A 57,671-nucleotide genomic window follows, 5' to 3' on the forward strand; every position below is an offset into this window, starting at 1 on the left:
AACAGAAGATTACCCATGCCTGTTGCGATATCAAGAACTTTTAACGATTGTTCTGGGCTATACAGTTGCTCGATCAAATAAACAAATAAGAAGCCGATACTATCTGGCGTTAGTTGATGATTTGCCTGTAAGGACTCTGCTTTATTCCCTTTAAGTAAAATCAATTGAGACAAACGTCTAATCTCTTCTGGTTCCAATTCGATTGCTTGTAATTGTTGATAGATAGTTTTAAGTTTTTGAACAGTTTGTTCATCGGGTACTCCATCTTGCACACGCACTTGGTAATTATCGATGATATTTTCACCATTTTCAGTGTATGCATCTAAAAAAGAAGTATCTAAAGATCGTTTAAGCAATCCGATGGCCTGTTCCATTAAACCGAAAGCCTTTTCTATTTTCTCAGGGAACAAAAGAAACACCTCAATTTCCTTCTATAATATAACAATTTTCATACCTGTTCTATTTTAACGAAAAACCAGACAATAATCAATCAATTTCCTAATATTATTTGTAAATCAATGAACTACTCTTATTTTTACAAAAATCATAAAATGATTCTAATTGATTTTCTTTTAAAAACTAATCTCTGTATTAGTTTTTTTCATTATTAGTTTGATACACATTTCACAGATTTTTGATTGCTATCATTCTCCCGATTCAATCGGCTACAATATTAGTTTTGATTTGATTCTTTTTTACTTCTTTATATTGTTCTTGAAAGCTGTAAGTAGTTTGGTTCAATTGAACAACAATGCTTATTGTTGCTTGATCATATTCATATTGTAACGTCCCTATCGAAAAATTCTGATATCCTTTTTTTACAAGTTGTTGCTTCTCCTGCTTAATGTCTGAAAGAAACATACTTACCATTGTCTTGGCAATATAGTAATCTTTGGTCTTTTTCGTAAATCGATGTGTCAGCTGAAAGTCTTCCAAAACTAACGTAAAAATAAAACTAAATAAAAAAACAAATAATAATGCTGTAAGTAACACGCCTCCTTTGTATTTCTTATTCATACTCATGTTCCTGTGTGATGATCCATTTTGCCGTGACACTCAAGTTATTTTCGAAGGTTACTTTTATTACGACAGCTTTATCTTCCTCTATAAAAATTGCTTGTCTAATCCCAATCAAAAGAGGATGATAGCCTCCATTCTCAACTTTTATAATTTTGCCTAATTTATGCTCAATCCAAACTGGTTTATTATTTTTTTTATTTCTAAGAATCATTTTATTCGCTTGCGTATTTTCGTAGCGACAATTTTTCAACTCATTCTCTAGTTGAATCACAAATATATGCCATTCTTTTTGCCGATCACTTTTTATGTGGTTCGTCACAATAGTAGCATTCTTAACCGAAGCTGAAAAGAGCAAGCAGATAATTGATAATAGAAACAACGCAAGCAAACATTCGAGTAAGGTAAATCCTAAAAAACTATTTCGTATGTCACTCTTTCTTAATCGTAAAGCTCTCTTTTTCATCTATAATCTCCACTTTGATCAACTTATTTTCGGTTTTATAAAAGCGTAATTGATAGTTTCTATTTTCTATGTGTATATCTTGAATCAACGCTCCTCCATGATTTTCATAGTGCTTCATTTTTTCATATAAAACTCTGTGTAGTAATAATTGGTTGGTCGCTTGTTTATTCTTTTTCAACAGAAATGTATTTAGTGAAACGTAACTGCCAATTATCAAACACAGTAAACCTAATGCAATCAAGCTTTCAAGCAAAATATAGCCGCTATAATTGTTTGATTTTTTTAACATAGCGACCACTCCCTAATTGGAATTGAAATTCGATCAGTTGATTTTTTTCTATCCATGAAAAAGAAAATTTAGAAAGTTTTCCAATGTTTCCAGATCCTTTTTTGAAAATGATTTTTTCCGGTCCAGCAATTTGTAATGATACCGGAATCTCCAGTATTTCTTCTACTACTTGTCCGTTTTTGAAATTGATTTGTTGGCTTTGCTCAAAAAATATAACCTGTGTATCCACTGTATTTACAACTGCCATTTGCTGCGTAAAGAGCAATTTTTTCTCAAAAGAAGATAAAAACTGATCCACTTCTAATACCTGCTTCCATTTATTTATAGTAAGAGTTGGAAGTAGCATAAATATCGTACAAATAAACAAGACTACTAAAGATTCTATTAACGTAAAACCTTTCATATACATAAGCTCTACTTACTCGCCTGATACTTGTCATATTGTTCTTGTGTAATATATTCTTCTTTTAATAACTGGTCTACAGTAGGTATTTGATTTTTCTCCATACTATAAAGATCGATTTGTGTTTCTACTATTTTCACAATGGCTTCATTGCCTTTTTTATCTACTCCTTCTTTATGTTTTGAAAGATTAGGAACAAATAATAGGATCAAAACAGAAATTATCAGCAGTACAACAAGCATTTCTAGCAAGGTAAACCCTTTATAATTTATTTGTTGTTTTTTCTTTTTCATAAAAACTCCTCCATTCCACCATAAATAGGTAACAGCATTGCTGCATAAATACTAACAACCAATAATGCAACTACTAAAAAAATAATTGGTTGAATCCACTGAATAATTTTCTCCATTCGTTTAAAAAATCGCTGCCAACAAAGTTCGCTATATAAAATCAACTCTTTTCCTAAATTTCCTTTGACCTGCCCTTGCTGAATAATCAACGATAACTCTGGAGAAAAGAAAGTAAATCTTGGTAACTGTTCGTAAAAGGTATGTCCTAACATTGACCGTTCTTCAATCATTTCAGCCAATTCACTCATTAAAGATTGCTGATCTGCCCCTTGCATCAATTGGATGATCATTTTGATTTCTAGTCCTTGAGAAAATAGTTTGCCCCATTCAAGTGCAAAAAATGCTGAATTATATTCTCTATACAACTTCCCAACAAGTGGTATCTTCGAAACAAACTCTGCTCCTTGTATAAAGGTTCTTTTACTCAAATACCAACGCATCAAAAGAATCACGCTAGTTAGACCAAACATAATTGCCAGTATATAATATGGACTTTGCTGTATAAACTTAATCCCAATATTATCTGCTTGGATTGTGCCATTTGTCATTAATTGGGGCAGTAGAACTTGACGAATACTGATCAAAACCACTGTTAAAAAAAGCAAGAGCAATACAGGATAACTGATTACTTTATAGAAATTTTGTTGCTGTCTATCAACGATTTTCATATGCTGTTTGATTTTTTTTAGTGTTCCTGTTATATCTCCATGAGTTTGAGCAAATTCAATTTGGGTAATGATCGACGTCTTAAATCCAAGCTGAGCCAAGCCACCATGCAGCGAATCTCCACGTTCCATAATATGAATCAAGTAGTCGATAGTTGCCTCTGAAATCGAACGAGATTTCCTCATGAACACCAAACTTTCTTGAATTGTAAATCCATTACTTAATAAGTCTGCAAGCAACTGGATAAACAATTGCTGTTGCTGACTTGATAATTTAGTGCTCTTTTTCTTCTTCAAACGTTTGATTATCGATAAATCCATAGGCCCAAACCTTTCTTAATTCTGTTGACCATTTAGAAGTCATTTTTTTCGAAAATTTATAATCCATAAGTAACCCACTGATTTCCCTGTCATCAGGCGCCTTAAAAGGCAATAATCTTTGATAAATTATACCTGTTAAACATTCACCGATTTCTCTATGCTGCACGCCCAATTCAGCTAGCCGCTCATATACACCACTAATACTTCTTGCATGAATCGTTGCGAATACCGTATGCCCTGTAAGTGCAGCTCTGATTGCCGCTTGTGCAGTAAGTCCATCTCGAATTTCACCAATAATCAAAATGTCCGGTCTATGACGTAAACAAGCTTTGATCAATACATCATAAGTCAGATCAATTTTAGTATTGGTCTGCAGTTGTAGAAATGATCGTTCTTCAATTTCGACAGGATCTTCTATTGTGATCACTTGCTGAAATTGATCTGTCTCTTTCGCCAATTTATACATCAGTGTTGTTTTCCCAGATCCAACAGGTCCACAAAATAAATGTAAACCACGACGTTTTATATGCTTCCTAACAACCGTTAATTGTTGTGGTAAAAAATAATTTTCCTGACTATTTCCAAAAACATGTAAAAAACGAATCACTAAACTCTCCCTTTGTCTAAAATCGCCAACAGTTGATAAGCGTAACCGGATCTCTTTCTGATTGGCCACATATGTTGCAGCACCAACTTGTGCTTTCCTTCTCTCACCAACATCCATGCTGCCGATAAATTTAAAATGAAAAATCAATTTTTCTCCATCACTTTCATTTAATTCTTTGAAAATAACTCGGTGCTTTCCTTTCCTTGCAAACACCTGAACCTTATTCTCATTTGGCAAAATATAGATATCCTGTATGCATTCCTTCATCCCCCATTCGATTAACCCCATAGAAAGCTCTTTAATATCCATTTTCTTCCCTCCTTATAATAAAATACGCAGTTAAATTGAAAAATAGTGTAAAAAAAGAGGATGAAGCAAAACTAAAGAACAGTTTTGCTTCATCCTCTAAAACCACCTAAATGGTGAGAAATATTGTTTTTTTCTAAACACTAGCTATTTATCAGTTTTTAAAATGAAAATAAAGCTGCAAATGTTGAAAATCAACACTTACAGCTTTACCAAGAGTTCTGATGCACTATCTTCCCCAAAATAGTTTATCGTTTTGATATATCTATTATACTAAAAATTTGACCAGAATAACTTTCAGAAATTGTTAATTTTATTAAAATTTTTGAGAAAAAGTAGCTCTTGCTCAAAAGGGTTAAGCAAGAGCACTGCTTTATCTAGTGATAAAGACTTAGATCACCTTTATTATACCAAATAATCTTTGATGTTTTTCTCAATATCTTAGTCTAAAGTGATAAATTTTTGACAATAAATGAAAATTATTTAATCTTTAATGCTTTTATTTTTTTGATTCATCAGATAGACTGGAACTCCTAGCAAGGTCACTCCAATTCCAATACTAGCCAATAGTGTTTGCGTAAACAACGTAGTAACCAAAATAAATAATCCTCCGAAGATCGCTATAATGGGAATAACTGGATAAAAAGGCACCTTATAAGGACGATTTAGCTCTGGTTCTTTTTTTCTTAGAATCAACACTGCAGAAAAAATCAATAAACTAAACAGCCACATAACAAAAACTAACATATCCGTTAATAAATCAAAACTTCCTAAAAACATCATGATTGCGGCAATGCCAAATTGAACGATTCCTGCAATATATGGAACAACAAATCTTTTGGATAATTTTTGAAATTGTTTGCTAAAAGGAATCATCTCTTCTAATGCTAATGCATAAGGAACTCGAATTCCTGTCATCGTGTATCCATTTAACGCCCCATATACAGAGATTAAAATACCTATTGTCACTAACTTCCCGCCAAACGAACCAAAAATTTGATTTGAAGCGTCTGAAGCTGCATTTAAATTTCCAGAAAGTTGTTCAATCGGTAATGTTTTAAGAAAAACCAAATTGATCAAAACATATACAATTGTAATAAACGTCAATCCTAAAAAAATCGCCTTTGGTAAATCTTTTTCTGGCCGTTTCATTTCACCTGCTACAGCCCCAACACCTAACCAGCCATCATAAGCAAACATAGTTGCTAGTAAGGAACCGCTAAGTGCTTGGATAAAACTGCCATCTCCACCAGCTTTTATAGGAAATAATGACACTTCAACATTTTCCGGTATAAAAAGTCCTACCAATACGATTAAAGCAATTGGGATCATTTTTACAATCAATGTGACTGATTGTAAATTCGAAGCCGTTTTAGTTCCTAACAGATTGATTAGAGTCACACTTAACCCTGTTCCCAAAGCTACTGGCAAAAGAAAATCATTCGATAAATGAAATAAGTGAATAAATTGTGTACTAAAAATAATCGATAAAGCTGCAATATTAGCTGGAAAATAAATCACACTTTGTGCCCAACCAAGTAAAAAACCAGGTAGCTTTCCATAAGTATATTCAATATATTTAACAGCTCCACCCGTTTTTGGAATTGCTGTAGCTAATTCAGCACTAGTCAAACCTGCACATAAGGTTAAAATACCACCTAATATCCAAGCAAAAATCGTTAAACTTGATGATTGAGCAAAACTAACCACACTTGCTGTTTTAAAAAAGACTCCCGCACCAATAACCGTACCCATAACTGTTGAAAAAGCGCCAAACAAAGAAATTTCACGCTTTAACTGATTCTCCCCCATACTCGTCCTCTTTCTCTCTTTTAAGTTATTTTTCTAGTATAACTTTTCTAAGTTTAAATTCAAGTGATTCACAAATTAAAACACAAAAACGTGCAGATAAAGTCTTTATCAGACTTATCTGCACGTTTAAATGAACCCAATTTATTTTTAAATTTGTCCATAATAGGCATTTGCACCATGTTTTCTAAAATAATGCTTATCTAAAAGATATTGTGGAATTGGCAGAACTGTATCATTTACGACTTCTGTTACTGCCGCCATCTCAGCTATCTCGTCTAAAACAATACTATTTTCTACAGCTTTTTGAGGCGTTTGTCCCCATGTAAAAGGCCCGTGCCCATAAACTAACACCCCTGGAACAGCTAAAGGATCAATATTTTTTTCCTTAAATGTTTCTACAATCACGTTTCCAGTCTCAAGTTCGTAAGCTGAAGAAACTTCTTTCGATGTTAATTGACGAGTACAAGGAACAACACCATAAAACGTATCTGCGTGAGTGGTACCATATGCCGGTATTTCTCGACCAGCTTGTGCCCACATTACTGCATTTTTTGAATGTGTATGTACCACTGAATTAATTTCTTTGAATGCTTTGTATAATTCAACATGGGTAGCTAAATCAGAAGACGGCTTCAATTTCCCTTCCAATACCTCACCATTTAAGTCAGTCACAACCATATCGCACGCTTTCATTGTACTATAAGGAACGCCGCTTGGCTTGATAACGATTAGTCCTGAATCTCTATTGATTTCACTGACATTTCCCCATGTGAGCTTGACCAAACCAGCCTCTGGCAGAGCTAAGTTTGCAGTAAAAACTCGTTCTTTCATCTCTTGGATCAATACTTTAGTTGTCAATATAGCCGGCCTCCTTTAGATATGGGAACAGAAATGCCTTTGCTTGTTCTATTTCTTTTTCAGGTGTTTCGCTATTTTCACTCCACATTTCGATTAAAAATGGGCCAGCATACTCCAAGCGTTTCAAGGTTTTAAGACAACCTAAAAAATCGACACAGCCGGCACCAAATGGAACTTCTTTAAATTTCCCGGCAAACTGTTCAGTTACAGCTAAGGTATCTTTCAAATGAATCGCAGAAATCTGATCGATCCCGATTTCTAACTCATAACCAACATCGTTTTCTGGCCATGCTGATAAATTACCGAGATCAGGATATACTTGTAAGTAAGGCGAACGAATTTGTTCTTTGATCTTTAAAAATTTAGAGATAGAATTCATAAATGGATCATCCATGATTTCTATTGATAAAACGATTTCCTTTGAGGCAGCTAGTGCTACCGCTTTTTTTAGATTTTCTATAAAATATTCCCTTGATGTCAGAGTTTTAGTCTCATAATAGACATCATAGCCTGCTAATTGAATCGTGCGTACACCCAAATCAGAGGCTAAATTTATAGCTTTTTCCATTAACATCAGAGCAACTACTCGTTTCTCTTGATCTTCAGAGCCAAAAGGAAAACGCCGATGTCCACTTAAACAGATTGATAGTATCTTTATATCTGTTTCATGGATTGCTTCTCTCACTTCTTTACGCTCTGCATTTGTCCAGTCTAATCTTTTGAGGCGTTCATCGGTTTCGTCGATAGACATTTCAATAAAATCAAATCCCAACTTCTTTGTAAGTAATAGGCGCTCTTTCCAACTAATGTTTTTAGGAAGTGCCTTCTCGTAGATTCCTAATGTAGTCATCAACTTTACCCCCAAATTCGTTTTATTTCATCTTGAAAATCCTGTGCCGCTTTTTTAGGATTGGCAGAAGCTGTAATACCTCGACCTGTAATAAACGTATATACATCAAGATCTTTGAATAATTTTAATGTTTCCACGTCTAATCCGCCAGTGACTGAAACTCTGAAACCCATCTCAATCAATTTTTTTACTTTTTCTAAATCTTTTTCTCCCCAAGTTTCCCCTGCTAAAAGTGCATCTCGGCTTTGATGATAAATCGCCTGGGAGATACCCGCATCCAACCATTTTTGTGCCTGCTCGTATGTCCAGTCTCCATATAATTCAACTTGAACTTCTTCAACTTCTTTCGCTGCTGCTTTCATGGTTGGAATCGTTGCACAACAAATGACTGTCATCCAATCTGCCCCAGCATCACGACAGTTTTTTGCCACCGTTCCGCCAGCATCAGCACATTTTGTATCTGCAACTACTTTTTTGTCAGGATACAATGCTCGAATACAGCGAACGGCTTCTGCCCCTGCTTGCAAGCAAAGAATCGTTCCAACTTCCACGATATCCACGATTTCACCAACTGAAACCACATCTTTGATTGCACTAGGTAAATCTGAATGGTCTAATGCTACCTGTAAATTTGGTCTACTCATTTACTTCTCTCCTTACTCTTTATCCATAATCGTCAGGATGGACAGCTTTTCCACCCTGACTAGGTCTACTAAATTATTTAAATTTGGCAGCTAACTCTGTTTCTTGCACACGTTCACTGATTTCTTTAGCAGACATGACATTTTTTACGCCGACGACTGTGATCCCTTTTTTCTTAGCATCATCAAACATATTTAGAAAATTCATTGGACAAAATACAACATCGTATTGTCCTGCGGTACTTTTTCCTTCCGAAATTGCACAATGGTGAATATTGGTAATATTAAATCCTAATTCTTTCAATGCCTTTTCAACACTCTTTTTCATCATTAAACTTGTTCCTGATCCATTTGCACATGATACTAATACTCTCATTTTAATTTCCTCCTAAATTTGAAAACATAGTAGGCACGTAGAAAAACAGGAAAAAATGCTCGAGACGTTCTTTGTCCCATTTATTTTTTATCTTTTTCTCGAAACCCTCACTCCTTAAAGCATTAGCTCTTAGGAATTGATGACATTGAAGCAAATCCAACACAGCTAGATAATGTTACGCACCTTTGGCCGCCATTTTTTTCACATATTCATCATAATCTTCAGCAATCAAGAAATACCCTTCTGGATTGGCTCTATACTGTAATTGCGGAATTGCCAGCAGGATAATCACCACCAAAGCAACACCAAAATAACCCAAATATTTCATTAACAACGTCATTACTGGCCAAACGGTTGCCCAATCAAACATGCCAATATAGCCGCCGTACTGTGATAACCCGATAAATGCTGCTATCAAAGCAGACCCTAACACTTGAATCACACCTGAAATAAATGGGAAAATGCAAGCTGCTTTAAATCCACCACGATTATTTGCGTAAACCGCAATCACCGCATTATCAAAGAATAGTGGAATGAATCCTGCAATAACAATCACTGGCGATTTAAATAGAATCAATAACCCGATTGTTATAAACTGCCCTAAAGCACCAAACAAAAATCCAATCGTCACGGCATTTGGTGAACCAAAACCAAAAGTCGCAGCTACATCAATCCCAGGGACTGCACCAGGTAATAAGGTATTCGATATTCCTTGGAAGGACTCAGTTAACTCGGAAACGAAGGTTCGAACCCCTAATTGCAAAATAGCTAGGAAAACTGCAAAGTATAATGCTGTTTGTAAAATATAGAAAAAGAAACTTTGCCCTTCCACCATGAACCCTGCATCAATTAGATAAGCAGGTCCTAATACAACTAAAATAATGCCAAAGAAAAAGAGCATCAAGATTGATGTTGCAACCATATTCTCATTGAAAATCGACAAGAAACCTGGCAATTGTACATCTTCCAGTTTGCGATTATTTTTATCTTTTTTCATTTTTTCCGCTAGTCGAGCAAAGATATAAACACCAAACATCTGTTGATGGGCAATTGCAAAGCCCGCGCCTTCAGTCAAATCTTGCGTGATATCAACTGTTAAGTTTGAACCAACTGCCCAATAACAGCCTAAAATAAGTCCCATGATCAGCAATATTTGAATTTGTCCTAAATTAGGAAAACAAAACAATAAAATCCAAAATGCTGTGGCGGCTTGTTGAATTTGAACATTCCCCGTTGTAAAAACCGCTCGCAACTTTGTATATTTTTTGAAACGAACCAATAAGATATTCATGACAAAGGCAATCAATAATAAAATCATCGTATCACTAAATGTCCGCCCAAAAGTTTCTTCAATTCCTGCTGTTACAGCATTTTGCCCAAAATAAGGATCAATGACCATCGCATCTAAATTGAAACGTTCTTTTAAACCAACTAGAATTGGCCGAAAATTATTAACTAAACCGCCTGAACCAACAGTCAAAATCAAATAGCCAACTGTTGCTTTTAAAAAACCGGCAATACTTTCATACAAGGGCTTTTTGAGTAGAACATAGCCTAATAGAACTATAAACCCAATTAAAAATGCTGGTTGCGTCAAAATATTTGCAGCGAAATAATCCCAAATCCCCATCAGAAAATCTAATACTTGTGTCATTTACTCCCCTTCTTTCTATCTATCAAAAGTTGCCATCACTTTTTTGTAATCCTCCATTGTCTTGATTGCCATCAATGCATCAATCAATCCATCAGTCATCAACATTTCTGATAATTTCGAAATATTTTCTACATGCTCTTCACTGTTTTTAGCTGCTAATGTGAAAAATAAACATGCATTTTTGTCTGTATTCCCTTCTTCAAAAACAACATCTTGATTCATTTTTGTGAATGAAATCGCTGTTCCCAAAACACCCTGACTATCTTCTGAAGAATGCGGCATAGCGACACCTGGGACAATCACGATATATGGTCCATATTTTTGAACACATTCTATGATTTCATCTATATATTGTTGCGTGATGATATCTTTTTCTAGCAAGGTCTGACAACTCAGAGTAATCGCTTCTTCCCAATTATCAGGTGTTTTCTCACAAAAACGGATCAACTCATTATCATAAAAATACTTTAGCATCTACTTTCTCCCTTCTTATAAAAATGATGGAAACGGTGTATCATTGTCTGTAGTAAAGACATCATCAAATCCACGATAGAAGTTGAATTCAAGTTTATCTTTATCATTTGGATACGTAAATTTCCCGCCAACCTGCCAAATAAACGGTTTAAATTGATAGTTCAAACGATCTTTTTTAAATTTCCATATTTCTGTAATTTCTTTTGGATCAGCCATAAAGTTTGCCCAAATATCATAATGAACAGGGATAACAACCTTAGCATTCAACGATTCTGCCATACGCAACATATCGACTGAGGTCACTTTGTCCGTAATTCCCCGAGGATTTTCTCCATAAGCCCCTAAACACACATCGATTTTATGTTCATTGCCGTGTTTGGCAAACATATTTGAATAGTGAGAATCGCCCGCATGATAAATATTGCCGCCGCTTGTTTCAAATAAATAATTAACTGCAATTTCATCCATATCTTGAGGTATTTTCCCTTTAAGTATCACTTCTGGGTCTTCACAAGTCACTAAAGCCGTTCTATCAAAAGCTTCTAATGCTACAATATCTACATCCTTGATCGAAACACGATCACCAGGTTTTACAATCGTTGTTTTAGCTTCTGGAATCCCCCACTTTAACCAAGTCTCAACAACTTCTTTAGGTCCAATAAAACGTGCATTTGGGCAATTCTGATGAACTGCTGCTGCCGTATTGATATCTAAATGATCCGAATGGATATGGGTAACGACCAAAGCATCAACCTCTTTGACTGCAAATGGATCGATGACAAAAGGCTGTGTTCTCAGATTAGGCTGCATATTTTCGCATCCACTCATCCGCATCATTTGATGCCCTTTTTTCATTTTGCCATTGCCATGAGATCTCTTCCCTGTTCCACACCATAAATCACATAAAATGTTGGTTCCCTCATGTGACTTCAACCAAATTCCAGTACAACCTAACCACCACATAGAAACAGTTCCCACTTTGACTTCTTCTTGTTCGATTTCCTCATTTAAATACGTCCCCCATTCAGGAAAAGTACTCAAAACCCAGCTTTCTTTTGTTACATCATGAATTGTTGTCATATGATCCCTCCATATTGTCTCTATCTCAATTACACTTTTCATTTTACAATATTTTAAACCGTTTTCAATCTATTTATACGATCATTTAATAATTTTAAGAACGTTTATACGATTAATAATATTTTTATAGGTCATAACATCTTTTTTTATGTTCATATAACTTTTTTTATGATATAGTTTCGATGAGGTGAGGAATATGAAAAATTTCGTTTGGAAAAGTATCTACTTTGGGAAAAAAAGCTTTTTATGGATCGTTTATTTGTTGTTTGCTATCTATATTTTCTATCTAGTCACGAGCGCACAAGAACTCGGAGCAAAGCTGATTTTTGGCGGCTTAGGTGGTATCGTACTTAGTGTTGTTATTCTTTTTGAGTACTTAAAAACCATCTACGAAAAAATGATTTATGCTTTGACTGTTGATTGTGACTTAAAAAAAGCCATTGCTCTAAAAGAAACTTTACAGAAAAAAGATTTGTTTAATGGCTTCAAACAGTCTATTATTATTTTTGACAGCTTACTTTTGTTAGACGAAGGAAATTATCACGTTTGTTTAGATCATTTACATAAAAATCAGCATTTCTTTCACTCTACATTAGATTACCTCTTCATCTATTATCATACGCAAATGTATTGCTTTTCTTTTTTAAACGATGAAGAAAATTTAAATAGTTGTCTAGAAAGCTTGTTTAAGTTAAAAAATGTTAAAAAGAAGCAAATGCGTGGGTTGTTTTCATGGAACGAAATTGCAGGAATGAGATATTTCCATCAAAATAGAAATAAAAAATGTTTAAGCGAATTAGATTTGATTGATAAGAACCGGTTAAATAACCGGGAATTAACTTATCTGTTGTATCTAAAGGGACAGTGTTTACTTAAACTAAATGAACTATCGGAAGGTCATCGTTCATTAAAAGAAGCAAAAGCGCTTGGAAATACACTTGCAGTTGCGCAAATGATTTAGAAAGGAGGAATTTAAATGAAAAGCTCTCACCAAACGATCAAAAATCGTCGAGACAAACTACTTGAATTACTCAATACAGAAACAAGTTTGTTGGTGAAAGAAATAAGCCATGAACTCGACGTTTCAGAAATAACTGTCCGTCGTGATCTAATTGCCTTAGAAAAGATGGGGTTAGTTCAACGTGCCCATGGAAAAGCCCAAATCGTTCCAAAAACTGGTATCGAAGATTACAATGAAGAGATTGAAATCTTGAAAAATGCGATTGCAAAGAAAGCCGCCGAATTTGTTAAAGAGGGAAATACTTTATTTATCAATACAGGGTCAACTGCGCTTTCCTCTTTAAAAAATCTAGAAAACAAACGTGTAACCATTGTCACAAATAATGTCAAGGTCGCCAATCTAGATCACAATCCAAATTCAACTGTTATTTTATCTGGTGGCGAAATTCGTTTTCCTAAAGAAGCTTTAGTTGGTGACATTGCAATCGATTCTTTTTCAAAAATGTCTTCTGATATTTCAATTATCGGCTGCTCTGGACTTAGTATTGAAAACGGCATTACTACGCCAGTCTTACATGAATCTAAAATAAATTCGCTGATCATTGAACGAACAAATGGCTTAGTGATTGTCGTCGCAGATTATCGTAAAATTGGGTTTTCGTCTAATTTTACCAGTGGAAATATTAAAGATATCAATTATTTGATCACAGATACATTTGCTTCTCCTGAAGTGATTCGAGAAATCGAGAAACAAGGTGTACAAGTTATCCAGGTTGAAATCTAAAAGTTCGATATCGTACTATGGAAAAACAGTTCTTTTTTTCATAGTATTTTTATTTATGCTATACTTCAGTTAAAAATAAATTACACACTTCGTGCTGTCACGGTTAAATAAGCTCGATGCTTTCATCTATGAGTAGGAGGAGGATTGGATCATGCGGATCAAACAATTGGATTACATCGTAAAAATCGTTGAATTAGGTTCTGTTAATGAAGCAGCCAAACGTCTCTTCATCACTCAGCCAAGCCTTTCAACTGCTGTGAAAGAATTAGAGCAAGAAATGAATATTCAAATTTTTCAACGGACACAAAAAGGAATGGTTCTTACCACAGAAGGAACTGAGTTTTTGTCCTATGCCCGCCAAATTTTGGAGCAAGTCGATTTGATGGAAGAAAAATACAAAGGTGTAGAGACTCGCCGCAGACTATTTTCTGTTTCTGCACAACATTATGCTTTTGCTGTTCATGCGTTTGTTCAATTAATCAAATCTTATGAAAAAAATGAATATGAATTTACCTTCCGTGAAACACAAACAAACAATATCATCGAAGACGTCAGTACCTTTCAAAGTGAGTTAGGGATTTTATACCTGAACACATTTAATGAAAAAGTGATTCGTAAATTATTAAAAGAAAAACAGCTGATTTTTCATTCCTTGTTTACGGCTCATCCACATGTTTTTGTCAGTAAAAAGAACCCCTTAGTTGGGAAGCAATCCGTAACTTTAGCAGATCTAGAAGATTTTCCTTATCTTTCATTTGAACAAGGACAATTTAATTCCTTTCACTTTTCAGAAGAAATTTTAAGTACACGTTATCATAAGAAAAGTATCAGGGTTAGTGATCGAGCGACATTGTTTAATTTTTTGATTGGATTAGATGGTTATACGATTAGTTCGGGTGTATTAAGTCGAGAATTAAATGATGAAAATATCGTTGCACTGCCTCTGGAAGTTGACGAAACGATGGAAATTGGTTGGATCCATCCTGTTCAGATGTCTTTATCACCAATGGGAGAAGAATATTTACGCTATTTGAAAGAACATATTATTGATTACGGGTTTACTATTTCAAATGAAGAATAAAAAATCCCTGATAAAACCAGTTTGGTTTTATCAGGGATTTTTTAGAGTTAAACTCTTTTCTTTTCTTTTTTGATTTGCTTACTTCTCAATTGTCCGCAAGCCGCATCGATATCTGTGCCATATTCTTTTCTGATCACACAGTTGACGCCATTTTTCTTTAAAATATCATAGAATTTCAACACATCTGCTTTTTCACTACGACTATATTGATCATGTTCACTAACTGGATTGTAAGGAATCAAGTTAACAAAAGTTAATTTCTTCTTGTCCTTCAATAGATCTGCTAATTGTTGCGCATGTTCTGGAAGATCATTCACATGACTTAACATGATATATTCAAACGTGATTCGACGATTCGTTTTTTCCAAATACTCATCAACAGCCTCCATTAATTTTTCAATCGGGAAACTGCGGTTGATACGCATGATCGAAGTTCGAACATCATTATTTGGTGCATGTAGAGAAATTGCTAAGTTAACTTGCAGTCCATTATTAGCAAACTCTTTGATTTTAGGAACTAAGCCACTTGTTGACACAGTAATATGGCGAGCGCCAATTGCCAACCCTTTTGGATCATTGATCGTATGTAGGAAATTCATTAAATTATCGTAGTTATCAAACGGCTCACCGATTCCCATCACCACAATATGACTTACACGTTCACGTTCACCTTCACCACGTTCATCAAAATAATGTTGTACGAGCATGATTTGAGCGACGATTTCACCGGCAGTTAAGTCACGTTGCTTTTTAAGTAAACCACTTGCACAGAAGGTACAGCCGATATTACAACCGACTTGCGTTGTCACACAAACAGACATCCCATATTCTTGACGCATCAAGACTGTTTCGATCATATTTTTATCTGGTAACTCAAAAAGATATTTCACTGTACCATCTTTTGCTTCTTGGATGATCACTTGGCGCAATGGATTGATAATAAAGTTTTCTTCTAATAATTCAATGACATCTTTTGATAAATTGGTCATGTCGCTAAATGCCATGACACGTTTGATATAAAGCCATTCCCATACTTGAGTGGCCCGGAACTTTCTCTCGTCATGTTCGATGAACCATGCGATCAGTTCTTCTTTTGTTAAACCATAAATGGATGCTTTTTCCACTAGTTTTCTTCCTCATTTCTTCTAAACATTCGCTTCATACTATAACTTATTGAACCCGATTTGTCTATATGTTATCTAGGTTAGTCAGTAGAATTAGACATTTCTTATTCCCTTGATTTCCCTTTCAGCAGCAATCGGTCTTATTGTTTGTTTCGCTCTCTTTTCGTTGCTATAATTGTAGGTAAAGAAAAGAGGTTTTTTTATGAAAACTAACGTATGTTTTTTCGCAAGCCCTATCAATGAAAATGCCAGTAATTTTAAAGGTCACACTGATTTACTTTTTGGTTATATTGAAGATACTTTTGCTAAAAATCACCTAGGATTTGAGCTTGCAAAAATTGGTTTGAGCGATGATCACCCTCAAACTGAGCAAAAGGTTCATGATAATATAGAAAAGGCTGACTTGATTATTACTGATTTATCAAGTCACGATCCAAATATCTATTATGAATTAGGTTATGCTAAAGCACTGAAAAAGCGAGTTATTCAAATCCAAAATAAACATTTTGATTCTCTATCATTTGATTTAGGTCATGCCGTTGTTTTATATGATACAACAACAGATGAGGGAATAAATCAGTTCAAAAAAGATATACTAAAAGCTGTAAAATCGCCTACAACTGATAATACGCCTTTATCTTTTTACGCTGAAAATGATGTTGAAATTTCCGGTAGGATCGATGATCAGGGTATTGTAGAAAATTAATTGATAAAAGAAGAGCTGATACAATCTCTATATCAGCCCTTCTTTTTTTATGCTTGAACTAGACGGTAAACTTTTTTGAAATAAAATACACGAGCAATCAGGTAGTAAACGATTTGAATGATTACAAACACGCCTAATACTTGCCAACCTGCTAACTGCATCCCTTGATCAAACATATGATACATTGCAGTAAGAGCAACTGCCCCATGAATCACAGAAACAATGATTGGTGTAAAGAACAAGATTCCTACTTGCTGATAAATCATTTTCTTTAATTCTTTTTTTGCCAATCCCATCTTGTAAATCATCTTGAATTTCTCTACATCGACATCCATATCACTGTATAATCTGAAATATAAGAAACTTCCAGCTGAGACAAAGAAGACGATCCCGATAAAGATTCCAACAAGTAAAATGGGCGCATACATGTCAGTAATCGATTGTTGTGTATAACTTTTTGCCATAAACGGTATATTTTTTTCTTGGAATTGACCGATTGAAACCAACTCTTCATAGCTTGCATTTTTAGGTTGCCAAACAGTCGTTGTTATACTTTCCATGTTTTGTAAATTAGTCGCATCTGGCACAACCAACGTTGTTCCATAGGTAGAAACAACGGTTGTTTTTTCTTTTTTACTCACCGCTAGCGAAGCTCCATCAGGCATTTTCACTTCATTTATAGCTGCTTCTTTTCCATCTATACCATTGTTTGATACTAATTGTACAGCTTTACCTTGCGTTTGAATCGTTGGCTTATTAATTAATTCAGCAAGACGATTATACTCAGATTCTTTAATAAAATGAGCTTGCTCCGCATCTATATAAGTCGTTAGCTCTCCTTCTTCTACATGAATTCCTTTTTCTGCTAATAATTGAGTAAAGTTCTGTTTTATTGATGCAGTTTCTTCAGCTGTTCCTGAGATTTCAAACTCATATGGATTTTGCTTCATACTTTCTAAAATCATATTTTGAAACCCATACAATGTCCCAATGGCAGCAAAAGCCACAGTTGAAATAATTGATACCAAGAAAAATGAGCGTGCATTATCCTTCATGCGGAAAGCTAAATCAGAAAAAACCACCATATTCGTTTTTTTCCAAAAAATAGTTTCTTTCTTTTTAAACCCTTCAATAACTGAAACACTTAGCTGATTGAATAAAAAACGTGTACCGGTAACAACTAAGAAAATAACCGGAATCATGACCACGGGTACTAGCATCCCTTTGACTAGCAACGCAATTGCATACCCTATACCAATCAATAACAGGGCTAAAATTGTTTTAACACGCGAGCTTTTGATCTTACCTTTTCCGAGATCTCCTGCCTTTAGCAGTTCCTGTAAGCTCAACTTTGGCAGACGGAACTGAATGAAAAACGAAATAGCTAAAAACAGAACGGCAAAAGAAAGAACGGTTAAAACAAGCGCCTGTGCTGGAAAATAAAATCCAAATTTGACATGCATCAATTTATTACTTAACCATAAAATCACTTGTGAAAAACCAATTCCAGCAATACTTCCAACAATCGTAGCAAAAAATCCGATGACTAAGTTCTCAATAAAAACCATTTTTTTCAGTTGCTTCGGACTCATTCCTTGAATCATCAGCAGACCAAATTCTCTTTTTCTTGACTGGATAAAAACATCCATCGAGTAAAGAACAAAGAAAAATGCAAAAGCGTATATAATAATAGCCGCTGCAAACATCCCCAATTTAGCTTTTTCATTTAGTCCATTAGCCAATGCTGGATGAAATGCAAAAACCGTAAACGTGAAAAATACCATAACTGAAAATAATGTACTTAAAAAATAAGCCATATAAAGATGCTTATTTCGTAAGGTATTTCGAATAACAAATTGACTAAAACTCATTATCGACACCTTCAATCTCGGATAATTTCACCATGATTTCATCGTAAAACATCTTTTGATTTCCATTGTGATGAATCTCATCGATCAACTCACCATCTTTGATAAACACGATTCGCTTGCAATAACTTGCTGCTAGAGGATCGTGAGTAACCATTAAAATCGTTGCTTTTTCTTCTTCGTTTAATTGTTGCAATAACTGCATTACATCTTTTGACGATTTTGTATCTAAATTCCCTGTAGGTTCATCCGCTAATAATAGTTGTGGTTGATGAATCATTGCCCGGGCTACAGCGACACGTTGGGCTTGACCACCAGAAATTTCTGCGATTCGTTTTTTTAACAAACTTGCAATTCCTAAACGTTTAGCTAAAAGATTGAGTTGCATTTTCATGACTGAAATTTTTTCACCATCCAATGTTAGCGGCAAAATAATATTTTCTTCTACTGTTAAGGTTGGCATTAAATTAAAACTTTGAAAAATAAAACCTAACTCTCTACGTCTGAATTTAGCGATTTCTTCTTGATTCAACTGATTTGGATCTTTTCCATTCATTAAAATCTGTCCATCTGTTGGCTGATCGATTGTTGCCAACAGGTTCAAAAAGGTACTTTTTCCACTTCCGGAAGGCCCCATGATCCCAATAAATTCACTATCATTAACGGTTAAATTCAAGCCTTTTAAGGCTTCATATTTAATTTCTTGTCCATACGTTTTAGATAAATTTTCTACTTGTAACATCGTTATCTCTCCCTTTCTCTACTTCGCTAGTCTAGCCTTTTTCCAACTGACCTACCATAGAAAGGAATAACAAGTTACTTACACTTTTGTAAGTAACTTGTTATAAACAACGATACGTTTTAGTTTTAAACACTATCTCAATTAAACGATTGTTTCTTTAACTTAAATTTGATTAAATCGATTTATTATTTTAGTTCAAACACAATACAAATCACTCGTTAATCCATTGTTATTTCCGAATCTGGGATCGCTTTAGGAGAGTATGGATTACTCGGTGTTTGCCATTTTAAATGGAAATATGAAACGGGTGCTTCTTTATTGTAATGCTCAGTTGTAATTTTAATTGTTTGTCCGGCTTTTAAATGGCGGAAATTAGATAAGGCTCCTCCAATGATATTATCTCGATCAATAATTTTTTCATCATCTAGGTAAACTGAACCATTATCATCCACTTCAATTGAGAAGGTGTACATGCCTGTATCTTTAACTGTTACATATCCTACTTTTTTAACCTTATAATAATCAGTGCCCAAACCTGGATAGGGTTCTACATTATTATAATCATCGTCAAAGTTTGTTGCTGTTCCTATGCCTTTTTCTATGAAATAACCTAAATATTTTGGAAAATCATAGAAAGTTGCACCAACCCCTTGTTTCTTCCGAACAGTTACTTTTACAATGGCTGTTTTACCATTTGACGCTGTTACTGTGATTGTTGTTTCTCCCACTGCTTTTGCTACCCAATTCCCCTCTTTATCTACTGTCATGATCTCTGGATTCGCACTGATGAAGGTCACATTTTTATTTGTAGCGTTGCTAGGCGTAATTGTCACTTTTAGTGAACCGGTGTCTCCTACATATTGGTCTAATACAGATGGTTCTACAGTGAGTCCATCTACAGGGATCTCTCTTTCTCTTACCGTTACTTGTACAATAGCTGTTTTGCCATTTGACGCGGTTACTGTGATTGTTGTTTTGCCCACTGCTTTTGCTACCCAATTCCCCTCTTTATCTACTGTCATGATCTCTGGATTCGCACTGATGAAGGTCACATTTTTATTTGTAGCGTTGCTAGGCGTAATTGTCACTTTTAGTGAACCGGTGTCTCCTACATATTGGTCTAATACAGATGGTTCTACAGTGAGTCCATCTACAGGGATCTCTCTTTCTCTTACCGTTACTTGTACAATAGCTGTTTTGCCATTTGACGCGGTTACTGTGATTGTTGTTTTGCCCACTGCTTTTGCTACCCAATTCCCCTCTTTATCTACTGTCATGATCTCTGGATTCGCACTGATGAAGGTCACATTTTTATTTGTAGCGTTGCTAGGCGTAATTGTCACTTTTAGTGAACCGGTGTCTCCTACATATTGGTCTAATACAGATGGTTCTACAGTAAGTCCATCTACAGGGATCTCTCTTTCTCTTACCGTTACATTGACCATACTCATTTTGCCATTAGGTGTCATTACTATAATTACCGTTTTCCCTGGCGCTTTTGCTTCCCAGTTACCATCTTTGTCTACTGTCATAATAGATGGATCAGCGCTGGTAAAAGTCACATCCTTAACCGTTGTATTACTAGGTTGGAAAGTCACTTTAAGTTTACCTGTATCTCCTACAAATTGATCCAACACTTTAGGTTCTACTGTAATACTTTCTGGCAATACTTCTTTTTCTCTAACCGTTACTTGCACAGTCGCTAATTTACCATTTGAGGTAGTCACGATAATCATTGTGCTGCCAGGTGCTTTTGCTTCCCAATTACCATCCTTATCTATGGTCATTATAGAGGGATCTACAACAGTATAGGTTACATTTTTATTTGTGGCATTATCAGGAGTAATCGTGACCTTTAATTTCCCTGTATCTCCCACATATTGGTCTAATACTTTTGGCTCCACAGAAATACCGTCAACAGGTATTTCCTTAACTGTGACTCTTACAAAATCTGTTTTCCCGTTTTTCGTTGTTACCGTAATGACCGTATTGCCAATAGCTTTTGCTGCCCAGTTCCCCTCTTTATCTACTGTCATAATACTTGGATCAGCACTGGTGAAGGTCACTTCTTTATCTGTCGCATTATTAGGAGTAATCGTGACTTTTAATTTACCTGTATCTCCTACAAACTGAATTAACTCTTTAGGTTCCACTTTGATATCTGATACAGGAATATTCTCAAATAACGCTAAGTTAATATTTTTTTTCTTGTCCTGAGATTTTAAATCAAATTGTATACTTTTTCCATTCTGATCAAAGTTACTATTTTTAATTACCTCATATTGAGAGGGAATCGAAATCGGTTTGATCTCATATGTTTTATCTGGCTCGATTTTTGAAAACAAATAGTTTCCATCTACATCTGATTTAACTGTTTGGACAAGTGTTGAACTTCCGATTAAATAAAGGCCTAATTCTATCCCTGCTATTCCTTTTTCTGTTGCATCTTTGATACCACTTTTATTTTCATCATTGAAAATTGTTCCTGCTATAGAGGCACCAGCAGAATTAAACCCCATCCAAGCACCAGTATATGTTTCTCCATCATCTAGTTCAAAAAAACTGGAGAATCCTTCTGCATCAAATTTTATATCTCCTTCAGTAACTTTGATGTATCCAGTTGGGTAATCTATTTTTAAGCTATACATATTGGCAGGAAGCTTATCAAAAGTGTATTTACCTTCTTTATTAGTTATGGTTTTAGTAATTTCTGCACTAGAATCATCTAATAATTTTACTGTAATTCCTTCAATTCCCGCCTCGTTAGCTTCTTGTTTACCATTTACATTTAAATCTTCAAACAAGACACCACTAATAGAAGCTGTTCCTTCTGCTTTACTGACTGTCTCTTTTGCCATCGCAGATGTCCCAGAAGCAAACACACATAGAAAAATAATTAAAGCTATAAATACATTTATTCGTTTATTTTTTTTCATTTTATCCACCTTCCTTAAAAACATTTTTTGGATTTTTTTATAATAAAAAATTTCCCAAAACTCTGAAAACATTTCGCACTCTTGTCGTTTATCACTTAGTAACTAAAACTATTTAGAGACGAAATATTTAGTTTTGGGATTTTTTTAAATTATTAATAGTACTTTTCTATAAATTAATAATAATGTGTATACTAATTTATAGGTTCAAAATAGGGGTAAACAGCTTGTTATTTATTTCTTTTAAACACCGTTTAAGTCTGGAGTTGTGTATAGTAATTCTTGAGGAATTAATTTATACGGAACCGGGCTAGATGGCGTTGACCATCTTAAATCGTAACTATATCTAGTGGGTGAAACTTGAGATGGTCCGTAAAATGGTGCAACGACCTTAACTTTAATGATCTGTCCAGCTTGCAGATACATAGGATATGTCTCTTGAACAAGGACATCATTAATATAAACTTGAGGAATTATTGAGCCACTAGAAGCGAATCTATAATTACCAGTATCAGTTAACTTAATATAGGCTGTCTTTTTAACTTGGAATCCAGATGCTGGATCAATACCTGGATAAGGTTGTTCATTATACTGACAACTGAAATCAAGTGTACTATCTTCAAATTGACTAGCAACAGGAATAAAGCTAATAGTTTGACCTTGACGTTTTTCATATTCTGTAAAAACTCCATGTACTAATTTATCAGGAACAACTACATCAACCCCTAATAAATCAGGTGTTGTGTAAAGTAACTCTTGTGGAATACGCTGAACAGGAGAATTAAGCCCGTTAGCTGGTGATTTCCAATAAAGATCTGTTCTGTATTGTCCAGCATTACTTGAAGCTGAAGTAGGGAAGGAGCTAATAACTTTTATCTTTACAATTTGACCATCTTGCAAGGAAACATAAGGATATGTTGGTTGAACCAGCACATCATTTATATATACCTGAACATTACCAGAAGAACTTGTTGAAAACATATAAGTTCCTGTACCACTTACCTTCATATAAGCAGTCTCGCTCACTCTAAAGCCATTACTAGGCTTGATGCCTGGATAGGGTTCTCTATTTGTATTACAACTATAATCTAAATTTTTGTTTTCGTATTGACTCGCTACTGGAATATAATTAATTCCTTCTCTTTTAAAGTACTCTGTGTATACTCCATGAACCAATTTTGCATCCGCTCTACTTAATGGATTTTCCTCTTCTGCTAAAGCAATACTTGAATTTACGATAGTTACTGTGAAACAAGCAATTAAAATACAACCAATTAATGAAATTCTTTTTTTCATATTCAAAATCATTTTTTTCCATCCTTTTTTTTTTTATGTTTACCCCATCGAGATTGTACCACTAAAAAAATACCATGTAAATAGTTTAATAAAATTTACATTTAGTTCAGAGGAAAACATATATAAAATAAATAATCAGATATTTATTTAACTCTACATACTCTTTTTTTATACAATGTTCTTTAAAAGAAAATGATCGCTAAAAAAGTGTTCGTCATATTGTTTTTCCCTTAGACTTATTTTTTTTATTTGTGTTTAGTTGGTTAACGTTCTTTTTTTTCTTTTTGCGCCTCTTTTTCTTTCGCTTTCTCAAAATAATGGCAACTAAAACGACAGCGATCAAAATACTCCCCATCCCTAGAGCTAACCATAAAACTAAATTTTTATCATCATTTTGTAAATATACTGATTCATCATTAAATTTATTTGCTTCTTTTTCAGAAATAGTGAACTCTTTTTTTAATTCATAGTTCTTTTCATCTGCCGTCACTTTAATTAATGCTTCGTATTTTCCAGCAATCATTTCTGTGTCTTTCATATCAAAACCAAACTTTACAGTCGAATTTGGCGCCATCTGAAAAGCATCTTCTTTTCTGGTATACATCACTTTATTCGTTTTTTTAGAAATAACTTTACTGTCAATCGTCATTTTATGAATAATACTAGGTGCTTGATTTTGTAGTACAGCTTCTATAAAGTTATGAAAATTACGTTGTCCAGCCTCTACTTTGATCAATTCTAGTTTATTTTCGGCTTTTGTGTTTGATTCTGTTACTACTATTGGAAGACTGTATGAAAAAGTATTTATCACAGCTTTATCTTTATCTTTTTCGTTTTTTTGATACTTTTCTGAGAAATGAAGTCCGCCTAATACCTGTCCTTCATATGGTACTTCAGGTACATTTATTTCAGCGATAATTTCTTTAGTCTCTTTTGCCTCTAATTTAACTGTTGGCTCCTTCACTTGAACAAGATCTTTTATATCAGTTAGCATGGTGCTATCTTTTTTTTTATCAAATTCTTTGTAGCTTATGACGCCTCCATCACTCGTTGTACCTCTCGTTACTTCAATAAAAACTTCTATAGGATAATCAGAATAATTCTTTACTTTTGCCTTTATCACTTGCTGACTACCAGGTGTTACTTTTAAATCATAATAGCCACTTTCTCCTTTTTGCTGATTCTCAGGATAGATAGCTTCAACAGAAAAAGCTGCCCCTGTCCCTCCTGTTTCATTCGCCCCAGAAGCTTGGACCTGATTTATTGGTAGAAGAAAAACACATAGCCAAATTAAGCATAAAACATATCTATTCAATTTACGCATCTAATTGCTCCTTCATGGAAAATAGAAGTTTAGATAAAAGTTCGTTACACCTTATACCTAGGTGAGTATCCTTAAAAATAATTCTAAACTTTTACCACCATTCATTCGATAATAGTAGATCTGAGGTACAGCTCTTTGAGCTATACCTCAGATCTATTATTCAATTTTTTAAGATAAGGGACTTAGTGTTGGTTTTAGCTCCCAATTCAATACAGCTTGATATTTTCCAGTTTCAACAGCTGTATTTGCTGGCATTCTAAATGTTACACCATCAGTAAGAGAGTCTTTTGTATTAGTCCCTTTACTATTTGTTCCTAATGCAAGTGAATAGTCACCAACACCTTGACCTTTTGCAGAATCAGAATTTGCGATCGAAACTTCTGTCCCTGGTGTTAAAACTAATCCATTAGCTACATCGGTTCCAGCAGCTTTTGAGTTGATTGTAGGCTTAGTCGTGCTTGTACCTTCATAATTTGCATTAGTGAATACAATTTCAGCACCTTCGATTTTTTTCGTTGTATCTCCTACTAAAGAAAATTGACTAGAGGTTACAGAGACAGTCCAACCAGTACCACGTTCTGTTCTCATATCATGAGTTGTAATCCATGGTGCACGATAGACTTTCGTCTTATTCTCATCCCAAGCTGCAACAACTTTAGCATTTGCAGTTACTGCTGCACTAGTTTTTTGTTTTGAACCAAAATCTATATCTGGCACTACAACTAATTTTAAATCACCTGGATTATTATTGCCTCCAGGTTTATCTGGGTTTTCTGGATCTGTTGGATCAACCGGATTGGTTGGCTTATCTGGATTTTCTGGATCTGGAATGTTATTAGATCCATCATCTGTAAAGGTAATATTTCCGTTAGACACTCCTTTTGTTGCCTCTGGATACGTAGCTGCGTCTGCGTTTAACGCACCTACCCCTACGATTGCGGCCAAAGCGGCACTGCTCATTACTAATTTTGTCAATTTCATTATTTACTCTCTCCTTATAACCTTTTTTTATTATTAAAGTATATATACTTTAGTAACCCATCATTAATTTTTTATCGCTTACTTCTCTTTTTCATTATCCAAACAAATGCTATAAGAACTAATACAAGGCCAATAACAAGTATAGAAATGGTACTTGTTTCTCCCGTATTTGGAAAACGCGGTTTACTTGAAAGCTCTTTTGGTTTCCCTTGAAGCTCTGTTTCTTTAGAAGCGGAGGGATTAGAAGTAGTTGTTGTTCTTGTATCCTCTGTTTCATAAAAACGAATTCCTCCAACAGTTGTTGAATTAGCTGGTCCATTGTACTCTTCGGCTATTGTCAAAGAGCTTGGACTTAACAAACTTATACAGAGGAGAGCGAAACCCATGATACACACTATTTTTTTCATATCCTACTCCTTTCTTTGCATTTTTTCTGTTTCGTTACTTTTCAAAACTTTCTTTCGCTTCTTCTTTTTTCTTCGCTGCTCTTTTCGTTTTTTCATCTCTTGTTTTCTTTTGTAGATACGAAAAAGAACAAATAGTAGAATAATTAGGAGCAATAATGAAAGACTTATCAACATCAGAACTAGATGGCTTTCAAAAATATTTTCTTTTTTGATACTCACATCTTTTTTATTATAATTAGTTGCTTCTTCTGATGTTATTTGAAATTTTTGATCAAAATGCCAGACCTTTTCCTTTTGAGTAGCTGTTCCTTTAAATTCATAAGTTCCAGCTTTAAAAGGCTCACCATTTAGAGGAATTGGTAAATCAAATGTACTATTTGGAGCAATGGATACGTTCTTTTTATCTAACGTCAATAATGGTGTTTGAGACTCATATTTTGTTACGGTACCTTTAATGTCCACTGCTGATAAATATGCTGGCTGAGCGTTTTCAAATAATAAACTAATAACATTTCTAGCATTTTCTTGATCACCACTCACTTTTTTTAAAGCTAAATCACCTACAACTTCTTCACTCTTATCATTTGTTCTCAAAACCAAACCAATTTCTCTAGCAAAATTATTCTTTATATTTCCTTCTGTTTTAGCTATCGTTTTGTTGTATAAATATAATCCTCCAGCTAAAATTCCTTCAAATGGCTGTTTTGGCATTTTCACATGTAACTTTAGCGTATATTCTTCATGTGGTTTTAGTATGATTTCTTTCTCTGTAATGGTTATGATATCTTCGATATTGTAGGCTAAGCCCGCAGTATTCTGTTTACTTTTAACAGAATAGGTCACAACCCCTGCACGATTTGTTTGAGCACGATTAATAGAAGGAACAACAACAATCTCCTTAGAGGTAGCGTTCGTCAATAGAACTTCTAATTCTTGTGTTTGGCTAGGCGTCAAATTCAGATCAAAGTATGTGACTTCTTTTTTGTGCTGATTATCTGGCAGTTTGACATCCGTTGTAAATCCCGCAAATGATTCTTTGTCTGTAGCATAAACAGTTATATTTGCAACAAAAAATGAACTGATCACTACTCCTAAGACGAAAAAAATAAATAATTTTGATTTGCTCTTCATCGTTATACCTTTCAGAAATAAACTATAAGAAAATTGCCTCTCTTGATTTATCTATTTACTCTTTTATGGTGCAGGTGTATCTGATAGCGTCCAGGTTAAACTAGATTGGTATTCTACAGATTTTCTTGCCGTTTCAGCTGGAACTGCTAGTTCAAATTTAGATAATCCTAGCGTTGAAATACCATCACCCGTTGTCGCTTTAGCTCCAAATATTAGTTGTTCGCCTCCAGCGCCTGGTACTAAGGTAAGTGAGTTATTGATTTTGCCTCCAGTTGGTAGGGTTCCGCCAATATTCGTTGCCGCACCAGTTGTGATCGTTAAAGCTGCATTTGTTAACTGACCAGTACCGCCTTTCTCTGTAAATTGAGTCGATTGAGCTACTTTTACACTCCAACCAGCTTTACTCCCTCGAGCATCATTAACAGTTAATTTGCCTGTTGTAACTGGTCCAGCTTCTGTGCCATTATCAGTAGCTATCCATTTTTCTGCTAGTTTATTTTGAATTTTGTGTGAACCAAAATTTAAATTATCAGGCAATCCGGAACCTAAACTACCATCTCCAGGATCAATTATCATATCTCCTTAAGTATACGTAACCGTTGCATTCGTTGTTTTAGTATCTTTATCTGCAGCTAATGCTTGACTTGAAAAGCCTATAGTAGTTAGTACGAATCCAGATAATAAAGTTGTCGTCATTAATTTTTTCATTCTAAAAAAACCTCCAAAATAATTTTTATATTCAGCTTTTTCAAGCTTTATAACTTATTTGATCTCATTTATTCTATTGTGGTACATCAGATAACGTCCATGTAAGAGATGACGTATATTGACTTGCTTTTTTATTTGCTTCTTTAGGAACGGTTAAAGAAAATTTTTCCAACGGTATTGTCGTTGTCCCTACTCCTTCTGTTGCTTTTGCTACAGCAATCATATTCTCCACACCACTTTTCAATGAAACTAGTTCTTTTACCTGACTTGGTATGTTAGAGGTTGTATTCGTTACTTGGCCAACTTCTAAATCAAGCTTAGTATTGGCTAACGGGCTTCCTTCAGAAGTAACAAAATCCGCTTCTTGCTTTACTTTCAATGTCCAACCACCATTTAAACGAGTATCATCAATCACTACTTTCCCTGTAGTTTGAATCCCATTTTCATTTGCAGTAAATGTTTCATCTTTAGCATTTTGAATTTTGGTTTTTCCAAAGTCTAGATTTGTAGGAAATGTACTATTATTCATGTTTACTTCTGCTTTTTTATTTGTTTTATTTTTCATATTTGTAGGAAACCAAAGTGGTTTAGACGCGGAATCTGGATACACTAACTCTCTATCTTTAAGACTGACATCTATCGGTGTACTATCGAGCACATAACCATCTGGTGCTTTAGTTTCAATAAATGAATAGCTTCCTGAAAAAAGCTGATCAACTTGAACAATACCTTTATCCGTTGAGACTAATCCTTCTTTCACAACTTCTGTTGTATTATCTGGTTTATTTTTTACTAATTTAAATTCAGCTCCTGGAAGCACTGCGTTAGTTGATTCATCTCGTTTTGTTACCTTGACGCTCCCCCAGCCTTTCAAGTACTCAATCGTCACTGTTGGATTAGCTGATGGCAAATCAACCTCAAAATAAGTTGCTCCTCTACGTGCATAATAACCAAGAACGTCACTTGTTCCACCAGCAACTCTATATTTGCCTGGCTGTAAATCAATAAACGTGTACTCACCGTTCACTGTTGATACTGATTTTAAAGGAGCTGATAAATCATCGTAAGAAAAAAGAACAACCCTACCATTGATTGGTATACTGTGGTCGTCAGCATCTACCGTGTTCACCTTAATTGAATAGGTCTCAACTTTGCTATCAGCAGATGTTTTTTGGGGTTCAAGTTCTTTTAAACCTTTTTTTAGTTCAATTCCTTTTCCTGTTGATTTTTCTTGTGCTTCAGATTTTATTTTTTCCGTTGAATCAATGGTTGTTTTTTCTAGTGGCGATATTTTTAAAACTTTTAATTCCAAATCTGACTCTTTATTTGTCTCAAACTTAAACGATAATAACTGATTTTTGTTTGCAACTGAAGAATCTAAGTTTGCTATAAAGGTAAGATCCACTTCTCTTTTTTTTAATCCAACAAAAAATTCACTTACTTGAAAGGAAATTAATTTTGATTCTTTAAAGTCATCAGCTATTTCCCATTTCCCTAAAATATTGCCTTGTTTATCTTTCACTTCAACCGGTTCAGTGCTAGTTGGCGTAAGATAAGGAACTTTAGTAGTAAATATTTGATTTTTTTTAAGTTTCATTTCATTTGGGATCGATACATGGTATTTCACTTGAAAAGAATCATCGTACTTGATTGAATCTCCATTTTTAAGGTCTGTTTTAGCTGTAGTACCTACTTTTGAATCATATTTTGATAAACTGACATTTTTAAAAACAGATGTTTCTGTGGTTATTTTTTCACTGTCAGCTCGAATCTTCTCATTTCCAAAATAGTTCAGAAATAATATACCTAAACAGGCTAACAAAATTACTACTCTAATTTTTTTTCTCATGTTTAACAACTCCTTGGATAGGGTATTTTAATAAAAAAGGGTCCTGATTTATGCATATAAATCGTTTTTTTATATGATGTTCTTATTTAATCGAAATCCTTTCGTTCGGATTGTTCGTATTAAGTCTTTTCCCTCTTCTCCTAATTTTTTTCGAATCAAAAATATTATATTAGCGACTCGATATTGTCGTCCTTCTGGCTCTCCTTTCCATAAGTGATTAGAAATTTCTTGATAGGTAACTACTTCGTCAGCGTGTTCATAAAGAAAAGATACTGTTTGAAATTCTAATCGAGTCAAACCAATTTCTGATTGTCCATTAAGTGACACACTTTGCGCGTCTCTATTTAAGATAACGGAAGAAGAATTTTCAGCTGACGTTTCAGGGAGCACCAGACACTTCAATGTATTTTTTATAATAATAAAATCATTTTCTTCTTCTTCATTGTCTTTAACAAGAATGCCATTTGCGCCTAAATGGAGACATAGCTTCTGTTCAATCTGCGTCATAGGAGTATCTGTATATAGCCATATTGGAATGAAGAGTTTTTCCTTTCTCAAGTTGGTCAACCATTCTAATCCCCTGATTGTATGATTGTTTATTTTCTGATTTACATTTATTAAAATTCCATCAACTTCACTTAATTGTTCCATTTTCTTGATTTCTTTTGATTTAAATCCATATGAATGTATTTTTTCACTCATTTCTATATCAAAAGGATATTCCGACATGATTATTCCTAGTGTATACATTTAATAGGTCTCTCCTTGTTTCATATTTTTATGTAAAACATGAAAAAACTGCTAGACTATCTATGCCTTAAGGAATAGGAATACTGTTTGACGGCGAATCTGACGGCGGGAAATATTGAAAAAAATAGTTTATAAGTCTTTCTTTTATACAATGACGAATCTTATCACTTGGATAAAAAGGAAACATTTACATTTCTGTTTCACTTAATTTAAAACTCTAATCCATCTAATTTTTTTATAGCTATACGATTTTCTTCTAAAAATGAACTGGTATAAGTATCTAAAGTTAACTTTATAGAAGAATGTCCCAACAAAGAACTGATAGCTGCAATATTGACTCCTAACTCTACACACCGAGTGGCAAAAGTATGCCTCAACGAATGAAATGATATACCTTCCAATCCAAGTTGCTGTTTTATTTGTTCAAAACGGTAACTGACTGTTCTAGGCTCAATGGCATGATCTCCATTAGCAATAACGAATGGTGATTGCGAATCCTCTTTCCATGTCAGCAACGATTTTTTCAATTTTAAAGATATTGGAATAAAACGATTGGAGTTTGGTGTTTTTGGTGCTGTTTCGATAATTTGTGTTTTATTTCCAGAATCATCAGGTAAACAGATTCTCTGTTTCGTCCTGTTGACGTGTATAATCGAAGACTGAAAATCAATATCTTCCCATTTTAATGCGCATATTTCACCAATACGCATACCAGTTTCTAATGCTATTAATATAGGTAGGCCTTTTTTTGTTTGTAGACTAACTTGTTCAATCGCCTTATGTTCTGCTCGCGTAAGCGCTCGAACTTTTTCCTTATTTACTTTTGGTAATGTTACATCTTCACATGGATTAGAATAAATGTAAGCTCGATCTTTAGCTGCTTCAAAACAACTTTTGACGATTCGAAAGATGACGTGAACAGAGCTTGCAGATAGTCTGCCAGATAACTGACTGATTAATTGTTCAATATCATCTGGGACGATTTTCTTCAATGGCCGATGTTCTAGGAAAGGTAAAATATGTAAGTCAATTTTATTTTTGTAACTTGCAAATGTACTGTCTTTTATCTTAGGGGCCATAATCGTTGTCATCCAAATTTGGCTCCATTCTCCAAACGTTCCGTGAAATTCTTTTTTGCTTTTAGTATAAAATACGCTCGTTTGAACTTTTTTCTCAAACAGTTGCTCTTTTACAGAGCGATAGGAATAGGCATAGACATAACCATAATGAATGGAACCATCCGTCTTTCTTCCTTTTGGATATCTCCCTTCCCATCGACCATCTTTCCTTTTGTAAATATTTTCTCCTTTAGTCAAAAAAATCAAATCCTTTTCTATAAATTTTGACGGCGCAATTGACGGCTTAAAAAAACATCCTTTATTACACTAGGCTATTTGACAACATAATAAACGAAATTCTCATTTTTTTGTAGTAATATGCTAAAAATTGAGAATTTTAATTAAAAAAACCTATTGATTTATTGATTTTAAAGGGATATACTAATCTCAGTTAAGGAATTTCATGTTTTACATAAAAATACGAAAAGTAATCAATTATATACATAAAGAATTATTTTATTAAATAAAAAAACTCGAACTATTTTATCAAATAAAAATAAAATAACAAATATAAATGATTTGAAAAAACAAGAAAAAATTTTCTTCTTACTAAAAGATATTAATATCAACCGCCTAAAAAGATGTTACTTTCATTGTTAATTCACCATATCTTGCCTTTTTATATACTTTAAAAGAAGGCGTTTCATAAAAGATAAATTCTCTTGAATTTGAAATACAACTAAAAGAAGAGCTTCTACCAACTAAAGTTGATAAAAGCTCTTCTTTTAGTAACATTTCAATCTTAATTTCGTTTTGTATAAGTAGCTTGAATCGTTTTTGTAACTAAAAAATTGTACATTTCCCTTGTAGATTAAATATCTTTTATTAACAATTCTTATGCTTCGTACTCAATAACATATGGATAAATAGCCGTATTGTAGATTGCTTCAGAATACTCAACGATTTTCCCTGATAACGCAATTGATTTCCTGATTCGTTTTAGCCCATTTTTCTCAGAAGTAGCTAGAATTTTTTTTTGTTCTGTCGTTAATTCAACAGTTTGGAAACTATCTTCAAACTTAATGATCTCGATACCATGTTGATCCATTAGGCGATATAATGATTCATTTTCAAAATCTTCCAAAGGAACATCCGCTAAACTATTCGGTAAAAAGTAGTTAAAGTAAATATATGGTTGGTCATCTAAAGTATATAGACGAGAAACTTTTACTGCATTTTCACCTAAAGATTGATAAACTGGAGAATCAGAGTCTAACGTTACTTTCTCCAGGCTCAAAATTTTCTTTGCTACTTTTTGTCCTGATTCATTTAAATATTCTGTAAATGTACCCGCTTTAGACAATTTATTGTAGGGACGGTTACTTAAAACAGTCGTTCCTTTCCCACTTTTTTTCTCCACTAATTCTTCTGATGATAATAACTCAATTGCACGACGAACAGTGATTTTACTTACGTCAAACAATTGTTCAAGTTCAGCTTCTGTTGGCAATAATGAACCTACAGGATATGTACCATTCATAATATCTGATTTGATTTGTTCTGCTACGTCTAAATATAATACACTTTTTCTTCTCATGTGATCCATCCTTATACTCTTTATTTAGTCTATCGTTTCATTTTAATTTATTCGCTATTCATTTAGATTACCCTAATTCTAATCGTATTTATGATTTAATTCAACTTTCCATCTAATTATTCAATAGTATTTCATACATTATACCAAAGATTACATTTAGGGAAAACCTATTTGGAGAAGCTGCACAAATAAAGTATACGCAATTAGACAATCAATAAAAAAATGGAGCAAGCTTTCAAGCTTACTCCATTTCCTTTAGTCATTATTTTTACTCAGGGCCATGATCCATCGGCATATCTTCTGGTACAGGCTCAAGAAAGACTTTTCTTGGTTTACTCCCTTCAGATGGTCCAATTACACCATGAGCTTCTAATTCGTCGACTAAGCGTGCTGCACGATTATAACCGATTCTAAAGCGTCTTTGCAGCAAGGATATACTTGCTGTCTGCATTTCCACGACCAAGGATTTGGCTTCTTCATACAGTTCATCTTGTGACGCTTCGCTGCTGCCACCAGTTGTTTCTTCTTCCGTTGGCATCATACTTTCTTGATAATCTGCTTCTTGTTGTTCTGTTACAAAAGCAACGATTCGTTCGACCTCATGATCAGAAATAAAAGCGCCTTGCACTCGAATTGGTTTATTTTCACCCATCGGCAAGAACAACATGTCTCCTCGACCTAGAAGTTTTTCTGCGCCATTACTATCAATGATTGTCCGTGAATCAGTCCCACTGGATACGGCAAACGCCATTCTAGAAGGAACGTTCGCTTTGATGATCCCTGTGATAACATCCACACTTGGGCGTTGTGTTGCTAAAATCATATGGATTCCGGCTGCACGAGCCATTTGTGCTAAACGAATGATTGCATCCTCTACTTCATTGCTGGCAACCATCATCAAGTCGGCTAACTCATCAACGATCACCACAATAAATGGCAATATCGGACGATTTTCACCATCTTCTAAATTCTTTTGAATCACTAATTCATTATATCCCGAAATATTTCGAACCCCAGTGGCTGCAAATTTTTCATAACGGAATTCCATTTCCTGCACGACTTTTTGCAAAGCTTGAGCAGCTTTTCGTGGATTTGTTACGACTGGTGTCAATAGATGAGGAATCCCATTGTAGACATTCAACTCCACCATTTTTGGATCAATCATCATTAGTTTTACTTCATGCGGTTTTGCTCTCATTAAAAGACTTGAGATAATGCCATTGATTGCAACAGACTTCCCACTACCAGTTGAACCTGCGATCAGTAAGTGAGGCATTTTAGCTAAATCGGCGGATTGAACCATGCCTGAAATATCTCGTCCGAGCGGTACTTCCAATAATTTATCTGGGTGACTTGGTTGGGCCTCGATAATATCTCTAAATGAAACGGTACTTACAGTACTGTTCGGCACTTCGATCCCAATCAATGATTTGCCTGGAATTGGTGCTTCCATTCGCACATCTTTGGCTGCGAGCGCTAAGGCAATATCATCCGTCAAACTAACAATTTTACTTACTTTAACACCCACAGCTGGCTGAATTTCAAACTTTGTTACAGCAGGTCCAAGGCTTGCTTTGACAACTTTTGCATCCACACCAAAACTTTTGAATGTTTGTTCTAACACACCAATATTTTTTTCGATTTTTTGGTACTCACCACTTTGATCCGCAGATGGAATCGAATCTAATAAGGTTGATGGCGGCAACTCGTAATCTCGATCTTCTGCTTCCTCTGAAATTTCAAAATCCAATTCGCCGCCTTCATCCATTTCAGGTTCAGCAACTACTTTTTGCTGTACAGGTTGCGCTTCAGCCTGGCTTTGGAAACTATCGATTGGAACCAGCGTTAACTGTTCAGGCTCCTGCAATTCTTTTTCTTCTTGTTCCCATGCTTCTTGCGCTAATTTTTCACCTGGCGTCATTTCTCTCACATCATTTTTCAGACGTTCCTGAGCTCGTTTCTCCATTTCGGCCTGTTTAGCCGCACGTTTTTCTGCTCGCTTAGCTTCTTTTTCAGCTTGACGCTCTCCGCTTCTAGCAGTTAAAGTACTAAGCTTTTCCCGAATGATCTGTAACCCACTCATCACTTGCTGAAAATCGAGCATACTCATCAAAAATACACCGATCAAAATCAGCAATCCAGCAATCAAGTAGCTACCAAACTGCGCAACTAAAAAGAAAGTTAAACTGTAAAGTCCTGCTCCAATCATTCCGCCACCGACATTTTGCGCTACAGTGCTTGCTTTTAGATCCATTCTAAGAAATTCCCACGTAGTACCAATGATATCTGGTGTTTGCGTGCCGACATTACGAAACATGTAAGCTTGTAGAAATAGCAAAATACCCAAGTAAACAAAGACTCCGCCAATTATCGGTCGACTCTTTTTGATTGGAAATTCTTTACCAAATATAACTAAAGAAAGTCCATAAAGCATAAGTAAAATAGCTGCTACTGGAAATGTATTTCCTATACCCACACGTAACCCATTGGCGATCAAGGTGCCAAGAAATCCTAATTTTAAGAGTCCAAATAATCCGAAGAAGATAAAAAAGATACCAAGAAAAATGAAATTAAGATGTTCTTGCTGCTGTTGCTGTTTTTTTGTCTTTTTCTTTTTTGTACTTTTCCTTTTTTGTGCCATGTAACATCCCTCTTTTCAATCAGTATCCATTATACCTAAAAAACGAGCCGAACAAAAGTACCCCCATTGTTTCTCTTAAAATTTTAATGATTTTAAATCGAAATCTCTGTATTAACTGACTTGTTGCTTATGAATACCAATCCCTGTGATACCAGAAAGTATCGATAAAATCGGACATAGTAAAATAAAGAAACTAAACGGTGCGTATTCCAATGTAGAGACTTGTAATGTACTTGCCATAAATACACCACTCACGCCCCATGGAATCAGTGAATTCAGTACCGTCCCCGAATCTTCTAAAGCCCTAGAAAGAACTTCTGGGGCAAGCCCTGCTTTATCATAACTTTCCTTAAATGCCCGTCCAGGAAGAATAATGGATAAATACTGTTCTCCAATCATCAAATTAGCCAACGCACCACTAAACACCGTTGCAGTAACTAAACTACCTGTTGATTTTAGTTTTTTAGCAAGCGGCGCCATTAAGACCGTGATCACGTCCATCTTCATAAGCAAGCCACCTAAAGATAAAGTTAACAGAATCAATGAGACTGACCACATCATACTTTGGATACCACCTCTAGTCAACAAGGCATCGATTTGCTCCATTCCTGTCTCAGATACAAAGCCATTTTCTAAAATCGTACTTAATTGTTTTAAATCAATATTTTGGGTCTGAATCATGTACATGACACTGGAAAGCAAAATCGTGACTAATAATGAAGCAATTGCCGGAACACGTTTGATCGAGCATAAAACAAGTAACAAAATCGGCAGAACTGCCCACCAACTGATGGCAAAATTGGCTTGTAACACATCTAAAAACTGTTTTGTTTCTAAATCAGTCTGTCCAATTTTCGTTTGAAAGCCAATAACTGCATAAAGGATAAACGAAATAACAAAAGCTGGAACCGTCGTCCACATCATATTTCTAATATGTTTAAACAAATCAGCTCCCGCAACAGCCGAAGCTAAATTCGTGGTATCTGAAAGAGGTGACATCTTGTCTCCAAATACAGCACCTGAAATGATTGCTCCTGCTAAGATAGCAGAGTTGAATCCCATTGAAATACCCATGCCCATTAACGCCAAACCAATTGTCGAAACCGTTGTAAAGGCACTTCCAATCGAAATTCCAACAACGGCACAACTAACAAACGCAGAAGGCAAAAAGATACTCGTACTGATAACCGAAAATCCTGCGTACATCATCGTTGGAATGACACCACTTGCGATCCAAACTGCGATCAAAGCTCCGATTAAAATGAAGATAATCATAGGAATAATCCCAGTTTCCACACCTTCTATGATTCCTTCATGGATTTTATCCCATGAAGCGCCTCGCCATTTACTCCAGCCAATCAATAAACCTAGTGCACATAATACGGGAAAAATCGGACTCATACCGACACCGATCACACAAATACTGATAATCAATAATAATAACAAAAATATAAATAATGCTTCTTTTACACTTAATTCTTTCTTCATTTATGTTCCTCATTTTTCTTATAAATTAATTTTTGAAAACAAAAAAATCCCTGACAATCAGAAATAGACTGTCAGGGACGAATAAACGTCAGAAACAAAAATTTTATTTTGTCTCATACGCATAAATACACGCGGTACCACCCATAGTTGAAATTATAAATAATTTCCACTCAAAAAGACGCTAACGGATCTCACCCGAATAGAACATTTCGCTCCAGATTTGTAATTCAAGTAGTTATTTTGGTCAACTTCCATCTACCGTTGACTTTCTGTCATTTCAAAACAACTCTCTACTGTGAATCCTTCCCAGCTCTTGTTTGTATTTTTATTTTTAACGGTAAAAATCAAAGCGGCCTTTAGCCAACATTTCTTTGATCCCGCCTGTTTCAAATAACGAACGATCCATGATCACTTTTTTGATAACAGAAGCTGGATATCCTTTAACTTCCATTTTTCCAACTTCACCAAAGGCATGACTGTTACCGATAGAAGCAACTGAACCTAATGATTTAAAGCTAAACTCTTTCGTTGGTTCCCCTTTTAATTGGGCTTTGATATTCTTCCCAGCATGTTCACCCATTTTAAGTGAAATTTGTGCAGTCGTTGGATATGGACGATTAGACTCTTTATCCATCACAGCAGAACAATCACCAATGATATAAACGTTACTATGATCTGCATCTGTTAAATCAGGTTTGACCATCACACGGCCGCGTTTAGCTGCAAATCCAGAATCTCCAACAACGTGACTTCCACTAACACCCGTTGTCCAGATGATTGTTTTAGCGTTCAATTCATTTAATTCGTTTGTTTCTTGATTATCTAAATAAACAACGGTATCTTGTTTAATTTCTTTGATCGGTTTTCCAACTAAGAAATTAACACCCCATTTTTTCAAATGGTCGATGCCATAGCCGCCAAGTTTTTCACTGAACATTGGTAATAAACGAGTGACAGCTTCAACACAGTATAATTGAATTTTATCAGGTTCAACACCAGCGATTTCAGCTAGTTTTTTCTTTCCTTCATGTAAAGAACCTAATAATTCAATTCCTGTAAAACCAGCACCGCAGACAACGATTTTTAAGCAATTTTCGTCTTTGGTTTCTTTATAAGCTTCCATTTGCTCTGTTAGATGTTGATACACTTTTTCTGATGTTGGAATATCGACCATTTTTAATGAGAACTCTTCAACACCAGGTATGCCGAACGATTCTGACTCGTACCCTAATGCGACGATCAAATAATCATAAGAAATCGCTTCTTGATCTTTCAAATGAACCAGTTGGTTTTCACTATCGATTTTTTCCACTCTGCCTTGTACAAAAGTCGTACATGCTGATTTTACCACATCTTTGATTGGATACGTGATTCTTTCTGATGTTTGGATACCTGCTGCAACCTCGTGGATATCGGTTGCTTCAAAGTGGTAATCATTTTGATCGACCAATGTGATTTTTAGATCATTGGTGCCTTTTTGTAATTCATGTAGCGCTCTTAAACCGGCATAGCCAGCGCCTAAAATAACGACGTGCTTACTCATTTTAAAAATCCCCTCTTAACCTTTTTATTTATTATTTAAGCCACAATCCTATGGCAAAAAATACAACTTGTACAAGTGCTCCGACTGCCAAAATTCTCACGGCGCAAATAAATGTCTTTGTTTTGACCTGTTCGTTTAAAAATAGCTTTGTTTGTTTCCAAATAAAGGGCAAAACGAGTAACGTCAATAACATCGTAAGTGGCGTTAAACCTAAAACAACGCTCAACACGATCGATGCAAATGCAATCACGATCAATCCCACAAACAAACCAATCGATGCTTTCTTCCCTAAATAATGCACTAAGGTAAAGCGATGATTCATTTCATCTTCTTCTAAATCACAAATATTATTTGCTAACATTAAATTAGCGATCAAACAAGTATTAGGCAATGACACTAAAAAGATACTGCCAATATTACTCATTGTCCACTGAAAAGAATCAAATGTATTGATATAGACACAAATCAACATGATCATAAAGCCCATTGTAAATCCTGAAAAGAATTCACCCAAAGGCAAGCTTGATAATGGTTTAGGTCCAGATGAATAAAAGATTCCGATCAGGTAGCAATAAAGTCCCAGCCATAACAAAGGCCAGCCGACAACCATAGACAGACCAATCCCCATCAAGGCAGAAATTGCCACCATCCAAATGATCCAGCGGCGAATCATCGGCAAGGATAGATTTTCCCGCCCGATAATATTCGTTTTCTCTTTGTAATCATGCCCTTCTTTGGCATGATGGTAATCATTATAGTTATCTAAAATATCAACAGCCATATTAAAAATAAACATCGCAATAAAATAAATAAGAACATATCCTAAATGTAAACTTCCATAATGGTACCAACTAAAACAAATCCCTAAGAGAAAGGGTAAAACACTGGCTGTCTTTGCTTTTAGTTCAACTAATTCAAAAAAAACTTCTCTATTCAAATTATACTCTTCTCTCCTTATAATATTTAGTTTTATGCTCACAGAATAATTTGCTTGTATTTCTTTACCAACATCGTATACAATCAATAGTATTGAATTACTGAAAGGAATATTGGTTATGAATGATTTTTGGAAAGAATTTCCTATTATCCAACAACAATTAAATGAAACTTGTGAACTGATCAAACATCAAGTTAAAATACGAAACAAAGAAATTGAAGCAGCTCTGATCGAACTAACCTATTCAGGCGGAAAATTACTACGCCCTGCCTTCTTTTTTTTATTTGCTCAAATCGGTGATGAACAAAAACAAGACCATAAACAACTAATCAAAATCGCCGCTTCGATCGAAATCCTACACATGGCAACATTGATACATGATGACATCATCGATGACTCACCACTGCGTAGAGGAGCCGTTACAATCCAATCCCGCTATGGTAAAGATATTGCTGTTTACACAGGGGATTTATTATTTACTGAATTTTTTGAATTACTTGCTGAAACGATGAATGGTTCTGATTTTCTACATACAAACGCTTCTGCGATGAAACGGTTACTACTTGGTGAATTAGATCAAATGCATACACGCTATAAAAAAGATATGACTATTTCTGATTACCTACGCAGCGTCAACGGAAAAACAGCCGAATTATTCTCTTTAAGCTGTCTGGAAGGTGCTCATTTTGGTTGTGCTAGTCTAGAAGTACAACGCTTAGCAAAACGAATTGGTCGGCATATCGGCATTGCGTTTCAAGTTTATGATGACATCTTAGACTATACAGCAGATGTAAAAACCTTGAAAAAACCCGTTTTAGAGGATCTAGCACAAGGAGTCTACACGTTACCCTTGATTTTAGCAATGCAAAAAGCGCCAGAACGCTTTGCTGTTTATTTAAAAAAAGGTGCTGCTATCACAGACATACAGGCTACTGAAACAGCAAAACTCGTTCACGAGCTAGACGGAGTTAATGATGCTAAAGCATTTGCGAAACGTGTCACTGAAAAAGCATTGACCGATATCGAAAAATTACCCGATTGTTTAGGTAAAGAACAACTAACTTTACTAACAGAATTATTACTGCAGCGGTCATTCTGATTCCTTACTAAGCTTTTAAAAGTTTGAGGCAAAGCTCATAGAGTTTTGCCTCATCTTTTTATTTTATTCGTAAATAAGCACTTTCGTCAACCAATCAATTCTTGTTCATGCCTCGATCAATTGCATACAATTGTTGATAATGAAGATTTGTTGCTAACAATTCTTGTGGTGAACCACTCATTTCCAATTGCCCATCTTCAATGAATATCACTCGATCCATCATATGAACACCTTGAAGATGATGAGTGATCCAAATAATAGTTTTATCTTTTAATGTGTCAAAAAATGTATCTAATAATTGTTGCTCAGTAATAGGATCCAGACCCGTCGTTGGTTCGTCTAGTAGTACAACTGGTGTATCTTGAAGTAAAATCCGAGCCAATGCCAAACGATGACGTTCACCGCCAGAAAAACGCAAACCAGCTTCATCTACCATTGTTAGTAATCCTTCAGGTAACCCGTCGATCATTTCCTTTAGACCAACCTTATCCAACACTTGCCAAACTTCTTCTTCTGAGGCTTCTTCTCGTCCAATTCGGACATTATTTAAAATCGTTGTTCTGAAAAGATAAGGTGCTTGGTGAATCACACCGATTGATTTTGTGATTTGATCGCCAAACTCAGCCGTTTTAATTCCACCTAATGTAATCGTTCCTTTATCAGGCTGTAAATCTCCACGGATCAACGTTGCCAGGGTACTTTTACCTGAACCACTACGTCCTAAAATAGCCAATTTTTCTTTTGAATGAATGGTCAAATTCAAGTCTTCTAAAACAAGCTTTGATGTTCCTTCATAAGAAAATGATATATCACTAATTTTGATTTCTGTATCTGTGATCGTTAGATCTTTCGACACAATGTTTACCTCTTCTGGTTCAGGTAAGTCGTTCAAACGTTTGATTGAATCTTTATAGATATTTGTTTCTTGCGCTGCATCAGGCAGTGGCGCAAAAGCATCAATCAACGGGAATACCGTCAACGTAAATGCAGCGATCCAATTAGCTGCGCCGCCATGATTGCCTGGAAAACGAACACTCGTCCAAGCTAAAATTGCGACAGTGATCACACCAAATGCAACCTGTAAAACAAAATCACGAAAACGATTAAAACGTTTAATTTGTTCATCTAACTGACGAAGTTTTGCCTCTTCCGCTTCATAAGAATGAACAAATTCTTGACCACGTTGGCTGAATACCCAATCAGAAACACCTAAAATATTATCTGTCAGTGTTTTATATAATTCATTTTTAGAAACTTTTTGTTTTTCTTGTCTAGCACCATTCACTAAAACTGAGATCAAAGGCAATAGAAAAATCACGACCCCTAACATCACTAACATACACAAACCAAACCACCATGAAAACAAACCCAGTCCAATAATAATAAAGATATATAACAACCAAGCGATCACTGTTGGGAAAATTGTGCGTAAATATAAATTCTGCAAGTGATTGATATCTTCAGACAACAAGCCTAAAATATCACCTGTTTGGTATTTTGATTTAAAGAAAATCGCATCTTTCTCTAAAACCATATAAAGCTTCAAACGTAAGTCAGACGTCATTTTAAGGACCCAGTTATGACTGACTAAACGCTCGATATAACGAAAAACTGGACGACTGATCCCAAAGGCACGTGTTAATACGATTGGAATATAAATCATCAAAATATTTTCTGGAAGTGACGCTGCTCGGCTAATTAAATAACCTGAATTAAACATTAATGCGCCTGCACTAAAGAAGGTCAAAAAGCCTAAAACCAAAGCTAGATACAATAAACCTTTATACTTTTTCAAGAATGGTTTGACCCATTGATCTTTTTCGTATAATTCTTTATTTGTTGGGGTATTTTCCATTATTCTGTCCCCCTCATTTGATTCACTAATTTCACATAGTAACCATTTTTCTCAGTCAATTCAGCTAGCGTTCCCGCTTCAACCAGCTGCCCTTTATCCATCACTAAAATATAATCCATTTCCGCCATCCAATGTAATCGATGAGTGGCAAAAAAGACAAGATGGTCTTCCATCAAAGGCAACATTCTTTCCTTTAATTCCACTTCCGTTTCGATATCTAAGTGAGCGGTTGGTTCATCAAACAATAGAATGCGACGTGTTTTGTCTAGAAAAGCTCTAGCAAGCGCTACACGCTGTGCTTGTCCGCCACTTAACATTCTCCCACTTTCGCCGATCACCGTGTTTAAACCGTCTGTAAGCTCTGTTACAAGCGTTTCTAATCCGACTAATTGAACTGCGGCTAACACTTGCTCATCTGTCGCATCTGGCGTGTAAAAACGGACATTGTTCGCTAAGGTATCTTGGAAAATATAAGGTGCTTGCGGAATATAAAGTACTTGCTTCTGCCATTCTCTTTGCAGAAAATGCGGAATCACTTGTCCATCGACTTCGATTTTTGTCGTTTCAGCATCTGGTTCTAAAAAACCGCTCAATACATTGATCAAGGTTGATTTACCCGAGCCGCTAGCGCCGATGATCCCAATTTTTTGATACCCTTTTGCTACAAAATCCAAGTTTTTTAAAGCGGGTTGTGTTGCTTCTTCATATTGGAATGTCAAATGATCAGCTGATAATTCACTCAACGCTGTCCAATCCCCTAAAGTAAGACGATCCGTTTCAGTCATTTCTGGTAAATCCAAGACAGCTTGAATTGCTTGAAATGAATTTTTCCCATCCAGCGTCGCATGGTAATCACTAGCAAAATCACGAACTGGTAAGAAGAACTCCGGTGCTAAAATCAACGTCGTCAAAGCTGGAAATAGTAGAATTCCGCCTTCCAACAAACTCAATCCTAAAAACACCGCCACAACAGCTACAGACAATGTTGTAAAAAAATCCAAAGCAAACGTTGATAGAATCGCGATCTTCAGTGTACTCATCGTCGCTTCTCTAAACCGTTCACTGGTATTATAAATACTACCTGCGTATTTTTTACTCAAGCCAAACAACTTCAACGTATCTAATCCTCGTAATGAATCTATAAAGTGATTAGATAAGATCTGAAAAGCTTTATATTGTTTATCCGCTTTACTTTGCGCCGCATATCCTAAAATAATCATAAAAATAATGATCATAGGAAACACAACCAATAAAACGATCCCTGAACGAATATCTAAGGTAAACACAAAAATCAAAATGATCCACGGAATGATCATCATATTCATGATTTTCATCAAGATCAAATGCAGATAATTCTCTGCCTGGCTGATTCCTTCAAGTGCCATTGTGATCATATTTCCCGTACCATTTTTTTGAACCACAGTTGGTCCAAGTCGAAACACTTTTTGTAACAAGGCTTCTCTTAATTCACGAGAGCGATCATAACTAAAGGTATCTAACATTTTCTCACGAAGATACGTGATCACATGTCTGCCAGTATAAAACAAAAAGAACACCAAAATATTCAACAGCTGGTCGTTTAACTGACCACCTTCCCATAACCCAACAACGGCTTTAGATAAATAAAATGCTTGTCCTATAATAAATACTGCTTGCAGGAAAGAAAAACCTGCAAGCAAGATCATGATATTTTTGATTTTCGGCATTTTTAAGATGGCTTTATCGATCATCCTTCATACCCCACAGCTGCAATAGCTGGATGTTTGATACGTTTTCTAAAGACATAATAAGACCAACCTGTATAGGCTAATACAAAGGGTAAAATCGTTAATGATAACCATGTCATAGTTTTCAATGTATAAGGAGAACTTGAAGCATCTTTGATCAAGATGTCATAATACCCTTCACTACCAACCATCACACGTGGGAATAAACCACTGAATAATAAAGCAACTAAAAGAATCAATGTTAAGCCACTAGCAAGAAAAGCCAACATTTCTTTTTTCTTAAAGACACTTACATTAGCAACGACTGTTAATGCAACGATTCCTATTACTAATAATAACGTCAAGACGAAATGATTATCAAAGAAATCTGTTTTAAAGTACAACAATGCTGCAAACACAACTAAGCCAACATATAAAATCCAATAGAAGAATGACGCATAATTACGCGCACGTTCTCTGACTGGTCCTTCTGTTTTAAGTGCAATGTAGTTCAATCCATGCAAGTAGCACAATAATGCTAAAGCAACGCCACCTACAACAGAAAATACATTGAAGTAGTCAGTAAATGAAGCCATCATATTCCCATCAACATCAAGCGGCATTCCTTGAACCAAATCAATGAATAAAACCCCAAAGAAAAATGGCACGATAAAACTACCAATTGATAATGTCCAGTTCCACATTCTGCGTCGTTTACCATCCGGCATACGATGACGGAATTCAAATGACACACCACGAATGATCAAACCAACTAAAATAATAAACAAAATCAAGTAAAATCCGCTAAATAATGAAGCATACCAGTATGGAAAAGAAGCAAACATCGCCCCACCTGCTGTTAATAACCATACTTCATTACCATCCCAAACCGGTCCAATCGTTTGGATGATCTGTTCTTTTTCTTCTTCATCGTGCGCTAATGTTTGAACCGACATCCCTACGCCAAAGTCAAAACCTTCTAAGAAGAAGAAGCCTGAGAATAAAATACCAATCAGTACAAACCAAAGTAATTGTAACGTACTCATTCGCCAAAGACCTCCTTATCAAATGGATCTACATCAGTAGAGTTCGCCTCTGCTAATTTCTTTTCTTCATAATCTGGTCCTTTTTTAAGTTCTACTGTGATCAAGTAAACCATCACTGAACCTAGACCTGCAAAAAGAATAAAGTAAATAATGTTCGATGTTAATAGTGAAGCCACTGATACGTTTGGTGAGACACTATCTTCGATCGTAAATAGACCATAAACAGTCCAAGGATAACGACCAAGTTCAGTGATCAACCACCCCGTTGTATTTGCTAAGAATGGTGCAAACGTACATAAAGCCACAATCCAAACCATCCAGCGTTTTTCATAAAGAGAAGGTTTTTTCTTACGACTAAAGAATAATCCTAAAGCTGAAACTAATAGCATCAATGCACCAAATCCAGCCATGACTCTAAAGCTCCAGAATAATGTGTTGACTGGTGGATAATAATTTTTATCATCCCCATATTCTTCTTTCAAACGTTCATTCACAGTATCCATTCCATCAACGGAACCAGATAAACTATTATAAGAAAGAATACTTAGCATATAAGGAATTTGAATCCCAAATACTTGTTTGTGTTGGGCTTCATCTGCCCAAGCAATCAATGTCCAAGCAGCCGGATCACCTGAATCTTCGTAATCCCCTTCCATTGCTGCAAATTTCATTGGTTGATCATTGATCAAAGCTTTCATTTGTAAGTCACCTGTAAATAAAACAGAAAGTGAACCAAATAAAGCAATCCATAAACCAATGCGCATAGATGTTTTGTGGAAATTCATATCACGTTTTTTCAAAATTTGGAACGCAGCAAGACCTGCAACGATCATTCCGCCCATCACAATTGCACCAGACAGAACATGGGTAAACTCATACCAAACTTTTGGATTCCCAATTACTGCCCCAAAGTCAATTAACTCTGCACGGCCATTGTTTAATGTATACCCAACTGGATGTTGCATAAAGCTGTTTGCAGCTAAAATCCAGAAAGCAGACATCATTGACCCAAAGAATACCAACCAAATAAATGTTAAATGCAGTTTAGAATTTACTTTGTCCCAAGTAAAAATCCATAAACCTAAGAATGTTGATTCTAAAAAGAATGCAAGTAACGCTTCAATCGCAAGTGGAGCACCAAAGATATCTCCGACAAAACGAGAATAATCTGACCAGTTCATCCCGAACTGGAATTCTTGAATAATTCCTGTTACAACTCCGACTGCAAAACTTAATAGAAAAATGTTGCCCCAAAACTTCGCCATTTTGCGATAACGTTCATCTTTTTTTACAACATACATCGTTTCCATGACTGCGACTACAAGTGCTAATCCTATTGAAAACGGTACGAAGAAGTAATGAAAGACTGTCGTCATTGCAAATTGGAATCTTGCTAATGTTACAATATCAAACATCAATAATCCCCCTTGTTTTTACGGTCTCCACAAAAAGAAAGAAGCTGATTTCATTCAAAATAATTATTCATTTAATACCGTTGGTTGGAACAGTCCAAATGAATCAAAACCCAGAATAAAATAAACCTAAATACAATATGTGTGTGGAAACTCTTTTTATTAAATTTAGAATGATTCCAATTTAGAGTATACTCCTTTTATTGCAAATTACAAATGTTTCTGCCCTTTTTTCATTAAAATATTCCTTTGTTCTTGGGGAAAGATAAGAAAAGAGCCTTTGGATGTTAGAATATGAAAAAAACAATTCGGATGAAGTGATTTCCCTCAGCTTAGAAATTAACAGTATATAGAATAATAATTATTTTAAACTTTAAAAGTTACTTCCCCTCAACAATCACATCTAACCTTTATAATTTGCACCTAACATAAAATCAAAGTAAAAAAAATTGTTATTCTAACAGCCCTTTCCCCTTCGAATAATCCATATATTTATAAACTTTATCAATTTTATTTTTCTTTACCTGAGTTATTTTCTCTTGAGTAAATCCTTCGATTATTCCTTGCTTCTGCATTTCTTCAATCATCGCAGTCAATTGATAAAATTCCGTCAACATTTGTTCTTCATTTGTTTCATCTGCTCTAGATGGATGATGATCGTCAAACCCAAATCTAATTGCTTTTGATAGTGCTTGCTGGATTTCTGCACATTCCTCCATCGCAACTAGAGTTAGATACTCATTTTTTCTCATTTTGATGTTCCTTTCTCTTCTTGTCGTTATTTTTGAAAGTAATCGACATAAACTGGAACTGCCTCTTCTTTTAACACACCTTTAGCAACTTCAGGTCTATTTGGGCTTTTAGCAAAAATTTCTTCACTCCCAATCATAATATTAAACCCTGCAATCTCAGCTAATTCATCATGTGATAAACTGAAAACCATTCTACCTAAACTACTCCAGACCATCGCTCCTGCGCACATACAACAAGGTTCACAACTTGTATAAAGTGTGTATTCAGATAAATCCGATAATTTTTGGCTAGAACAAAAATCACGAATAATTCCTAATTCGGCATGATAGGTGGGATCACTTTCTGTATGAATCTGATTTTCACCAGTCAATACAACGTTATTTGCTTTTACGAGTAATGCACCAAACGGTTCGTTCCCATGTTTTGCAGCATCTTTGGCTAGTTCTAGTGCTTGTTTCATGAATTTGGCATCCAGTTTTTCTTGTTCAGTCTTCATTGTCATAGTTTATACACTCTTTTCTGAATGTTATTTTTGTCTAAATTATACCATGAAATCAAACGGTCTCATGATTGCTAACAAATTAAAAACACCAATTACCAAATTTCTTGATAACTAGTGTTTCTAATTAGAAAATCAATCTTGTTTCATTGCTGCTTTCAAAGCTTGTGCTAGTGCACTTTCTTCTGGTTCTTCTTTTTGTGAATATTTCTTCATTAACTTACGTTCTTCATGTTTCGTAAGCTTTTTGTTGCGTTCTTTTTTATCTTGCATTTTTTCTGTGATCGAGCAGTATTTACATTTGAAATAAGCCCCATTTTTTCCATCAATGATTTCCATTTTACGATGACATTGCGAACAACGGTGGTTGGAAACTTTAGGATCTTTTCTACGGCGATAGCTACAATCTTGGTTGGAACAGATATAGATTTTCCCGTCTTTGGTATTCTTCTCACGTAAGTTTGAGCCACATTCTGGGCATTTCTTTTGTGTGATTGAAAAATCCTGGTATTTGCTTTCGCTTTGTTTGATCTCGTTGACTAATTTTTTCGTATCTTGCTCGATTTCTTTTAGGAAAACAGTGCTGCTTTGTTTGCCCTTGGCGATTGCTTCTAGAGTTTTTTCCCATTTTTCTGTTAGCTCAGGGGTCACTAAAGATGGATTGACCAATTCAAGTAATTGCTTGCCTTTTGGTGAAACATTAAGCCCATTGGTATTCCGTTCCATCAACTCTGATTTGATCAGTTTTTCAATGATTTCCGCACGCGTTGCCGGAGTACCTAAGCTGTGTTTTTCCATCAATCCTAACAAAGTTCCTTCGGTCAATGGTTTTGGTGGTGCGGTTAACTCTTTATTGATAGTGAAATTCGGTGGAATCACCATACCTAATTTCCAGTCGACAGATGGAATAACCTCTTCTTTTTCTTGTTTCCAGCCGGCAACTTCAACTTTACTTTGCCGGAACATAAATTGCTCTTTACCAAAGCTTACCGTTACTTTTGTTTGTTTTGTACGATGGGATTCGGCAAACATCCCTAAGAAACGAGTCACGATCATGTTATAGATTTTTTGTTCATCGCCACTTAACTTCTCATAACGTGGGCGTTGTTCAGTCGGAATCAACGCATGGTGATCTGTCACTTTTTCGTTTTGAAATACTTTAGTCAGTTTAACTTGACCGCCGTTTTTGATATACGTTTTGACTTCTGGCGCAAAATCGCTAATTGCCTGCAATCGTTCTTTCATCGTTGCTTTCATATCTGTAGTCAAATATTTGCTATCCGTTCTGGGATAGGTCACGATTTTATGAAATTCGTAGAGACTTTGAACAAGTGAAAGGGTCTTCTTCGCTGAAAATTGATAACGCTGGTTGGCTTCTCTTTGAATTTCAGTTAGGTCATACGGTAAGGGTGCTTGTTCTGTTTTCGTCTTTTCTTGGATATCGGTTACTTTGCCTTTACCTTCGCTTAGTTTTTTCACAAAAGCTTCTACCTCATTGCGTTCTTTAAAGGCATATGGGTTGCTTTGAACCAGTTTAGCTTTTTCTTTTTGAACTTGAAGCTCAACTGAGAAGTACGTTTGCGGTCTAAAACCTTCGATTTTCTTTTCTTGTTGACGGACTAAGGATAATGTCGGTGTTTGTACACGTCCAGCGGATAAGCTGTCTTGATATTTCACTGTTAATGCTCTAGTCACGTTTAATCCGACTAACCAGTCTGCTTTGGCGCGAGCTAATGCTGAATAATATAAATTATCATATTCTTTAGCTGGTCTTAATTTTTTAAACCCGTCTTTGATTGCTTTGTCTGTTTGAGAAGAGATCCATAGGCGCTTGACTGGTTTATTAAAATGAACATATTCCAGAATCCAGCGGGCAACGAGTTCTCCTTCACGTCCTGCATCTGTTGCAATGACCGCTTCGGTAACATCTTTGCGGTTCGCTAATTGTTTGATCGCTTTTAATTGATGTCCTGTTTTGGGTAATGGTTTGATCCCTAGATTTTTTGGCACCATTGGTAAAGTTTCCATTTGCCAAGATTGCCATTCTTTGTTGATATCTTCTGGCATTTTTAAACCTAGTAGGTGTCCTAATGCCCAAGTCACGATCACATTTGGACCTTCATAATAACTTTTATTTTTTTGATTTGCACCTAGCACTTTACTTAAATCTTTGGCAACACTAGGTTTTTCAGCAATAATCAGTTGTTTGTTTGCCATTTCGTTCACTCACCTTCTTCATTTCTTATGTAAATTGAATTAATTTCAAAAATGTCAATACGTTGATTTTACCACACTCTGCTTATTCTTTTCGCCTCTTCTTTAAGCTTTTTAATTGAAATGTAAATAGAAGAACCTTATACTTACTAATTGTAAGTATAAAAATAATGATTATCAAGGAGAAACTATGATTACAATTGAATTTTTTCACGACGTTATCTGCAGTTTTTGTTTTCCCATGTCGTATAGAATGAGACAAGTCCAAGAAGAAATGCCTGAAATAAAGATCATTCACCGTTCTTTTGCTTTAGCTAGAGATTCACAAGCTCACGAGCAGATGTTTGGATCAAGAGAAAATGCCAAGAACGAAATTTTATCTCATTGGGTTCACGCCAATCAAAATGATGATCTTCACCGCTTTAATATTGAAGGAATGAGAGAAGCTGATTTTCTTTTTCCAACATCTATGAATGGTTTACTTGCTGCCAAAGCCGCGGGCATCGTAGGAGGCGAATCCGGTTACTGGGCGATCTTTGATGCTTTGCAAACAGGATTATTTGTAGAGAGTCAAAATATTGATGACCCTGCTGTGATTGAAGCAATTGTTAAAGATAGTTCGATCGATTTTGAAAAATGGCAGCAAGCCTTCCTTGATCCGGCTACTTTAACGTTAGTTGAAGACGACTTTCGTTTGGCAAATGCTTATCAGCTTACAGGTGTCCCAGCACTGATTGTTAATGGAAAATATTTAATCAATGGTGCACAACCTATGGATCAAATTATCCAAGCGATTCAGACTATCAAGGAAAAAGAAACACCCATAATTGAAGTAATCGAAAATAGTGATGCTGAAAATGGGACTTGCGATATGATAGATGGAAAATGGATTTGCAAGGATTAAGGTCCAACTCTATTTATTTTTTTAAATAATTAAAAGTCAAAAGAATAAGGCACGTATCCGTGAACTTGTTCTCTTGACTTTTTCTCTGATTTCTCTAAACTATACTCGATTTACAGCATTTCGGTTTTGCACAATCATTATGGCGTTCATGAAAATCGTCACCACTTTCAAACGTCACTGCTTGTAAATCCTTCAACAAAGCTAATCCTTTATATTGTTGAAGATCCTCATCACATTCCTCACACCAGCGTTCATCCCCTTCGTTCCAGAAGGCCGCTAAATAATTAACTTTTGTATTTATGTATTCATATGTTGAGGAAAGTTCTTGCCATTTTTTTATGTAGTAACGTTCTGCATCTTCTAAACAGTTAAATGTTTTATTTTCTTCAATATCTTCCTGCCAGTCTTCAAAAAACCACCAAGGCTCATTATCGCCGTACATGATAACAACTTGATACATTGATCAATCACTCCAATTCTTTCTACAAGAGCTATTCTAGTCACTTACAGTAAAACTTTCAACTTAAGTGCTTGTGAATTAGTTTTACTTTACCACATTTTAATTTTACCATACGTTGAATCAGTTAGAAGTATAAACTTTATTTTATTGCGCATAAAACGGACTTTTGCTAAACTATGGGATGAATAGAAAGGAATGTTGCTTCATATGAAAAAACCTGTATTTTGGAACTCAATTGCAATTTATTTACTTTTATATAATAATATTTTACTTATCATTTCGCTGATCATAGCGTTAAAATCTGTGGTTGAAGGAAATGGCACTTTTGGATCAGATGTTTGGTATCAGATTTTTGTTTTTCTTGTTTATATTATTGTAGTCGCTGGATTAATGACAGGTGGTAAAAAAGGATACATTATCTCCTTACTCTTTATCCCATTCATTTTTTTAATGTATTTTTATCCACCAATAATGGTCAATATGTTTCCTAAAATGATGATGTTGGCTTTTCGTTTGGTTGAGTTTGTTTCGATGGTTTATCTGGTTATTTCACCAGAATCTAGAGCTTATTTTCGTAACTGTAATCAAAAAAACGAGTAGGAATTTATCCTACTCGTTTTTTTGATTAGATATATTGTAATACTTTTTCTTCTTGATACGCTCGATCAATCAAACCACCGCCAAGACATTCCATGCCATCATAAAAAACAACTGCTTGCCCTGGAGTAATTGCTCGAATAGGTTCAGAAAAAATTACTTTTGCAGTCGTTCCATCACCAGTTAAAATGACTTTGACCGGTACATCTTGTTGACGATAACGAAATTTTGCTGTACATTCAAATTCTTTAGGCATTTTTGTATCAACAGTAAAATGGATTTCACTGGCATCCAAATGTGTAGCATATAATCGTTCATGATAGAACCCTTGTCCAACATATAATGTATTTGTCGCTAAATCTTTTCCTACCACAAACCAAGGTTCTTGCGATCCTTTGCCGCCACCAATTCCCAAGCCTTGGCGTTGACCAATGGTATAATACATTAATCCATCATGTTGCCCTTTGATTTCTCCATCTAAAGTTACCATGTCCCCTTTGTTAGCAGGTAAATAGTTACTTAAAAATTGCTTGAAGTTCTTTTCTCCAATAAAACAGATTCCTGTTGAATCTTTTTTCTTAGCAGTTGCTAAATCAGCACGTTCAGCAATCGCCCGAACTTCTGATTTTTCCATACCACCTAAAGGAAACATTGTTTTTGCTAATTGAGCTTGAGATAATTGACTCAAGAAATAGGTTTGATCTTTATTATTATCGACACCACGTAACATACGTACGCTTCCGTCTTCTTTCCGCTCTACTTGAGCATAATGTCCAGTTGCGACATAGTCTGCTCCTAGTTGCATTGCGTAATCCAAAAATGCTTTGAATTTGATTTCTTTATTACACATTACATCAGGGTTCGGTGTGCGGCCTAGACGATATTCTGAAAGAAAATATTCAAATACTCGATCCCAATATTCCTTCTCAAAATTTACCGAATAATAAGGAATGCCAATTTGATCTGCAACTTTAGCCACATCTTTGTAGTCTTCGGTAGCAGTACATACACCATTTTCATCCGTGTCATCCCAGTTTTTCATAAAGATACCCACGACATCATAGCCTTGCTCTTTTAAAAGCAACGCTGTAACAGAAGAATCTACACCTCCGCTCATGCCAACAACGACACGAGTTTTACTGTTATCTGTCATTTGATCACCATCATTTCAAATTAGATTCTGAATGCATCTACGATTTGAAGGTCGTAACTTTTCAGTGATACTTATTATACTAGTATTTCATAAGAAGTAAAGGCATTAAGAGACAACAACCTCCTTCTTAGCATAATTTTTCTTTATTTTGACTATAAAAAAAGACTCGATCTTTTTCGATCTTGTCTTATTTTCAATGATTATGCTTTTTCTAAAACATCACGGCTGATCATACCATCCATCAAGAAATAAAACTTTTCTTGACTCATTGCATGAGATTCGCTTTTAAAGATGTTCATTGATTTCAATCCGTTAGCAGTTGTAACAGACATTTTCAGTGTTTTCAAATCTTCAGCAATCGTAATTTTTAATTTAAAGCCTTCTTTACTTTGGGGTGTTGCATCTAATGGACGGATCAACTGGAAATTCCCTGAATTCGTTTCAGTGAAGCCATTATCTTTCAATGTGTATTTTTTTGCTTGTTCGTTTACCTTGTAAAATACCGTACAACCTTCTACTGTTGCTTTTTCTTTAAATGCCATTTTTCCACCTCTTTATTTATTGTCTCTTTTATTATAATTGGTACGCTTTCTTTTTACTAGTTATAATCCTGTTTTTCTTAAATTACTGCTTAATTTTTTTGATTGTTTCGATTAATATTGCTACGAATCGTTGAATTTGTTCCTCATCATTCCCCAAACCAAAGCTGATTCTCACAGAGTCTTTGATTGCAGGATGGTTCTTGCCATACATCGCTTGTAAAACATGGGAAGGTTCTACTGTTCCAGCAGTACAAGCTGAACCTGTTGATATCGCAACGCCTTTGAGATCTAAATGCATCAATAACAAGTCGCTTGCGACGCCTAGAAACCGTAAATTTAAAATATGAGCTAACTTATTTTCTGGATTGCCATTGATTTGATAATCGATTTGAGCTTTATCTAATTGTGTTAAAATAATCCGTTCAAAATCAGCGTATTTTTCATGTCGCTGTTCTTTTTCGCTATCATTTAAAAGCTCAACCGCTTTGCCCATCCCTGCAATACCCGCTAAATTTTCGGTTCCTGCCCGACGTTTTTCTTCCTGCTCTCCACCATGTAAAAATGAAGGCAATGAAATAGCGTCATTTTTAAATAAAAAGCCCACACCTTTTGGTCCATTGATTTTATGAGCAGAAATACTTAGTAAATCGATTCCAAATTCATGAGGTGAAATCCGTTCAGAACCATACGCTTGTACAGCATCTGTATGAAAAATGGCTGGATGTGATTCTAGCAATGTTCCGATTTCTTTGATTGGTAGTAAATTACCGATTTCATTATTACCATACATCACAGAAACCAATGTCGTATCTTCTCGTAAAGCATTTTCAAGATCTGTAATTGCCAATTTTCCTTGCTTATCAACCGGAAGATAAGTTACTTCAAAACCTAATCCTTCCAAATACTTCATTGTTTCCAAAACAGCTGGATGTTCGATTGCAGTTGTGATCAGGTGCATTCCTTGATCTTTTCTAGAAAGTGCCGTTTCGATGATTGCTGTATTATCCCCTTCAGTGCCACCACTATTGAAGATGATTTCATGCGATTTCACTTTAAGGCTAGCTGCGATCACTTGGCGAATATCTTCTAATGTACGATGTGCTTTTCTACCAAATGTATGGATACTAGACGGATTACCAAACGTATTGGCCAATTCACTGGCCATTATCTCAATAACTGCTGGATGCGCAGGTGTTGTTGCCGCGTGATCTAAATAAATTGGTTCCACTGAACTCGTCCTTTCTGAATCATTTTAATTGGGACTATTCTAACATACCTAGCACTGTTCCTCAAAGATTGATTCTTAAACTTATTTACTTGGCAAACCGTTTTTCCTTGCGATACGTATAAATATTGCCATACGTAAAGACTGCTATGCCTGCCCAAATAAAACCAAATGCGATAAATTGATCTGCTGAATAAGGCTCATGATATAAAAATAGTGCTGATAACAACATTAATGTTGGTCCTACATATTGAATGAATCCTAGAATAATATAAGGAATTTGTTTTGCTGCTTGTGCAAAAAGTAATAGCGGAATCGCTGTAACGATACCTGCTCCCATCAACAATAAATTAGTGGATACTTCATAATTCATAAATCCTTGTCGTGAAAAGAATACTAGATAAATTAAAGCAACAGGCAAAATAACAAACGTCTCAATCGTCAAACCAGTATACGAACTTACTTTTACGCCTTTTTTGATCAACCCATAAAAGCTGAATGTAACAGCCATAACCAGTGGTGCATAAGGAATTTCTCCTGTTTGGATTGTTAATAAAAGAACCCCTGTTAAGGCCAATCCGCATGCAATCACCCCTGAACGACTTAATTTTTCTTTTAAAATCAAGGTTGCCAATAACACATTCACCAACGGGTTCATATAATAACCTAAACTTGCTTGCGTAACGTGCCCCTGACTAACTGTATAAATAAAGGTAAACCAGTTGACTGAAATCAAAATAGCAGCGCAAATAATAGCAAATAATTTTTTCTTATCTTGTAAAACAGTTTTAACTTCCTCTAAAAATAATGACCATTTTCTAGTAGCCAAAATGTAGATGATCATAAATAAAAATGACCAGACGATTCGATAACATAAGATATCCAGCGGATCGACTGTAGGTAATAACTTCCAGTAAATTGGGATGATTCCCCAAAATACATACGCTATAAATCCAAATAAAACACCTTTTTTCTGTTCTTTCACATGCCTAGCTCCATTCTTTTATTGATACTATCTTTCACGAATCCTTTTTTATTCGCTTAAATTAAATGATAAAAAGAAGTTCAGTCTAAAACAATAGCTGAACTTCTTTCTTGATTTAAACCAATCGTTATTATTTCTCTTCTAAACGAAATAGCGGACTCATTGGTGTATTTTCATGGATTCGTTTGACAGCCTCACCCATCAGCTCAGCACAAGAAACGATATTCAATACATCTGGTTTTCGGTCTTCAGAAATGAATACAGAATCTGTCACACAAATTTGTTCGATTGGAGATGCATCTAAAATCTTTTTAGCTCCTTTAGATAGCAACCCGTGAGAAGCACAAGCATAAATAGATTTTGCCCCATTTTCTTTTAAAATTTCAGCAGCCGTTGCCATCGTACTACCGGAGTTTAAAATATCATCAACTAAAATACATGTCTTACCTGTAACTTCTCCGATAACGTAACCTGAACGAACACCATCAACCTCATCTTGATCAATGATTGCGAGTGTTGCATCTAAATATTCAGATAAACTTCTGGCACGTTGTACACCACTGTTTTTAGGTGAAACGACAACAATGTCTTCGCCTGTCAAGCGCTGCTCCCGATAATTATGAGCAAATAACGGCATCGTGAATAGATTATCTACTGGAATATCAAAGAATCCTTGTACTTGAACTGTATGTAAATCCAATGTCAATACACGCGTTGCGCCTGCTTCTTCCAATAAATTGGCGACTAATTTTGCTGTGATCGGTTCTCTTGGTTTAGCTGTCCGATCTTGTCTAGCATACCCGTAATAAGGTAACACCACATTGATTGTTTTAGCGCTTGCTCGTTTTAATGCATCAATCATAATCAATAATTCCATTAAATTGTCATTTACTGGAAGGTTGGTCGACTGAACAAGAAAAACATGGTCCCCGCGAATACTCTCTTCAATATTGATTTGAATCTCTCCATCACTAAATTGGCGCACCGTACTTTTTCCCAGTTCAGTCCCGACAACTTCAGCAATTTTTTCTGCTAAAGGGCGATTGGCATTCAAACTAAAGATTCGTAATGTTTTATCCTTGTATTTTTGGGTCATGATTTCCTCCGTGAACTAGATATTTTTCTTTTCTTATAGTTAAAAACT

The 57,671-nt window shown here is 35.3% G+C and carries 55 protein-coding genes (1 of these 55 only partly in view); 7 read left to right on the forward strand and 48 right to left on the reverse strand.

Annotated elements, in window-relative coordinates:
• The 16 genes from BCR21_RS08690 to ulaG all read right to left on the reverse strand — a co-directional run.
• Window positions 1-410: the 5' end (the start) of a class I SAM-dependent methyltransferase gene (locus tag BCR21_RS08690; protein ID WP_069646466.1), read on the reverse strand. 598 nt of this gene lie to the left of the window's left edge; only the first 410 of its 1,008 coding nucleotides appear in the window; it begins with the start codon at window positions 408-410; its stop codon lies beyond the left edge, outside the window.
• 247 nt (window positions 411-657) lie between these two features.
• Window positions 658-1,017, reverse strand: coding sequence for a competence type IV pilus minor pilin ComGG (comGG, locus tag BCR21_RS08695; RefSeq protein WP_069646081.1), 360 nt, complete (start codon window positions 1,015-1,017; stop codon window positions 658-660).
• Window positions 1,010-1,483, reverse strand: coding sequence for a competence type IV pilus minor pilin ComGF (gene comGF, locus BCR21_RS08700; RefSeq protein WP_069646082.1), 474 nt, complete (start codon window positions 1,481-1,483; stop codon window positions 1,010-1,012). The genes comGG and comGF overlap by 8 nt, the downstream gene beginning before the upstream one ends.
• Window positions 1,449-1,772, reverse strand: coding sequence for a competence type IV pilus minor pilin ComGE (comGE, locus tag BCR21_RS08705; RefSeq protein ID WP_069646083.1), 324 nt, complete (start codon window positions 1,770-1,772; stop codon window positions 1,449-1,451). The genes comGF and comGE overlap by 35 nt, the downstream gene beginning before the upstream one ends.
• Window positions 1,747-2,175, reverse strand: a complete 429-nt coding sequence (gene comGD / locus BCR21_RS08710; protein ID WP_069646084.1) for a competence type IV pilus minor pilin ComGD — start codon at window positions 2,173-2,175, stop codon at window positions 1,747-1,749. The genes comGE and comGD overlap by 26 nt, the downstream gene beginning before the upstream one ends.
• Window positions 2,176-2,186: 11 nt before the next feature.
• A complete protein-coding gene (gene comGC / locus BCR21_RS08715; protein WP_069646085.1) occupies window positions 2,187-2,468 on the reverse strand; it encodes a competence type IV pilus major pilin ComGC in 282 nt (93 codons plus the stop codon).
• Window positions 2,465-3,511, reverse strand: a complete 1,047-nt coding sequence (gene comGB, locus BCR21_RS08720; RefSeq protein ID WP_084013278.1) for a competence type IV pilus assembly protein ComGB — start codon at window positions 3,509-3,511, stop codon at window positions 2,465-2,467. Before comGB ends, comGC begins: the two co-directional genes overlap by 4 nt.
• Window positions 3,465-4,427 (reverse strand): competence type IV pilus ATPase ComGA, encoded by a 963-nt coding sequence (comGA, locus tag BCR21_RS08725; protein WP_069646086.1) that lies wholly within the window; start codon window positions 4,425-4,427, stop codon window positions 3,465-3,467. The genes comGB and comGA overlap by 47 nt, the downstream gene beginning before the upstream one ends.
• A 480-nt stretch (window positions 4,428-4,907) precedes the next feature.
• Window positions 4,908-6,236 carry an APC family permease gene (locus BCR21_RS08730; RefSeq protein WP_069646087.1) on the reverse strand — a complete coding sequence of 443 codons (1,329 nt, stop codon included), beginning with the start codon at window positions 6,234-6,236 and terminating at the stop codon, window positions 4,908-4,910.
• Between the two features lie 147 nt (window positions 6,237-6,383).
• Window positions 6,384-7,094, reverse strand: coding sequence for an L-ribulose-5-phosphate 4-epimerase (locus BCR21_RS08735; protein ID WP_139125639.1), 711 nt, complete (start codon window positions 7,092-7,094; stop codon window positions 6,384-6,386).
• Window positions 7,084-7,944 (reverse strand): L-ribulose-5-phosphate 3-epimerase, encoded by an 861-nt coding sequence (locus tag BCR21_RS08740; RefSeq protein ID WP_069646088.1) that lies wholly within the window; start codon window positions 7,942-7,944, stop codon window positions 7,084-7,086. The genes BCR21_RS08735 and BCR21_RS08740 overlap by 11 nt, the downstream gene beginning before the upstream one ends.
• A 5-nt stretch (window positions 7,945-7,949) precedes the next feature.
• Window positions 7,950-8,588, reverse strand: a complete 639-nt coding sequence (locus BCR21_RS08745; RefSeq protein ID WP_069646089.1) for a 3-keto-L-gulonate-6-phosphate decarboxylase UlaD — start codon at window positions 8,586-8,588, stop codon at window positions 7,950-7,952.
• Window positions 8,589-8,661: 73 nt separating this feature from the next.
• A complete protein-coding gene (locus tag BCR21_RS08750) occupies window positions 8,662-8,961 on the reverse strand; it encodes a PTS sugar transporter subunit IIB (RefSeq protein WP_010764215.1) in 300 nt (99 codons plus the stop codon).
• Window positions 8,962-9,136: 175 nt separating this feature from the next.
• Entirely contained in the window at window positions 9,137-10,615 is a 1,479-nt protein-coding gene (locus tag BCR21_RS08755) for a PTS ascorbate transporter subunit IIC (protein ID WP_069646090.1), read from the reverse strand.
• Window positions 10,616-10,630: 15 nt separating this feature from the next.
• Window positions 10,631-11,089: a PTS sugar transporter subunit IIA gene (locus BCR21_RS08760; RefSeq protein ID WP_069646091.1), complete on the reverse strand. Its 459-nt coding sequence runs from the start codon at window positions 11,087-11,089 to the stop codon at window positions 10,631-10,633.
• Between the two features lie 15 nt (window positions 11,090-11,104).
• Window positions 11,105-12,169 carry an L-ascorbate 6-phosphate lactonase gene (gene ulaG / locus BCR21_RS08765; protein ID WP_069646092.1) on the reverse strand — a complete coding sequence of 355 codons (1,065 nt, stop codon included), beginning with the start codon at window positions 12,167-12,169 and terminating at the stop codon, window positions 11,105-11,107.
• A gap of 196 nt (window positions 12,170-12,365) precedes the next feature.
• Between ulaG and BCR21_RS08770 the strand changes: the two genes are divergently transcribed.
• The 3 genes from BCR21_RS08770 (at window position 12,366) to BCR21_RS08780 (ending at window position 14,994) form a co-directional block, all read left to right on the forward strand.
• Entirely contained in the window at window positions 12,366-13,130 is a 765-nt protein-coding gene (locus BCR21_RS08770; RefSeq protein ID WP_069646093.1) for a hypothetical protein, read from the forward strand.
• 15 nt (window positions 13,131-13,145) lie between these two features.
• Window positions 13,146-13,913 carry a DeoR/GlpR family DNA-binding transcription regulator gene (locus BCR21_RS08775; RefSeq protein ID WP_069646094.1) on the forward strand — a complete coding sequence of 256 codons (768 nt, stop codon included), beginning with the start codon at window positions 13,146-13,148 and terminating at the stop codon, window positions 13,911-13,913.
• A 151-nt stretch (window positions 13,914-14,064) separates the two neighbouring features.
• A complete protein-coding gene (locus BCR21_RS08780; RefSeq protein ID WP_069646095.1) occupies window positions 14,065-14,994 on the forward strand; it encodes a LysR family transcriptional regulator in 930 nt (309 codons plus the stop codon).
• 47 nt (window positions 14,995-15,041) lie between these two features.
• On the opposite strand, the gene rlmN is transcribed toward BCR21_RS08780, so the two are convergent.
• The gene (gene rlmN / locus BCR21_RS08785) at window positions 15,042-16,118 is read right to left on the reverse strand and encodes a dual-specificity RNA methyltransferase RlmN (RefSeq protein ID WP_069646096.1); all 1,077 of its coding nucleotides are present in this window, start codon (window positions 16,116-16,118) and stop codon (window positions 15,042-15,044) included.
• A 202-nt stretch (window positions 16,119-16,320) separates the two neighbouring features.
• On the opposite strand from rlmN, the gene BCR21_RS08790 reads away from it, so the two are divergent.
• Entirely contained in the window at window positions 16,321-16,824 is a 504-nt protein-coding gene (locus BCR21_RS08790; RefSeq protein ID WP_069646097.1) for a hypothetical protein, read from the forward strand.
• Between the two features lie 47 nt (window positions 16,825-16,871).
• Here the strand turns inward: BCR21_RS08790 and BCR21_RS08795 are convergent, their stop codons facing one another.
• The 18 genes from BCR21_RS08795 to BCR21_RS08875 form a co-directional block, all read right to left on the reverse strand.
• Entirely contained in the window at window positions 16,872-18,695 is a 1,824-nt protein-coding gene (locus BCR21_RS08795) for an FtsX-like permease family protein (protein ID WP_069646098.1), read from the reverse strand.
• Window positions 18,685-19,434 carry an ABC transporter ATP-binding protein gene (locus BCR21_RS08800; RefSeq protein WP_069646099.1) on the reverse strand — a complete coding sequence of 250 codons (750 nt, stop codon included), beginning with the start codon at window positions 19,432-19,434 and terminating at the stop codon, window positions 18,685-18,687. Before BCR21_RS08800 ends, BCR21_RS08795 begins: the two co-directional genes overlap by 11 nt.
• Before the next feature lie 218 nt (window positions 19,435-19,652).
• On the reverse strand, window positions 19,653-22,370 hold the full coding sequence (locus BCR21_RS08805) for an Ig-like domain-containing protein (RefSeq protein WP_167351772.1): 2,718 nt from the start codon (window positions 22,368-22,370) through the stop codon (window positions 19,653-19,655).
• 240 nt (window positions 22,371-22,610) lie between these two features.
• A complete protein-coding gene (locus tag BCR21_RS08810; protein WP_069646101.1) occupies window positions 22,611-23,675 on the reverse strand; it encodes a PA14 domain-containing protein in 1,065 nt (354 codons plus the stop codon).
• Between the two features lie 202 nt (window positions 23,676-23,877).
• Window positions 23,878-24,987 carry a WxLIP family cell surface protein gene (locus BCR21_RS08815; RefSeq protein ID WP_069646102.1) on the reverse strand — a complete coding sequence of 370 codons (1,110 nt, stop codon included), beginning with the start codon at window positions 24,985-24,987 and terminating at the stop codon, window positions 23,878-23,880.
• A 168-nt stretch (window positions 24,988-25,155) separates the two neighbouring features.
• The gene (locus BCR21_RS08820) at window positions 25,156-25,968 is read right to left on the reverse strand and encodes a WxL domain-containing protein (protein WP_069646103.1); all 813 of its coding nucleotides are present in this window, start codon (window positions 25,966-25,968) and stop codon (window positions 25,156-25,158) included.
• A gap of 71 nt (window positions 25,969-26,039) precedes the next feature.
• Window positions 26,040-26,375, reverse strand: coding sequence for an LPXTG cell wall anchor domain-containing protein (locus tag BCR21_RS08825; RefSeq protein ID WP_069646104.1), 336 nt, complete (start codon window positions 26,373-26,375; stop codon window positions 26,040-26,042).
• A gap of 3 nt (window positions 26,376-26,378) precedes the next feature.
• Window positions 26,379-27,506 carry a WxLIP family cell surface protein gene (locus BCR21_RS08830; protein WP_069646105.1) on the reverse strand — a complete coding sequence of 376 codons (1,128 nt, stop codon included), beginning with the start codon at window positions 27,504-27,506 and terminating at the stop codon, window positions 26,379-26,381.
• 63 nt (window positions 27,507-27,569) lie between these two features.
• Entirely contained in the window at window positions 27,570-28,082 is a 513-nt protein-coding gene (locus tag BCR21_RS08835; RefSeq protein WP_084013279.1) for a WxL domain-containing protein, read from the reverse strand.
• A 6-nt stretch (window positions 28,083-28,088) separates the two neighbouring features.
• Window positions 28,089-28,214 (reverse strand): hypothetical protein, encoded by a 126-nt coding sequence (locus BCR21_RS17270; protein WP_276204491.1) that lies wholly within the window; start codon window positions 28,212-28,214, stop codon window positions 28,089-28,091.
• A gap of 73 nt (window positions 28,215-28,287) precedes the next feature.
• Entirely contained in the window at window positions 28,288-30,063 is a 1,776-nt protein-coding gene (locus tag BCR21_RS08840; RefSeq protein ID WP_069646106.1) for a WxL domain-containing protein, read from the reverse strand.
• 69 nt (window positions 30,064-30,132) lie between these two features.
• Entirely contained in the window at window positions 30,133-30,813 is a 681-nt protein-coding gene (locus BCR21_RS08845) for a winged helix-turn-helix domain-containing protein (RefSeq protein WP_069646107.1), read from the reverse strand.
• A gap of 209 nt (window positions 30,814-31,022) precedes the next feature.
• Complete coding sequence (locus BCR21_RS08850) at window positions 31,023-32,129, reverse strand: tyrosine-type recombinase/integrase (RefSeq protein WP_069646108.1); 1,107 nt, start codon at window positions 32,127-32,129, stop codon at window positions 31,023-31,025.
• Between the two features lie 637 nt (window positions 32,130-32,766).
• A complete protein-coding gene (locus BCR21_RS08855) occupies window positions 32,767-33,468 on the reverse strand; it encodes a GntR family transcriptional regulator (RefSeq protein ID WP_069646109.1) in 702 nt (233 codons plus the stop codon).
• Between the two features lie 268 nt (window positions 33,469-33,736).
• Window positions 33,737-36,109, reverse strand: a complete 2,373-nt coding sequence (locus BCR21_RS08860) for a DNA translocase FtsK (protein WP_069646110.1) — start codon at window positions 36,107-36,109, stop codon at window positions 33,737-33,739.
• A 111-nt stretch (window positions 36,110-36,220) separates the two neighbouring features.
• Window positions 36,221-37,597, reverse strand: coding sequence for a Na+/H+ antiporter NhaC (nhaC, locus tag BCR21_RS08865; RefSeq protein WP_069646111.1), 1,377 nt, complete (start codon window positions 37,595-37,597; stop codon window positions 36,221-36,223).
• Window positions 37,598-37,928: 331 nt separating this feature from the next.
• Window positions 37,929-39,140, reverse strand: coding sequence for an NAD(P)/FAD-dependent oxidoreductase (locus tag BCR21_RS08870; protein ID WP_069646112.1), 1,212 nt, complete (start codon window positions 39,138-39,140; stop codon window positions 37,929-37,931).
• A 31-nt stretch (window positions 39,141-39,171) separates the two neighbouring features.
• Window positions 39,172-40,077 carry a prenyltransferase gene (locus BCR21_RS08875; protein WP_069646113.1) on the reverse strand — a complete coding sequence of 302 codons (906 nt, stop codon included), beginning with the start codon at window positions 40,075-40,077 and terminating at the stop codon, window positions 39,172-39,174.
• Window positions 40,078-40,195: 118 nt separating this feature from the next.
• On the opposite strand from BCR21_RS08875, the gene BCR21_RS08880 reads away from it, so the two are divergent.
• Window positions 40,196-41,176: a polyprenyl synthetase family protein gene (locus BCR21_RS08880; protein WP_069646114.1), complete on the forward strand. Its 981-nt coding sequence runs from the start codon at window positions 40,196-40,198 to the stop codon at window positions 41,174-41,176.
• Between the two features lie 94 nt (window positions 41,177-41,270).
• Here BCR21_RS08880 and cydC read toward each other — a convergent pair whose 3' ends face one another.
• From cydC to BCR21_RS08915, 7 genes are all read right to left on the reverse strand, one after another.
• The gene (gene cydC, locus BCR21_RS08885) at window positions 41,271-43,031 is read right to left on the reverse strand and encodes a thiol reductant ABC exporter subunit CydC (protein WP_069646115.1); all 1,761 of its coding nucleotides are present in this window, start codon (window positions 43,029-43,031) and stop codon (window positions 41,271-41,273) included.
• The gene (cydD, locus tag BCR21_RS08890; RefSeq protein ID WP_069646116.1) at window positions 43,031-44,761 is read right to left on the reverse strand and encodes a thiol reductant ABC exporter subunit CydD; all 1,731 of its coding nucleotides are present in this window, start codon (window positions 44,759-44,761) and stop codon (window positions 43,031-43,033) included. The genes cydC and cydD overlap by 1 nt, the downstream gene beginning before the upstream one ends.
• A complete protein-coding gene (gene cydB / locus BCR21_RS08895; protein ID WP_069646117.1) occupies window positions 44,758-45,783 on the reverse strand; it encodes a cytochrome d ubiquinol oxidase subunit II in 1,026 nt (341 codons plus the stop codon). The genes cydD and cydB overlap by 4 nt, the downstream gene beginning before the upstream one ends.
• Complete coding sequence (locus BCR21_RS08900) at window positions 45,780-47,198, reverse strand: cytochrome ubiquinol oxidase subunit I (protein WP_069646118.1); 1,419 nt, start codon at window positions 47,196-47,198, stop codon at window positions 45,780-45,782. Before BCR21_RS08900 ends, cydB begins: the two co-directional genes overlap by 4 nt.
• A 449-nt stretch (window positions 47,199-47,647) precedes the next feature.
• Complete coding sequence (locus tag BCR21_RS08905; protein ID WP_069646119.1) at window positions 47,648-47,947, reverse strand: nucleoside triphosphate pyrophosphohydrolase family protein; 300 nt, start codon at window positions 47,945-47,947, stop codon at window positions 47,648-47,650.
• Window positions 47,948-47,973: 26 nt separating this feature from the next.
• Window positions 47,974-48,450 carry a nucleoside deaminase gene (locus tag BCR21_RS08910; protein WP_069646120.1) on the reverse strand — a complete coding sequence of 159 codons (477 nt, stop codon included), beginning with the start codon at window positions 48,448-48,450 and terminating at the stop codon, window positions 47,974-47,976.
• A 132-nt stretch (window positions 48,451-48,582) separates the two neighbouring features.
• Window positions 48,583-50,664, reverse strand: a complete 2,082-nt coding sequence (locus BCR21_RS08915) for a DNA topoisomerase III (RefSeq protein ID WP_069646121.1) — start codon at window positions 50,662-50,664, stop codon at window positions 48,583-48,585.
• A gap of 187 nt (window positions 50,665-50,851) precedes the next feature.
• On the opposite strand from BCR21_RS08915, the gene BCR21_RS08920 reads away from it, so the two are divergent.
• Window positions 50,852-51,565 carry a DsbA family oxidoreductase gene (locus BCR21_RS08920; RefSeq protein WP_084013280.1) on the forward strand — a complete coding sequence of 238 codons (714 nt, stop codon included), beginning with the start codon at window positions 50,852-50,854 and terminating at the stop codon, window positions 51,563-51,565.
• Window positions 51,566-51,659: 94 nt separating this feature from the next.
• On the opposite strand, the gene BCR21_RS08925 is transcribed toward BCR21_RS08920, so the two are convergent.
• Window positions 51,660-52,025, reverse strand: coding sequence for a DUF1033 family protein (locus BCR21_RS08925; RefSeq protein WP_069646122.1), 366 nt, complete (start codon window positions 52,023-52,025; stop codon window positions 51,660-51,662).
• A 207-nt stretch (window positions 52,026-52,232) separates the two neighbouring features.
• Here BCR21_RS08925 and BCR21_RS08930 point away from each other — a divergent pair, with 207 nt between their 5' ends.
• The gene (locus BCR21_RS08930; protein ID WP_069646123.1) at window positions 52,233-52,625 is read left to right on the forward strand and encodes a hypothetical protein; all 393 of its coding nucleotides are present in this window, start codon (window positions 52,233-52,235) and stop codon (window positions 52,623-52,625) included.
• 25 nt (window positions 52,626-52,650) lie between these two features.
• On the opposite strand, the gene mnmA is transcribed toward BCR21_RS08930, so the two are convergent.
• The 5 genes from mnmA to BCR21_RS08955 form a co-directional block, all read right to left on the reverse strand.
• A complete protein-coding gene (gene mnmA, locus BCR21_RS08935) occupies window positions 52,651-53,775 on the reverse strand; it encodes a tRNA 2-thiouridine(34) synthase MnmA (protein WP_069646124.1) in 1,125 nt (374 codons plus the stop codon).
• 200 nt (window positions 53,776-53,975) lie between these two features.
• Window positions 53,976-54,317 carry a DUF1831 domain-containing protein gene (locus tag BCR21_RS08940; RefSeq protein ID WP_069646125.1) on the reverse strand — a complete coding sequence of 114 codons (342 nt, stop codon included), beginning with the start codon at window positions 54,315-54,317 and terminating at the stop codon, window positions 53,976-53,978.
• A gap of 82 nt (window positions 54,318-54,399) precedes the next feature.
• Complete coding sequence (locus BCR21_RS08945) at window positions 54,400-55,545, reverse strand: cysteine desulfurase family protein (RefSeq protein WP_069646126.1); 1,146 nt, start codon at window positions 55,543-55,545, stop codon at window positions 54,400-54,402.
• An 85-nt stretch (window positions 55,546-55,630) separates the two neighbouring features.
• On the reverse strand, window positions 55,631-56,527 hold the full coding sequence (gene rarD / locus BCR21_RS08950) for an EamA family transporter RarD (RefSeq protein ID WP_069646127.1): 897 nt from the start codon (window positions 56,525-56,527) through the stop codon (window positions 55,631-55,633).
• 130 nt (window positions 56,528-56,657) lie between these two features.
• Entirely contained in the window at window positions 56,658-57,623 is a 966-nt protein-coding gene (locus tag BCR21_RS08955; RefSeq protein WP_069646128.1) for a ribose-phosphate diphosphokinase, read from the reverse strand.
• Window positions 57,624-57,671 lie beyond the last annotated feature (48 nt).

It is taken from the genome of Enterococcus ureasiticus, assembly GCF_001730285.1.
Lineage (GTDB): Bacteria > Bacillota > Bacilli > Lactobacillales > Enterococcaceae > Enterococcus_L > Enterococcus_L ureasiticus.

What these genes read in the sequence shown, in the direction of transcription:
- BCR21_RS08855 (WP_069646109.1), bottom strand. Translation starts at nt 33,468, where the DNA reads ATGAGAAGAAAAAGTGTATTATATTTAGACGTAGCAGAACAAATCAAA.
- comGE (WP_069646083.1), bottom strand. Translation starts at nt 1,772, where the DNA reads ATGTTAAAAAAATCAAACAATTATAGCGGCTATATTTTGCTTGAAAGC.
- BCR21_RS08825 (WP_069646104.1), bottom strand. Translation starts at nt 26,375, where the DNA reads ATGAAAAAAATAGTGTGTATCATGGGTTTCGCTCTCCTCTGTATAAGT.
- BCR21_RS08790 (WP_069646097.1), top strand. Translation starts at nt 16,321, where the DNA reads ATGAAAACTAACGTATGTTTTTTCGCAAGCCCTATCAATGAAAATGCC.
- BCR21_RS08915 (WP_069646121.1), bottom strand. Translation starts at nt 50,664, where the DNA reads ATGGCAAACAAACAACTGATTATTGCTGAAAAACCTAGTGTTGCCAAA.
- comGD (WP_069646084.1), bottom strand. Translation starts at nt 2,175, where the DNA reads ATGAAAGGTTTTACGTTAATAGAATCTTTAGTAGTCTTGTTTATTTGT.
- BCR21_RS08940 (WP_069646125.1), bottom strand. Translation starts at nt 54,317, where the DNA reads ATGGCATTTAAAGAAAAAGCAACAGTAGAAGGTTGTACGGTATTTTAC.
- BCR21_RS08770 (WP_069646093.1), top strand. Translation starts at nt 12,366, where the DNA reads ATGAAAAATTTCGTTTGGAAAAGTATCTACTTTGGGAAAAAAAGCTTT.
- BCR21_RS08800 (WP_069646099.1), bottom strand. Translation starts at nt 19,434, where the DNA reads ATGTTACAAGTAGAAAATTTATCTAAAACGTATGGACAAGAAATTAAA.
- BCR21_RS08860 (WP_069646110.1), bottom strand. Translation starts at nt 36,109, where the DNA reads ATGGCACAAAAAAGGAAAAGTACAAAAAAGAAAAAGACAAAAAAACAG.
- BCR21_RS08815 (WP_069646102.1), bottom strand. Translation starts at nt 24,987, where the DNA reads ATGCGTAAATTGAATAGATATGTTTTATGCTTAATTTGGCTATGTGTT.
- cydD (WP_069646116.1), bottom strand. Translation starts at nt 44,761, where the DNA reads ATGATCGATAAAGCCATCTTAAAAATGCCGAAAATCAAAAATATCATG.
- BCR21_RS08745 (WP_069646089.1), bottom strand. Translation starts at nt 8,588, where the DNA reads ATGAGTAGACCAAATTTACAGGTAGCATTAGACCATTCAGATTTACCT.
- BCR21_RS08830 (WP_069646105.1), bottom strand. Translation starts at nt 27,506, where the DNA reads ATGAAGAGCAAATCAAAATTATTTATTTTTTTCGTCTTAGGAGTAGTG.
- BCR21_RS08845 (WP_069646107.1), bottom strand. Translation starts at nt 30,813, where the DNA reads ATGTATACACTAGGAATAATCATGTCGGAATATCCTTTTGATATAGAA.
- BCR21_RS08955 (WP_069646128.1), bottom strand. Translation starts at nt 57,623, where the DNA reads ATGACCCAAAAATACAAGGATAAAACATTACGAATCTTTAGTTTGAAT.
- BCR21_RS08805 (WP_167351772.1), bottom strand. Translation starts at nt 22,370, where the DNA reads ATGAAAAAAAATAAACGAATAAATGTATTTATAGCTTTAATTATTTTT.
- BCR21_RS08925 (WP_069646122.1), bottom strand. Translation starts at nt 52,025, where the DNA reads ATGTATCAAGTTGTTATCATGTACGGCGATAATGAGCCTTGGTGGTTT.
- cydB (WP_069646117.1), bottom strand. Translation starts at nt 45,783, where the DNA reads ATGAGTACGTTACAATTACTTTGGTTTGTACTGATTGGTATTTTATTC.
- cydC (WP_069646115.1), bottom strand. Translation starts at nt 43,031, where the DNA reads ATGGAAAATACCCCAACAAATAAAGAATTATACGAAAAAGATCAATGG.
- BCR21_RS08840 (WP_069646106.1), bottom strand. Translation starts at nt 30,063, where the DNA reads ATGAGAAAAAAAATTAGAGTAGTAATTTTGTTAGCCTGTTTAGGTATA.
- BCR21_RS08870 (WP_069646112.1), bottom strand. Translation starts at nt 39,140, where the DNA reads ATGAGTAAGCACGTCGTTATTTTAGGCGCTGGCTATGCCGGTTTAAGA.
- comGG (WP_069646081.1), bottom strand. Translation starts at nt 1,017, where the DNA reads ATGAATAAGAAATACAAAGGAGGCGTGTTACTTACAGCATTATTATTT.
- comGC (WP_069646085.1), bottom strand. Translation starts at nt 2,468, where the DNA reads ATGAAAAAGAAAAAACAACAAATAAATTATAAAGGGTTTACCTTGCTA.
- BCR21_RS08880 (WP_069646114.1), top strand. Translation starts at nt 40,196, where the DNA reads ATGAATGATTTTTGGAAAGAATTTCCTATTATCCAACAACAATTAAAT.
- comGB (WP_084013278.1), bottom strand. Translation starts at nt 3,511, where the DNA reads ATGGATTTATCGATAATCAAACGTTTGAAGAAGAAAAAGAGCACTAAA.
- BCR21_RS08760 (WP_069646091.1), bottom strand. Translation starts at nt 11,089, where the DNA reads ATGCTAAAGTATTTTTATGATAATGAGTTGATCCGTTTTTGTGAGAAA.
- nhaC (WP_069646111.1), bottom strand. Translation starts at nt 37,597, where the DNA reads ATGAAGAAAGAATTAAGTGTAAAAGAAGCATTATTTATATTTTTGTTA.
- BCR21_RS08900 (WP_069646118.1), bottom strand. Translation starts at nt 47,198, where the DNA reads ATGTTTGATATTGTAACATTAGCAAGATTCCAATTTGCAATGACGACA.
- BCR21_RS08810 (WP_069646101.1), bottom strand. Translation starts at nt 23,675, where the DNA reads ATGATTTTGAATATGAAAAAAAGAATTTCATTAATTGGTTGTATTTTA.
- ulaG (WP_069646092.1), bottom strand. Translation starts at nt 12,169, where the DNA reads ATGACAACAATTCATGATGTAACAAAAGAAAGCTGGGTTTTGAGTACT.
- BCR21_RS08780 (WP_069646095.1), top strand. Translation starts at nt 14,065, where the DNA reads ATGCGGATCAAACAATTGGATTACATCGTAAAAATCGTTGAATTAGGT.
- BCR21_RS17270 (WP_276204491.1), bottom strand. Translation starts at nt 28,214, where the DNA reads ATGAAAAAATTAATGACGACAACTTTATTATCTGGATTCGTACTAACT.
- BCR21_RS08820 (WP_069646103.1), bottom strand. Translation starts at nt 25,968, where the DNA reads ATGAAATTGACAAAATTAGTAATGAGCAGTGCCGCTTTGGCCGCAATC.
- BCR21_RS08795 (WP_069646098.1), bottom strand. Translation starts at nt 18,695, where the DNA reads ATGAGTTTTAGTCAATTTGTTATTCGAAATACCTTACGAAATAAGCAT.
- BCR21_RS08775 (WP_069646094.1), top strand. Translation starts at nt 13,146, where the DNA reads ATGAAAAGCTCTCACCAAACGATCAAAAATCGTCGAGACAAACTACTT.
- BCR21_RS08910 (WP_069646120.1), bottom strand. Translation starts at nt 48,450, where the DNA reads ATGACAATGAAGACTGAACAAGAAAAACTGGATGCCAAATTCATGAAA.
- BCR21_RS08740 (WP_069646088.1), bottom strand. Translation starts at nt 7,944, where the DNA reads ATGACTACATTAGGAATCTACGAGAAGGCACTTCCTAAAAACATTAGT.
- BCR21_RS08835 (WP_084013279.1), bottom strand. Translation starts at nt 28,082, where the DNA reads ATGATAATTGATCCTGGAGATGGTAGTTTAGGTTCCGGATTGCCTGAT.
- BCR21_RS08930 (WP_069646123.1), top strand. Translation starts at nt 52,233, where the DNA reads ATGAAAAAACCTGTATTTTGGAACTCAATTGCAATTTATTTACTTTTA.
- mnmA (WP_069646124.1), bottom strand. Translation starts at nt 53,775, where the DNA reads ATGACAGATAACAGTAAAACTCGTGTCGTTGTTGGCATGAGCGGAGGT.
- comGF (WP_069646082.1), bottom strand. Translation starts at nt 1,483, where the DNA reads ATGAAAAAGAGAGCTTTACGATTAAGAAAGAGTGACATACGAAATAGT.
- BCR21_RS08755 (WP_069646090.1), bottom strand. Translation starts at nt 10,615, where the DNA reads ATGACACAAGTATTAGATTTTCTGATGGGGATTTGGGATTATTTCGCT.
- BCR21_RS08920 (WP_084013280.1), top strand. Translation starts at nt 50,852, where the DNA reads ATGATTACAATTGAATTTTTTCACGACGTTATCTGCAGTTTTTGTTTT.
- BCR21_RS08730 (WP_069646087.1), bottom strand. Translation starts at nt 6,236, where the DNA reads ATGGGGGAGAATCAGTTAAAGCGTGAAATTTCTTTGTTTGGCGCTTTT.
- comGA (WP_069646086.1), bottom strand. Translation starts at nt 4,427, where the DNA reads ATGGATATTAAAGAGCTTTCTATGGGGTTAATCGAATGGGGGATGAAG.
- BCR21_RS08905 (WP_069646119.1), bottom strand. Translation starts at nt 47,947, where the DNA reads ATGAGAAAAAATGAGTATCTAACTCTAGTTGCGATGGAGGAATGTGCA.
- BCR21_RS08750 (WP_010764215.1), bottom strand. Translation starts at nt 8,961, where the DNA reads ATGAGAGTATTAGTATCATGTGCAAATGGATCAGGAACAAGTTTAATG.